Raw genomic sequence first — 55,696 nt, 5'->3', positions numbered from 1 at the left:
ACGGGCCGCGGTGAAGTGCTCCGCTCGTACGCGCTGATCATGGCGAACACGGAGTACATCCAGTTCTTCCTCACCGACGTGAAGGTGAACGTGGTCGGTGACACGGCCCTCGTGACATGCACCGAGAACATCCTCAGCGGCGGACCCTCCGAGAAGGCGGGCGAGCTCGGGCCGCTCGTCGGACAGCTGGTCGTGGCCACCAATGTGTTCCGTCGCACATCCGACGGCTGGAAGATCTGGTCACACCACGGATCGCCCGTACTGATGGAAACCGACGGCGAAGAGGACGAGGAAAGCCCCTCATAAGTGGGTAAGCGCCCAGCAGGGGATTGGTGTCCCCCTGCGTCGGGTATACGCGCGCCTACCAGCCTCACGCGGTCCTGTCCACGGCACCCGTGGGCACGTCCTGTCGGCGCCCGCAGGTAGATTCGCATGCGGGCACCGCGCCACCCGCACGTGGCCGGGAGCCCGCATCCCGCTAGTACAGAAAGCAGGAGTGATTCGCGTGGATCGTGTCGCGCTGCGCGGCCTCAAGGCCCGTGGGCACCACGGCGTCTTCCCCCGGGAGCGGGAGGAGGGCCAGACTTTCATCGTCGATCTGGTGCTCAGCCTGGACACCCGCCCGGCGGCCGCTGACGACGACCTGGCGAAGACCGTGCACTACGGCGTGGTGGCGGAGGAGGTCGTCGCGGTCGTGGAGGGCGAGCCGGTCGACCTGATCGAGACGCTGGCCGAGCGCATCGCTCAGCAGTGCCTCAAGCACGACGGCGTCGAGGAGGTCGAGGTGGTGGTGCACAAGCCGGACGCCCCCATCACGGTGCCCTTCGACGACGTGACCATCACGATCACCCGGAGCCGTGTATGAACCAGGCAGCGAGCGACCCGACCGTGCAACCGGTGCCCACCTCCGTGGTGGAGCAGGTGGACGCGGCCGACATCACCCTGTCCAACCCGAAACAGGCCGTGATCTCCCTCGGCTCCAACCTGGGCAACCGCATGGAGACCCTGCAGGGCGCCATCGACGCCCTGGAGGACACCCCCGGCCTGCGCGTCAAAGCGGTCTCCCCGGTCTACGAGACGGAACCGTGGGGCGTCGAGCCCGGCAGTCAGCCGTCGTACTTCAACGCGGTGGTTGTGATCAAGACCACCCTCCCGCCGTCCTCGCTCCTGGAGCGCGGCCAGGCCATCGAAGAGGCCTTCGACCGCGTCCGCGAAGAGCGCTGGGGCCCGCGCACGATCGACGTCGACATCGTGGCTTACGCGGATGTCGTCTCCGACGACCCCGCCCTCACGCTCCCCCATCCGCGCGCGCACCAGCGCGCCTTCGTGCTCGCCCCGTGGCACGACGTCCAGCCCGAGGCGCAGCTGCCGGGCCGCGGCCCGGTCGCCGAGCTGCTCGCCGGAGTCGGCGTCGCCGGTGTCCAGCCCCGCGGCGACCTGGAACTCCGTCTGCCCGAGTAGTCGTTAGGCTCGTACGGAACGACGATCGCGTCGCGCGGCGTGACAGGTGAAGGGCGGCCCACTCGGTGAAGCAACTACGGCTTGGTGTACTGGCCGGTCTCTTCGCCGCGGCCGGGGTCCTCTCCTGGGGCGGCGCCCGCCTGTGGGACTCCCTGGGCACCCTGCCCAGCGTGCCGCTGGCCGCGCCGATCGTGCTCGCAGTCATCGCCGCCGTCCTCACGGCGACCGCGCTCTCGCTGCGCGCCCGGCTGAAGGCGCAGCGGGAGCGCCGGCCCGGCGCGAAGGGCGTGGAGCCGCTGATGGCGGCGCGCGCTGTGGTCTTCGGTCAGGCGAGCGCGCTGGTGGCGGCACTGGTGAGCGGTATGTACGGCGGCACCGGCGTGTACCTGCTCGGTTCGCTCGACATCCCCGCCCGCCGGGACCAGGCGATCTACGCCGGTTTCTCGGTGGTGGCCGGCATCGCCGTGGTCGCGGCCGCGTTCTTCCTGGAGCGGGTCTGCAAGCTCCCCGAGGACGGGGACGACGACCACGACACGACGGCCCGGGCGGCCTGACCCCACCTTCACAGAGTTCGGGCCCGGCCGGGACGGCCGGGCCCGGGCCCGCATGCGCTCACGGCAGGGTGACGACCGGGGCTGCCAGGACCGCAGTCAGCCGCTGCTGCACGTCCTTCGAGCGCTCCACCCGGCCCGCGGCCGGTTCACCTCGAACTGCGCGGGCATACCGCTGCCGGAGATCGGCACACATGCCCGTCCTGGTGCGGCAGCCATGCCGCCCACACCGGGCTCCCGGGCCGCGGCGAGCAGCCCGTTCTTCGTCAACTCCCATACAGAACACGGGAGTTGATCTGCCTACGGACGATCAGTGCGCCATGATGAGGCTCATTGCCTCGTTGCGGGTCGCCACGTCCCGCAGCTGCCCGCGCACCGCCGAGGTGATCGTCTTGGCACCGGGCTTGCGAATGCCGCGCATCGACATGCACATGTGCTCGCACTCGACGACGACGATGACACCGCGCGGCTCGAGGATCTCCATGAGCGAGTCCGCTATCTGTGTGGTCATCCGCTCCTGGACCTGCGGCCGGCGGGCGTAGACGTCCACCAGCCGGGCCAGCTTCGACAGGCCCGTGATCTTTCCGCTGGTCGAGGGGATGTAGCCGACGTGCGCCACGCCTCGGAAGGGGACCAGGTGATGTTCACAGGTGCTGTACACCTCGATGTCCTTGACGAGGACCATCTCGTCGTGGCCGAGGTCGAATGTCGTCGTGAGCACATCCGCCGGATGCTGCCGAAGGCCCGCGAATATCTCCCGGTAGGCCCGTGCCACCCGGGCCGGAGTCTCCCGCAGGCCCTCGCGGTCCGGGTCCTCGCCCACCGCCAGAAGCAGCTCGCGTACGGCGTCCTCCGCCCGCTTCTCGTCGAACTCGGCGATCGAACGCTCGCCGTCCAGCGTCACCGGGTCGGTCATCTGTGCCTCGTTCCTGTGTGCTCGAGCTGCGGACATACGAAAATGCCGCGTCCCTCAGGCTAAAACCTGGGGGACGCGGCATTCATTCCGGGGCTCCGAGCCGTCACCGGGGGCCGTGAGGCCCGGGGCTCAGGCCTCGGGACGCTCCTCGGGGACCGCCTCGGCCGGAGCCTTGGTCACATCGGTCACCGTGGGGCCCGCGCCGTTGGCCGCACCGTTGGTCAGCGCGAGCTCCTTGGGGGAGAGCACCGGCGGGCGGGTGGACGGCGTGCGCCGGGAGGAACCGGTCCACGCCGGACGGGCCGGACGCTTCACGATCGGGGCGAAGATCTCGGCGATCTCCTCCTTGCCGAGCGTCTCCCTCTCCAGGAGCTGAAGGACCAGGTTGTCGAGAACGTCGCGGTTCTCGACGAGGATCTCCCAGGCCTCGTTGTGCGCGGTCTCGATGAGCTTCTTGACCTCTTCGTCGACGAGCGCGGCAACCTCTTCCGAGTAGTCGCGCGGGTGCGACATCTCCCGGCCCAGGAAGGGCTCGGAATTGTCGCCGCCGAACTTGATCGCACCCAGCCGCTCGGTCATGCCGTACTGCGTGACCATCGCGCGGGCCGTGGCAGTGGCCTTCTCGATGTCGTTGGCAGCGCCCGTGGTCGGGTCGTGGAAGACGAGCTCCTCCGCCGCGCGCCCGCCCAGCATGTACGCGAGCTGGTCGAGCATCTCGTTGCGGGTGGTGGAGTACTTGTCCTCCTCCGGAAGCACCATCGTGTAGCCGAGGGCCCGGCCGCGGGACAGGATCGTGATCTTGTGTACCGGGTCGGAGTTGGGCGAAGCCGCCGCGACCAGGGCGTGACCGCCCTCGTGGTACGCGGTGATCTTCTTCTCCTTGTCGGACATGATCCGGGTCCGCTTCTGCGGGCCCGCCACGACGCGGTCGATCGCCTCGTCCAGGGAGTGGTTGTCGATCAGCTTCTTGTCGCTGCGCGCAGTGAGCAGCGCGGCTTCGTTCAGCACGTTCGACAGGTCGGCGCCGGTGAAGCCGGGGGTGCGCCGGGCGACGGCGCCCAGGTCGACGTCCGGGGCGACCGGCTTGCCCTTCTGGTGGACCTTGAGGATCTCCAGACGGCCCTGCATGTCGGGACGGTCCACGGCGATCTGCCGGTCGAAACGGCCCGGGCGCAGCAGCGCCGGGTCGAGGATGTCGGGCCGGTTGGTGGCGGCGATCAGGATGACGCCGCCCTTCACGTCGAAGCCGTCCATCTCGACGAGCAGCTGGTTCAGCGTCTGCTCGCGCTCGTCGTGGCCGCCGCCGAGACCCGCACCGCGGTGCCGGCCGACGGCGTCGATCTCGTCGACGAAGACGATCGCCGGGGCGTTCGCCTTGGCCTGCTCGAACAGGTCGCGCACCCGGGAGGCACCGACACCGACGAACATCTCGACGAAGTCGGATCCGGAGATCGAGTAGAACGGGACGCCCGCCTCGCCCGCGACGGCGCGTGCGAGCAGGGTCTTGCCGGTGCCGGGCGGGCCGTAGAGCAGCACACCCTTGGGAATCTTGGCGCCGACTGCCTGGAACTTGGCGGGCTCCTGGAGGAACTCCTTGATCTCGTGGAGCTCCTCGACCGCTTCGTCGGAGCCTGCCACGTCCGAGAAGGTCGTCTTCGGGGTGTCCTTGGTGATGAGCTTGGCCTTGGACTTCCCGAAGTTCATGACGCGGGAGCCGCCGCCCTGCATCTGGTTCATCAGGAAGAGGAAGACCACGACGATGAGGACGAAGGGCAGCAGCGAGAGCAGCACCGAGACGAACGGGCTCTGCTTCGAGGGCGAGACCGTGTAACCCTTCTCGATCTCACCCGCCGCGAACTTCTCCTGCAGCTTGTCGGCCAGGTCGGCACCCTGGGTGCCGATGTAGCTGGCCTGCACCTTGGTGCCGCCGTCGACCTTCTGGCCTTCCTTGAGCTCGATCTTGATGATCTGCTCGTCACCTGTGGTCAGCTTTGCCTGCTTGACCTGGTTCTTGTCGATCGCCTGGACGACCTCGCCGGTGTCCACCGTCTTGTAGCCGCCGGACGAGCCGACGACCTGCATCAGCACGACCACGGCGAGGACGGCCAGCACGATCCACATGACCGGCCCACGGAAGTATCGCTTCACGTCCATCCATACGGAGCGAACTCGCCCCGTCCCTCCTGCCCGTAGGTAAATGCTGCTGAGTGACTGCTATGAGACTGCTATGGGAAAAGACAACTGTTCCTCGGACGGTACCTCAGCATCGTGACCGGCGACCGCCTTCCCTTGCTCCAACGGCGGAAAGGCGGTCCTGGTTCCCGACTCCTCAACCCCCGTAGACGTGGGGCGCGAGCGTGCCCACGAACGGGAGGTTGCGGTACTTCTCCGCGTAGTCCAGGCCGTATCCGACGACGAACTCGTTCGGGATGTCGAAGCCGATCCACTTCACGTCGATGGCGACCTTCGCGGCGTCCGGCTTGCGCAGCAGCGTGCAGACCTCGAGGGAGGCCGGCTCCCGGGAGCCGAGGTTGGTCAGCAGCCACGACAGGGTCAGACCCGAGTCGATGATGTCCTCGACGATCAGGACGTGCTTGCCCTTGATGTCGGTGTCCAGGTCCTTCAGGATCCGGACCACGCCCGACGACTGCGTGCCGGCGCCGTACGACGACACCGCCATCCAGTCCATGGTGACCGGGGTGGACAGCGCACGCGCGAGGTCCGCCATCACCATCACGGCGCCCTTGAGGACTCCGACGATGAGCAGGTCCTTGCCCGCGTACTCCGCGTCGATCTTCGCGGCCAGCTCGGCCAGCTTCGCGTCGATCTCTTCCTTGGTGATGAGCACCGACTGGAGGTCGTTGCCCATGTCCTTCTCGTTCACCCGCGTCGCTTTCTGTTCGGCGGTCAGCCTTGCCGAATGACCAGTCTGCCACCCTGCCGACGTGCCTCCACCCGGCCGGGCAGATTGATGGCCCGCTGGCCGCGCCATCCGGTGATCAGCCGGTCGACCTCTTCGACGTGCCGGGCGAAGAGCGAACCGGCGGGAGAGCCCGCCTCGATGACGGCTCTGCGCAGCACTCGGCGCCGTACGGCGGGGGGCAGGGCGAACAGTTTGGCGCACTCCAGCTCGCCGGATCCGGCACGCACTTCGGCCGCCGCGTCGGCGGCCCAGCTGTCGAGCGCGTCGGCGTCGTCGCGGGAGAGCTGGGCGGTACGTGCCAGGGCCTCGACGACTCCCTTGCCGAGCGCCTTCTCCAGGGCGGGCAGTCCCTCGTGGCGCAGCCGGGAGCGGGTGTAGGCCGGGTCGGCGTTGTGCGGGTCGTCCCAGACCGGCAGCGACTGGACCATGCAGGCCTTGCGGGCGGTCTGGCGATCGATCTGGAGGAAGGGGCGGCGGTAACGGCCGGCCGCCCCCGAGACGGCCGCCATGCCCGACAGGGAACGGATGCCGGAGCCTCGCGCGAGGCCCAGCAGGACGGTTTCGGCCTGGTCGTCGCGGGTGTGGCCGAGGAGCACGGCGACGGCGCCGAGTCGCTCGGCGGCTTCGTCGAGGGCGGCGTAGCGCGCGTCACGGGCGGCGGCCTCTGGCCCGCCCTCACGGCCCACGTGCACGGCGACGGCCTCGACGGGGTCGAGGTTCATGGCGGTGAGGCGGACGGCGACTTCGGCGGCACGGAGGTCGGAGCCGACCTGTAGGCCGTGGTCGACGGTGATGCCGCCGGCGCGGACGGGGAGCTTGCGGGCCTCGAAGGCGAGGGCCGAGGCGAGCGCCATGGAGTCGGCGCCGCCGGAGCAGGCCACGAGAACGAGCGGGGGCCTGTCGGCGGTCCTGGCGGCGAGGGCTCCGGGCGCGGCGAGGGAGGCGGCGCGGGCGGGGTCGGCAGAGTGCCCGGCAGGGACGGCGGTGTCGGTGTTCTCGGCGTGCTGTGTGAGTACTTCGTGGAGTGCGCGGCGGACCGCCAGGCGTATCGCCGCGACCGCAGGATGGGGACCCATGTCCGGTGCCCTTCGTGAAGTTCGGGAGGGGGGTGTCTCGGTCGAGTCGGAACGAGAGCGACAACAGATCAGTCACTCAGAGTGCGTCGATGGTGACAGAACCGAGCCAATACCCGAGCATTGCACGCCTACCCACTGCCTACGGTCCCTCGGACGGGTGATTGGAGGGGCGCCCTTCTGCCGTCACCCGCCCGCAGCTCACGACTCTGCTTTACGGTGCACCCTCGCGACCCAATCCGCCGGTTTGGCGATCTCCGCCTTGGTCGGGAGCGTATTGGGAGACGTCCAGACCCGGTTGAAACCATCCATGCCCACCTCCTGCACCACGGACCGCACGAAACGCTCCCCGTCCCGGTACTGCCGCAGCTTCGCGTCGAGGCCGAGCAGTTTGCGCAGGGCGAGGTCGAGCCGGCTCGCACCACGTGCCCTGCGCTGCTGGAACTTCTCCCTGATCTCCGCGACCGACGGCACGACGTCCGGCCCCACCCCGTCCATCACGAAGTCGGCGTGCCCCTCCAGGAGCGACATGACGGCGGTCAGCCGGCCGAGGATCTCGCGCTGCGCGGGCGTCTGGACCAGTTCGACGATCGAGCGGCCGCCGTCGTCCACCTCGCCCTCGGGGCGGGCACCGGCGAGGGACTGGGCGGCCTCCCGGAACCGTTCGAGAACGGTCATGGGATCGACGTCCGTCTCCCCCAGGAATGACTGGATCTCGCCCTCGAGATGGTCGCGCAGCCATGGCACACCGGTGAACTGGGTGCGGTGGGTCTCCTCGTGCAGACAGACCCAGAGCCTGAAGTCGTGCGGCTCGACCTCGAGTTCGCGCTCGACATGGACGATGTTCGGGGCGACGAGGAGGAGTCGGCCACCGCCGTTGCCGTTGCCGTTCGGGTCCGCGGGGTCTCCGGCGGGCAGGTCGCGGGCGGCGGGCGCGAAGGTCTCGTACTGCCCGAGGACCCGTGAGGCGAGGAACGACAGCAGCATGCCGAGCTCGACGCCCGTCACCTTGCCGCCGACCGCGCCGAGCACGGCCCCGCCCGGGGTGCCGGAGCGACGTTCCTGCATCTTGTCGAGGAGGGGGGCCAGCAGTTCGCGGAAGCCCGCGACGTTCGCCTTGATCCAGCCCGCCCGGTCCACGACGAGGACCGGGGTGTCCTGCGGCTGTGAACCCTCCGGGATCATCCGGGTGAAGGCGCGTACGTGTTCCTCGGAGGCCTTGGCGTGCCGGCGCAGCTCTGCGACGACGGCGCGCGCCTCGTCCCGGCTCACGTCGGGACCGGGCCGCACGAAGCGGGTCGCGGTCGCCGTGGCGAGGTTCCAGTCGACCATCTCGGCACCACCGATGCTCGTCATGCGTCAACCGTACGTTCTCGACGGCGGGTACGGAGAGGTGTTGGCGCCCGCCGCCCGGACCGGCAGGCGGACCGGGCGGTGGTCGGTTCACCTCGCGAGCGCGGCCGCCAGGCGGTCGAGGGCGGACTGCGCGGCGCCCCGCGAGGTGGTGTCGGCGGCGAGGAAGGCGAAGCCGAGGAGTCGGCCGCCCGGGGCAACGACGGTGCCCGCGAGGGTGTTGACCCCGGTGAGCGTGCCGGTCTTGGCGCGGACAAGGCCGGAGCCGGCGGAGTCCGAGAGGCGGTCCTCCAGGGTGCCGGTGAAGCCCGCGACCGGCAGGCCGGTGAGCACGGGGCGCAGTTCGGGATGTTCCCGGTCGGCGGCACGGGCGAGGAGGGCGGTGAGGAGCGCCGCGGAGACCTTGTCGTGGCGGTTCAGGCCGCTGCCGTCGGCGAACCGGGCGCCGTCCAGCGGCAGCTGGAGGCGTCGCAGCTGCGCGGCCACGGCCCGTCCGGCGCCGGCGGCGTCGGCCTTCGCCCCGGTCGCGACGGCGGTCTGGCGGGCGAGCGATTCGGCGATGTCGTTGTCGCTGGTGGTCAGCATCCGTTCGGCCATCGCGGACAGGGGCGCCGAGAGGACCTGGGCGAGCGGGACCGCCTTGGCGGCCGCGCGGCCGGAGGTCACTGTTCCGGTGATGCGCAGCCCACGTTCACTGAGCATGTCCGCGAACACCCTGGCCGCCTCCCCTGCCGGGTCGGACGTGCGGGTGGCGGCGCCGGTGCTCTTCGGGTCGTTCCGTCCCTGGTCGACCATCAGGGCGCTGATCGGGGCGATGTTGTCGTTGGGGCCGATGGGGTGCAGCAGCGGCCCGCGGTAGAGCGAGGTGTCGTAGGCGAGGCGGACGGTCGTGGCGCCGCGGTCGCGCAGGGCGCGGGCGGTGCGGTCGGCGAGAGTGGCCAGGCGGGCCCGGTCGAGGGTGGCGTCACCGCCGCCGACCAGAGTGATCTTCTCGGCCTCGGCGGTCGCGACGACGGTGGTGGGGATGCGGTGGTCCGCACCGAGTGCGGTCAGGGCTGCGACGGCCGTGGCGATCTTTACGGTGGACGCCGGGGTCATCGGGACCGTCGCGCCCTTCCCGTACAGCCGCTTCCCGGTGGTGAGGTCGACGACGCAGGCCGTGCGGACCGCGCCCAGGGCCGGGGCGTCGAGCAGTCGTCCCAGGGTCTTCGTCAGGTCGGCGGGAGGGGTCGCGGGCGCTTTCGCGGCCGTGGTCCGCGGGCCGCCCAGGGCGGTGAGCACGGGCGGAGCGCTGGGTGCGGGGGCGGGGCGCAGCGCCGCGGGCGGTTCGTGATGTGCGCCACCCGTGCGGCCGTGGGCCGCCGACCACTGCCGCTCGGCCTTACGCTGACCGGTGTCCCAAGGTCCTGCCGCGGCCACCGCCACGGCGGACAGGGCAAGACCTGCGAGGGTCGCGCCCGCTGCGAGTTGCCACGTCCTGACCTTCGGCACCCCGCACCAGCCCCTTTCGCGATCACTCATGTGCGTGAGGGACACTTAATCACCAGAACTGCGTCTTGCCGCGAGCATGGCACCCGGTCACACCAGCACCCTTCGGCTGGGGGCCAGGGGGCCGTCCCCGGGAGGGCACAGCATCCAGACGTATGTGTTGATCATGGAGGAGCCACCCGTGGAGTTCGACGTCACCATCGAGATCCCGAAGGGTTCGCGGAACAAGTACGAGGTGGACCACGAGACCGGTCGGATCCGCCTGGACCGTCGACTCTTCACCTCGACCAGCTACCCGGCCGACTACGGCTTCGTCGAGAACACCCTCGGCGAGGACGGCGACCCGCTGGACGCGCTGGTCATCCTTGACGAGCCGACCTTCCCCGGCTGCCTGATCAAGTGCCGCGCCATCGGCATGTTCCGGATGACGGACGAGGCCGGCGGCGACGACAAGCTGCTGTGCGTCCCCGCCTCCGACCCGCGTGTGGAGCACCTGCGCGACATCCACCACGTGTCCGAGTTCGACCGCCTGGAGATCCAGCACTTCTTCGAGGTCTACAAGGACCTGGAGCCCGGCAAGTCCGTCGAGGGCGCCAACTGGGTCGGCCGCACCGAGGCCGAGGCCGAGATCGAGGCCTCCTACAAGCGCCTCGAGGCGCAGGGCGGCGCGCACTGACGCGCTGCTCCTCGAGCACCTGACGCGGGCGGGACACTTCGGTGTCCCGCCCGCGTCGCGTGCCACCCCTTGTCCGTGCCCATACTGGGCAGGAGCGCCGGACACAGGGCTGGTACGAGAGGGAGCGAGGACAGCGAGTGGTGGCGGAGCCCGAGGGTCCGGAAGACCGGAAGCCTCAGTCCGACGAGGCGCACAGCGCGTTCGCTCCGCCTGCGGGCTTGGAGCAGCACGAGGCACCCGAAGAGGACCATCCGAGTTCGGAGTTCGCCGTTCCCGACGGGCTGGTCCCGGAGCCGCCCGCGGAGCCGGAGGGGTCCGCGTTCGCCCCGCCCAGCGTCTACAGCGCGAAGACCTCGCCGCCCGCGTTCACCCCGGCGCACGGCATGCCCGTCGTCCGGCTCACCAAGACCGCGCCCTGGCAGGACCGGATGCGCGCGATGCTGCGGATGCCGGTGGGCGAGCGGCCCGTGCCGGAGGCGGCACACCGGCAGGGCGAGGCCGGTCCGGCCGTGCCCCGCGTGCTCGACCTGACGCTGCGTATCGGGGAGCTGCTGCTCGCGGGCGGGGAGGGCGCCGAGGACGTCGAGGCGGCCATGTTCGCCATTTCGCACGCGTACGGCCTCGACCGCTGCGAGCCGACCGTGACGTTCACGCTGCTGTCGATCACCTATCAGCCGTCCCTGGTCGACGACCCGGTGACGGCCAACCGCACGGTGCGCCGCCGCGCTACCGACTACACCCGGCTCGCGGCGGTCTACCGGCTGGTCCACGACATCAGCGTCGAGGAGTCGGACATCACGCTGGAGGAGGCGTACCGGCGCCTCGCGGAGATCCGCCGTAACCGGCACCCGTATCCCGGCTGGGCGCTCACCCTGGCCGGCGGTCTGCTGGCCGGGGCGGCCTCCGTGCTGGTCGGCGGCGACCTCCTGGTGTTCCTGGCGGCGGCGGTCAGCGCGATGCTCGGTGACCGGCTGGCCTGGATGTGCGCCGGGCGGGGGCTGCCGGAGTTCTACCAGTTCGTCGGGGCGGCCATGCCGCCCGCCGCGGTGGGTGTGGCGCTGACCCTTTCACCGCTGGAGGTGCGGGCGTCGGCGGTGATCACCGGTGGGCTGTTCGCGCTGATCCCGGGGCGGGCGCTCGTCGCCGGTGTGCAGGACGGGCTGACGGGCTTCTACATCACGGCGGCCGCCCGGCTGCTGGAGGTCGGCTATCTGGTGGTCGGCATCGTCGTGGGTGTCCTGAGCGTGCTCTATCTCGGCTTCGCGCTGGACGCGGGGCTCCAGCCGGAGACCGCGATCCACAGTGTGGAGCGGCCGGTGGCGCAGACACTGGCCGCGATGGCACTCTCCCTGTGCTTCGCCGTCCTGCTGCAGCAGGAACGCAACACGGTGCTGCTCGTGACCTTCAACGGCGGGGTCGCCTGGGTCGTCTACGGGGCGCTCGCGGATGTCGCCGAGGCCTCGCCGGTCGCCGCCACCGCGGCCGCGGCCGGTCTGGTGGGCCTGTTCGGCCAGATGCTGTCGCGCTACCGGTTCGCGTCGGCCCTGCCCTACGTCACCGCCGCGATCGGGCCGCTGCTGCCCGGCAGCGCGACGTACTTCGGGCTGCTGTCGATCGCCAGGGGCGAGCTGAACACGGGGCTGGCCTCGCTGAGCAAGGCAGCGGCACTGGCGCTGGCCATCGCGATCGGGGTGAACCTGGGTGCGGAGATCTCCCGGCTGTTCCTCCGGGTGCCGGGGATCGCCGGTGCGCCGGGCGAGCAGACTCCCGGCGGACGCCGGGCGGCGAAGCGGACGCGCGGCTTCTGACAGGCGGCTTCCGGGAGGCCGACGACAGGCCGGAGGAGCTCAGCGCTTGGCGTGGCGCCCGCGCTGGGCCGGCGGCACGTCGTTGCCGGAGGCGGCCCCTTCGACGGCCTCCTTCTTGTTCTTCGAGCGGGCCCGCAGGAACTCGATCGCGATCGGCAGCACCGAGATCAGGACGATCAGGATGAGGATCGCCTCGATGTGCTTGTGCACGAAGTCGACCTTGCCGAGCGCCGCCCCGAGCAGCGTGACACCGGCGCCCCAGAGCACACCGCCGATGATGTTGAACGTGATGAACGAGCGGTAGTTCATCCTGCTCACACCGGCGATGATCGGCGTGAATGTCCGCACGATGGGCACGAAGCGGGCCAGGACCAGCGACTTCGGGCCGTACTTTTCGAAGAACTCGTGGGCCTTCTCGACGTTCTCCTGCTTGAAGAGGCGGGAGTCCGGGCGCTTGAAGAGGGCGGGGCCGACCTTGCGGCCGAAGAGATAGCCGACCTGGTCGCCGAGGATCGCCGCGAGGACGACCAGCACGCACACGAGCCACAGCGGGGCGTCCAGCGCACCCGTGGTGACCAGCAGGCCGGTGGTGAACAGCAGCGAGTCCCCGGGGAGGAAGAAGCCGATCAGCAGGCCGGACTCGGCGAAGACGATGACGAGCACACCGATCAGCCCGAACGTCCCGATCAGGTAGTCCGGGTCCAGCCAGCTCGGTCCGAGCGCAAGGGTGTTCACGAGGTCCGGGCTCCTGAGTCGATAGTGGGTCGATCGTCGATCGCGTCGGCGTGTTCGGCCGCACAGAGGGCGGGTCCGCCGCCCAAATTTACCAACGGCCCGAGGCGTCGCCGCGTTCCACCGGTCCGCTCAGGATGCACTGTGCCGGGGCTGGGGCAAAGCTGTGCCCGGGGGGACCCCACGGCGGTCGTACGGAAGGTGGACAGGAATGGGCATCGAGGACTACGGCGGCGGACAGAGCTCCGGCACGGACGTCATGGTCGTGACCACGAACGACGTGCCCGGATTCCAGGTGCAGCAGGTGATCGGGGAGGTCTTCGGGCTGACGGTCCGCTCACGGCATCTGGGCAGCCAGATCGGCGCGGGACTGAAGTCGATGGTCGGCGGCGAGCTGAAGGGGCTGACCAAGACGCTGGTCGAGACCCGCAACCAGGCCATGGAGCGGCTGATCGAGCAGGCCCGGGCCCGGGGCGCGAACGCGGTGCTGGCGTTCCGCTTCGATGTGACGGAGGCGGCCGACGTGGGCACCGAGGTGTGCGCGTACGGCACCGCGGCCGTGGTCGCCCGTGTCTGACCCGGTGGTCCGGGCCCGTACGGCGGACGCCGTACGGGCCGGACCTGTCACACGTGGCGGATGGCGTTGGCGAGGATCGCGTCCCGCAGGTAGGCCGCCACACCCGGCTTCGCCTTGTCGATGTTGCGGGTGTACCGCTCGTCCGTGACGAACATCTCGGCGAGACACGTGTGCATCTCGTACGAGCACTCGTAGTGGTTGCCGCTGATCCACCGGCGGTGCGCCTCCGCCGCGTCCATCGCCGCCTCGGACTCCGGTTCCTCGCCGGCCTCCATCAGCTCCACGAACCGGCGGGTGATCGCCTCCGCCTGCTGCTGGATCCGCTGCCAGTCCTCCTTCGTGTACGAGGCGGTGCGCCGCTGCGACTCCTTGTACGCGTCGGTGCCGCCCCAGCGCTGCTCGGTCTCCTCCGCGTACTCGTCCGGGTCGAAGTCTCCGAAGACCTCGAACTTCTCCTCTGGGGTGAGATTGATGCCCATCTGCTTCGCCTCCATGGCTCGCTCCACGGCCGCGGCCATCTCCTGGAGCTTGGTGATCCGGGCGGACAGCAGCTCGTGCTGCCGCCGCAGGTGCGCCTGCGGGTCCGCGTCCGGGTCGTCCAGGAGTGCCGCCACCTCGTCGAGCGGAAAGCCGAGCTCCCGGTAGAACAGGATCTGCTGCAGCCGGTCCAGGTCGGCGTCGTCGTACCGCCGGTGACCCGCATGGCTGCGGCCGCTCGGGCTCAGCAGCCCGATCTCGTCGTAGTGGTGCAGCGTGCGCACCGTGACCCCGGCGAAACCGGCGACCTGTCCCACGGACCAGCTCATGGCCTGCGCTCCTTCGTTCGTGACGCGTCCCAGGCTGCTGCCTCACGTTGCGTGAGGTGCAAGCCCGTATAAGCCTGAGACCTATGGCACTTCACAAGGGCGCGACCGACGCCGACGAGCGGGACCAGGACCGGAACAGGCTGTCGCTCAACCCGTTCTTCGGGGCGGCCGACCCGGTCAGCGGAATGACGGCGGCGCCTCCCACGCACCGTCTCCCGGACGGCCCGCTGCCGCCCCACGCCGCGTATCAGCTGGTGCACGACGAACTGATGCTCGACGGGAACTCCCGGCTGAACCTCGCCACCTTCGTCACCACCTGGATGGAGCCCCAGGCGGCGGTGCTGATGGGAGAGTGCCGGGACAAGAACATGATCGACAAGGACGAGTACCCGCGGACGGCCGAGCTGGAGCGCCGTTGCGTGGCCATGCTCGCGGATCTGTGGCACGCGCCGGATCCGGCGACCGCGGTGGGCTGCTCGACGACCGGGTCGAGCGAAGCCTGCATGCTCGCCGGGATGGCGCTGAAGAGGCGGTGGGCGAAGCGGAACGCCGACCGCTATCCCGCGAGCGCCCGCCCCAATCTCGTCATGGGCGTCAACGTCCAGGTGTGCTGGGACAAGTTCTGCAACTTCTGGGAGGTGGAACCGCGGCTCGTGCCGATGGAGGGCGAGCGCTTCCATCTCGACCCGCAGGCTGCGGTCGATCTCTGCGACGAGAACACCATCGGCGTCGTCGCGGTGCTCGGCTCGACGTTCGACGGGTCGTACGAACCGGTCGCGGAGGTCTGCTCGGCGCTGGACGCCCTCCAGGAGCGCACCGGCCTCGACATCCCCGTCCATGTGGACGGTGCGTCCGGCGCGATGGTGGCGCCGTTCCTCGACGAGGACCTGGTGTGGGACTTCCGGCTGCCGCGGGTGTCCTCGATCAACACGTCCGGGCACAAGTACGGGCTGGTCTATCCCGGGGTCGGCTGGGCGCTGTGGCGCTCGCCCGACGATCTGCCCGAGGAGCTCGTCTTCCGGGTCAACTACCTCGGCGGTGACATGCCGACCTTCGCGCTCAACTTCTCCCGGCCGGGGGCGCAGGTCGTGGCGCAGTACTACACGTTCCTGCGGCTGGGCCGCGACGGCTACCGGGCTGTCCAGCAGACCGCGCGGGACATCGCGCAGAGGCTCGCCCGGCGGATCGAGGAGCTGGGCGACTTCCGGCTTCTGACGCACGGCGACCAGTTGCCGGTGTTCGCCTTCACGACCGCGCCGGACGTCACGAGCTTCGACGTCTTCGACGTGTCGCGGCGACTGCGCGAGCGGGGCTGGCTGGTGCCCGCGTACACGTTCCCCGCCGATCGGGAGGATCTGTCGGTGCTGCGGATCGTGTGCCGCAACGGGTTCTCGGAGGACCTGGCGGAGCTGCTGCTGGCGGATCTGCGGCAATTGCTGCCCGAACTGCGCGCACAGTCCGGCCCGCTGGACAAGGACGCATCGGCGGTGACGGCGTTCCACCACTGAGTGCTAACGGGTGTCGCCTTCGTGGGACTCGCCCGTCGCGTACGGGTTCTCCTGGCCCTCGGCGAGGATGCCGACGAACGGTTCACCCTCGCCGGCGAAGGTGTACGCCCCGGCCTCGATCCGCCGGACGAGCCCCCGGGTCCATTCCGCGCCGAACTCGGCGGAGGAGACCCACAGGTTCATGATCTCGCCGATGTGGCCGAGCGACTCCGGGCCCTCCTCGGGCGTGTAGTAATCGGTGACGGAGGTCCGCCACTCCTCCAGCCCGCGCACGCGTGCCGTCAGCAGCTCGACGGCTTCCGCGCGCGGCAGGTCGACGATGAAGCCCACGCCCGCCGTGAGCACGTCCGTCTTCTGGTCGTGTGCGGTGAGGGATGCACGCAGCAGCGCGAAGAACTCCTCGGTGCCCCGCTCGGTGATCTCGTACTCGGTGCGGGGCGGCCCGCCGGCCGTCGAGGGCGCGATCTCGTGCGCATGCAGCAGTCCCTGCTTCGCCATCTGTTTGAGCGCGTGGTAGATCGAGCCGGGCTTGGCGTTGGACCACTCGTGCGCGCCCCAGTACTCGAGGTCGTTGCGGATCTGGTAGCCGTGCGCCCGGCCGTGCTGGCGTACGGCCCCGAGGACGAGCAGACGGATTGCCGACATCGGCCGGGACCCCTTTCTATTCAACTTTGACTAGACTACTCGGCATGACCGAGAAGACCATCCCGATCCTCCCGTGCCGGACGATCCAGCCGGTCGTCGAGTTCTACACCGCCCTCGGCTTCGAGACGACGTTCCTCCAAAAGAGCCCGTACGCGTACGCCGTCGTCGAGCGCGGCCCCCTCCAGCTGCAGTTCTTCGGCATGAAGCAGTACGAGCCCGGCGGCTCCTACTCCGGCTGCTACATCTTCACGGACGACGTCGACTCCCTCTACGAGACCTTCCGCGCGGGACTCAAGGAGGCGTACGGAAGGATTCCCCAGCGCGGCCTGCCCCGCATCGGACCGCTGAAGGACATGACCTACGGGGTGCGGCAGTTCCTGCTGACCGACCCTGGCGGCAACACGCTGCGTATCGGCCAGCAGGTCGACGAGGACCTGAACCACCGGCCGGCCCCGAAGGAGACGTTCGCCAGGGCCCTGCACATGGCCGATCTGTTCGCCGACTCCAAGCAGGATCTGCCCGGCGCGGCGCGGATCATCGACCGGGTACTGCGCCTGGACGACGAGCAGCCGACTCCCGTGCAGCTTCTGCGGCTGCTCGTCCTGCGCGGCGACATCGCCCGGCGGCTCGGCGACGAACCGCTCGCCGGGGAGATACTGGTGAGGGCGGCCGGGCTGGAACTCACCGCCCAGGAGCGGGAGTCGGCGCGGGACGCCCTGGGCCGGCTCGACGAACTGACCCGGGGGGAGTCCTGAGGCGCCGCCCGACCGGCGTCATCAGCCCTGGCCGCTCTCGATCGCCACCAGGTCGAACGCGCCTTTGCCGTCCAGCGATTCACGGATGATGTCCGCGTGGCCGGCGTGCCGGCCGATCTCCTCGACCAGGTGCAGCATCAGCCAGCGCATGGAGACCCTGCCCTCCTTCGGGAACCAGGGGGCCTCGGGCAGCGGGAAGGTGTCGTCCAGGCTCGGCACCGAGCGGACGAACTCCTCCGTCTCCTTGGCGACGGAGGCCCAGAAGTCCAGCATTGCGGGGATCGTCTCGCCGTCGACGAGCCGGAAGCTGTCGCCCCAGGTGCCCTCGTCCCGCTGCTTCTCGTTCGGCCTCTGCTGCGCCATGCGCAGCCAGTTCAGCTCCGCCTCCGCGACGTGCTTGAGGAGTCCGGACAGGGTCAGTTCACTCGTGCTCGGGCGGCTCGCGGCCTGCTCCTCGGTCAGCCCAGCACCGAGCGGCGGATCGCGCCGCGCTGCGCCTCGACGAAGGAGATGAGGGCGCCGCGCTCGTCGCCGTGGGCCTCTGAGGGAACGTGGGTGACCATGGGGTCCGCCTTCTGGTCCGCGGGAGGGGCTTCTCCCCTTCCGACACGGAACACGCTACGAGCCCTTGCGGACAGCTTCTGTCCGCAAGGGCTCGTGGCCGGAAAGATTTCCGGAAACGGCTCAGAAGGGGAACCGGGAGCGGCCGTGCTGCACCGAGATCCACTTCTGGGTGGTGAACGCGTCGAGCATCGAATCGCCGTTCAGCCGGCCGACGCCGGAGTGCTTCTCACCGCCGAAGGGGACGATCGGCTCGTCGTGCACCGTGCCGTCGTTGATGTGGATCATGCCGGTGTGCACCTGCTTGGCGAGGCGCACCCCGCGCTCCACATCGCCCGTGTGCACGGCACCGCTGAGGCCGTACGGGGTGTCGTTGGCGATCCGTACCGCCTCCTCCTCGCCGTCGAACGGGACGATCAGCGCGACGGGCCCGAAGATCTCCTGGGTGAGGACCGGTGAGTCGGCGGGCAGGCCCGTGAGCACCGACGGCGAGAGCAGGTTGCCGTCCGCGCCGCCGTGCAGCAGCGCGGTCGCGCCCGCCTCGACCGTCTGGTCCACCAGCGAGGAAACGGCGTCTGCCTGCGAGGAGTTGATGAGCGGGCCGATGTGGGTCGCCGGGTCGGCCGGGTCGCCGACCCTCAGCGTCTTCACCTTGGCGACGAACTTCTCGGTGAACTCCTGCTCCACCGAGCGGTCGACCAGGATGCGGTTGGCCGCCATGCAGACCTGGCCCTGGTGCACGTACCGGCTGAAGACCGCGGCATCGACGGCGTAGTCGATGTCGGCGTCGTCGAGCACGATCAGCGCGCTGTTGCCGCCGAGTTCGAGGATGGCGTGCTTGAAGTTCGCGGCGCAGACGGTGGCGACATGGCGGCCGACCTTGTCGGACCCGGTGAAGGAGATCGCCTTGGGGACGGGGTGCTCCAGCAGCGCGTCACCGATCTCGGCTATGTCGGTGATGACCACGTTCAGCAGTCCGGCGGGCAGACCCGCGTCCTCGAAGATCTTGGCGACCAGGGAGCCGCCGCAGACCGGGGTGTTCTGGTGCGGCTTGAGCACCACGGCATTGCCGAGTGCGAGCGCCGGGGCGACCGACTTGAGGGAGAGCAGGAAGGGGAAGTTGAACGGGCTGATGACGCCCACCACCCCGACCGGGACGCGGTAGACCCGGTTCTCCTTGCCGTCGACCGGGGACGGCAGGATCCGGCCCTCGGGGCGCAGGGCGAGATGGATCGCCTCGCGCAGGAACTCCTTGGCGAGGTGCAGTTCGAAGCCGGCCTTGAGATGCGTGCCGCCCAGCTCCGCGATGATCGCCGCGGCGATCTCCTGCTCACGGTCCTCGATGATCCGCAGAGCCTTCTCGAAGACCTGCCGGCGGGAGTACGGATTGGTGTCGGCCCAGGCCCGCTGCGCGCGCTCGGCGGCACGGTAGGCCTGGTCCACCTCGGCAGCGGTGGCCACCGGAATGGACGCCAGCTTCTCCCCGTCGAAGGGGTTGAAGTCGATGATGTCCCAGGAGCCGCTGCCGGACCTCCACTCGCCGTCTATGTACTGAAACGCCAGTTCGGTGAAGAAGGACATGTGATCACTGCTCCAGAGGCGGATGCGGCTGTGGCCGACAGAAGCGCAGAAGTCTGATGTCGCGTCATCGTACTTGTGTTTCAACCGAGTTGAAGGAGACCTCTAAGCAGATCGCGGCTCTCCGCGGGGTCCGGGCTGTCCTCTTGGAGGCGCCTCATCGCCCGCTCGTACTGGGCCACTTCCTCGCGCTTGTCGAGGTAGAGGGCGCTCGTCAACTGCTCCAGATAGACGATGTCCGAGAGGTCCGACTCCGGGAAGCGCAGCATGGTGAACGAACCGCTCTCGCCCGCGTGCCCGCCGAAGCTGAACGGCATCACCTGCAGCGTGATGCTCGGATGCTCGGACACCTCGATGAGATGCCTCACCTGGGCCTGCATGACGTCGCGGTCGCCGTACGGCCGGCGCAGCGCGGCCTCGTCGAGGACGGCGTGCAGCCTGGGGGCGCGCTCGGAGACCAGCACCTTCTGGCGTTCGAGGCGCAGCGCGACCCGGCGGTCGATCTCGGCAGGTGACGCGTCGGGCATGCCGCGGCTGACGACGGCATGGGCGTACGCCTCGGTCTGCAGCAGGCCGTGCACGAACTGGACCTCGAAGATGCGGATGAGGGAGGCCGCGCCTTCGAGGCCGATATATGTCTGGAACCAGCCGGGCAGTACGTCGCCGAAGCTGTGCCACCAGCCGGCGACGTTCGCCTCCTTCGCGAGACCGAGCAGGGCGTCGCGCTCGCTCTCGTCGGCGACGCCGTAGAGGGTGAGCAGGTCCTCGACATCCCTCGCCTTGAAGCTCACCCGGCCCAACTCCATGCGGCTGATCTTGGACTCGGATGCGCGGATCGAGTATCCGGCCGCCTCCCGGGTGATGCCGCGGGACTCCCTCAGCCGTCTCAGCTGTGAGCCCAGCAGGATGCGCCGCACCACCGAGCCTCCACCCGGACCGTCGCCGCGCGGGTGCCCCCACGACCACGCCGCCTCGCCTGCCGTCATGACTCGAACCCTCCCCATCTCTGCGCCACTTCGCTGTGTGAACCGATCCTTCCGCGTGGGTCCCCCCGAACCCAAGAGCCGGATTCTGCCACCAAAACGCTTCAGCCCGTACTCATTCGATTACGGAAATGGGAAGAGCGTGGGAAGAGGGTGACAGAGATTCGTGGAAGAAATGAGCAAGAACCGGCACGGGGGTGGACAGTTCTGGCGCGTGCACGTGCATCTGCCCTTGCATCTGCCCTACGCATTCGGAACCATGGTCCTCGCGCACTTGCGTGCTCGTTCGTGTTGGAGCGTCACAGCCGCGATTCCCGGGAGAGCCTCGCATGGGGACGAATGGATCGACCATGCTCGAGCCGTTACGGCAGGGCCTTCCGCCGATCGACCCCGCGGCCGTCTCCAGCTCCGTCTCCTGCGCCCTGCCCGCCCGCTACGAAGCGGTGCGCGGTGCCCGGCAGTTCACCCGGACGACTCTCGGACAGTGGGAACTGAACGACCGCTTCGACGACGTGGCACTCGTCGTCTCCGAACTCGTCACCAACGCGCTCCGGCACGCGCTGCCCTCCGAGGCGGCGCCCCGCGAGCCCTCCCACGAGCAGCCGGTGCGGCTGCATCTCATGCGCTGGACGACCCGGCTGGTGTGCGCGGTGCGCGATCCCAGTCATGACGGCCCCACGGCGCGGGAGTCCGAGGAGGACTTCTCGGCGGAGTCGGGGCGCGGGCTGTTCCTCGTCGATTCCTTCAGCGACGGCTGGGGCTGGCATCCGCTCGCCGGCACACTGCGCGGCAAGGTCGTCTGGGCGCTGTTCCGGCTGGGCAAGTAGCTCAGGACCCTCGTATCACTCAGGCGACCAGATGGTCGAACTCCCCGTCCTTGACACCCAGAAGCAACGCTTCTATCTCCGCCGGCGTGTACACAAGTGCGGGTCCTTCGGGATGCCGTGAGTTGCGCATCGCCACATCGCCGCCGGGAAGCTTGGCGAACTCCACACAGGAGCCCTGGGAGTTGCTGTGTCTGGACTTCTGCCAGACGACTCCCTGAAGCTCCGTGGCCGCCATGCCGTTGTACACGTGGTGCACAAGTCGCTCCCGGGGTGCAAGGTGCAGGTGTCAACTATCCCGGATCATAGCTCTGTTCATTTCCGCATGCATGGGCGGATGCATCGGCAGATGCACGTGCACGCGCGGTGTTCCTCCGACTACACCGACGATACGGAGCACGGTGCGCGGTCGTTCAGCGCGCTGCGGACGAACGCCGGTCCGCACAGGCCGAATTGCGACGTCAGCCGCGTGACGCCGCCGCGGCACGAGTGCGCAAGTCGTCCTGGTAGCTTGGCGCGGTCGTGAAAGCAACGGGTCCCGGGACCGGCAGAGCCCGGCGACCGATCAGGGGGACGGAACAGTGCTCAAGTTCGTACGTACGTCAGCCGTCGCGGCGGGACTCGTCGCGGCACTCGCGCTGACCGGCTGCGGGAGCAGCGACAGCGACGGCACGGCCGAGGACAAGGACACGGCCGCGCCCGGCGCGTCGGGCGGCGACACCGGCGGCGGCGAGGCGGGAAAGCCGCGTGACGTCGAAGGCACCTGGACGGGCACGAGCGACGGCAAGCCCGTCGCACTCTCCGTCACCCAGGGCAAGGCGGCGCTGCTCGCCGACGGCCACGCCTGCACCGGTGAGGTGAAGGACATGGGCTCGCAGATGCTGTCGCTCAAGTGTGCGGACGGGAACACCGACCGCACCATGGGCGCGATCGAGTCCAACGACGGTACGACGCTGGTCATTTCCTGGGACGCCGGGAAGAAGGACACACTGAAGAAGAGCGCCGAGGGCTCGCTCCCGGACGGACTGCCGGACGGACTGCCGACGGAGGCCCCGGCGTCCTGACCTGTCGGTGCCCTGCCGGGCGCGGTTCACCTTCATGGGCCGCGGCCCGGCTGCGCCGCGTACGCACCTCAGCCCTCGGGTGCCCATCCGTCCTCGCGTACCCGTTGCGCCAGGTCGATCTTCGTGTACGTCGGGCGGCCCGCCTGCTGGTACTTCTCCTTGACCCGGTCCAGGTAGTACTTGGCCGTGTGCGGACTGACCCCGGCACGCCGCGCCGTGGAGGTGAGGGTCAGGCCCGACGCGTACCCGAGCAGCACCTCCAGCTCCTTCGGCGAGAGCCTCGGGCGGGCAGGGCCGTCGTCGTACGCCCACGCGAACGCCAGCTCCGGCGAGTGTGCCGTGCCGCCGGAAGCCACTTCCTCGAGCGCCTTCACCAGCGTCGGAAGATCGTGGTCCTTGGTCAGATAGCCGTCCGCGCCTGCCTCGATCGCCGCGACGATCCGCCTGCGGTCCGCCACGGTGCTGATGACCAGGACCTTGCTGCCGGCGGCCCGCAGCCGACGGATGTTCTCGTCGGGCCGGGACGCGTCCTGCAGCACCAGGTCCAGCATGACGACGTCGAAGGGTGGCCGGGCGGCGGGGAGTTCGTCCACCGTGCCGGCCGTCGCCAGCAGGCAGATGCCCGGGGCGCCGGCCAGCCATGCCCGCAGCCCGTCGAGCAGCATGCGGTCGTCGTCGACCACCGCGACGGTGATCACGACGGCCAGCGCAGTTCGATCCGGGTCCCCTCACCGGGGACGCTGTCGGCCTCGGCAGCGCCACCGGTCTCGCGCATCCGCGCACGCACCGAGAAGCGCAGGCCGAGCCCTTCGGTGACGGCGTCGGGATCGAAGCCGACGCCCCGGTCGACGACGGTCACCACGACCCGGCCGTTCCCGCCCCCGCCCCTGTCCTGTCGGGCGGCCGTGACATAGGCGTGGCCCGTACCGGCGTGGCGCAGGACGTTGTTCAGCGCCTCCGTCAGCGCATCCGCCAGGGCCGCCGACGCATGGGGAGGCAGCTCCGGTACGTCGTGGTACTGGGCGCTCACCCGCAGGCCCAGGCTCTCGGCCGACCTGACCGCGGCCTCCAGTGCCGCCGCCGTTCCCGGCGCGGACTCCCCGTCGGCGTGCTGCTGGACGAGGCGCCGCAGATACGCGGCCTCCCTGGCGCAACGGTCCCGCACCGGCGGCGCGTTGGCGTCGAGTCGGCCGCTCGCGATCGCGGTCAGCGTCGCCAGCACGGTGTCGTGCAGGGCCCGGTGATGGTCGATCCGCTCCGCGTACCGGGCCCGTTGCGACTCGGCGGTCAGGGCCTGCGCGGTCGCGGCGTCGAGCAGACTGCCCTGGCGGCGCAAGTACCACCAGAAGACGCCTGCAAGCACCGCCGACGAGGCGAGCGAATTGAGATGCCCTGCGATCACGGCGACATCGGCGCCGGTGAGCCGGTATCCGACAGCATGCGTCACCGCCAGCACCGCCACCACGCCGATCACCACCGTCCGGCTGCCGAACGCCACCGCCGCCACGGCGCTCGCGGACCCGCCCAGCAGCATCAGCCACCCGATGTCCGCCGAGTGCCGCACCCCGCCCGCGTACGCGACGAACGGCAGCAGGCACCCCACCACCACCGCATCCGCGACCGGCGGCCAGATGCCGAACCACCCCCGTGACCGGGCGGTGCCGAAGACGGCCAGGCTGCTCGCCAGGGCCACCCCCAGGGCCACCCATGCCACAGGCCGCCCCCGCTGGTGCTGGGCCACGGCGGCGATCCCGACCGCCAGATGGCTGGCCCGGTACAGACCCGTCGCCAGCATCATGAACGCCTGGGCCCGTTGAAGCCCCGAACCGACGGTCACGGCATGCCTCCCCCGCTCACGCAACCCCCCTGAACCGGCGGTACAGCCGCACACCGGAAGCCCGCTAGCTTTCGGGGCAATCCGGCACCGGACACGACGAGCAATCAGACCACCGCGTCGGGTCACGGCGCCTGCCGGAATCCGGGCAAAGAAGGAGGCAAAGTGGCTCGAAGTGTGCACCGCGTCGGGATCCTCGGGACCCTGGCATCACTGCTCGTTCTGCTGATCCCCGGCACCGCCGACGCGGCCGACCCGCCGATCCGTTACACGTCGTGGATCAACAACGCCGCGATCTACGAGATGCGGGCCTCGTACTCGTGGCAGTGCATGGACGTGCGCGGCGAGTCCCAGAACCCGGGCGCGATCATTCAGCGCTTCGACTGCAAGGGAAGGCTGCACCAGCGGTTCTACTTCATGCCGTCCGGCACGCCCGGCCTGTTCCACATCGGCGTCTACGGCAAGTACTGCATCGGAGCCCAGAACGCGTCGACCGCCGACAACACCCCGATAGTGCTGGGCCACTGCCAGGGACCGGGCCAGCACTTCCGCTGGGTCGACCAGGGCAACAACCACTGGGAGATCGTCGAGGCCGCGAGCGGCAAGTGCCTTCACGACACCGGCCGGCGCAGTGCGATCCAACTGCGGACCTGCGGGAACATCACCGAGCCGTACCCGAGCCTGTGGACCCCCATCTACGACCGTCAGTACAACTACACCAGCGTCTGGGGCTGAGCGGGCCCCTGCCTCACGGGGGAGGGCAGGGCCGGAGCACCTGCGGCCCTGCCCGCCGCGGTGCGTCCAGGCATCACCGCCGTGCGCGGTCCGCCGCCGATGTGCCGTCCCGCCAGCCGTCGAGGTCCGTCGCGCCGCGCACCCGCGTGGTCGTCGTCTGCGGGAACATCCGGTCCGCGCGTTCGGTCACAGCCAGGTCGCGCGTCGCCAGGACCGGAAGCAGATCCGCGGTAACCGCCTCCTGGGCGACCGCCGTGAGGTGGTCGCCCAGGCGTGAGGCGTAGGCCGTCCAGAACGACTGGCGGAACGTCTTCGTGCGCTTCCGCCCGCCCGCCCGCTGCGCCGACTCGGCTCGGGTCATCGCCGTCGTGCCCTGGACGAGGAGCGAGGTGTACAGCAGCTCGACCGCCTCCAGATCGCCCTCGAAGCCGACCACGGTGGAGAAGTTGAAGGCACTGTTCCAGACCGCACGGCAGCGGTTGGCGGAGGCCACGGCGTCGAGCAGTACCGCCTTGGCCGTCTCGTACGGGGCGTCCACACCGATGCGGCACGCGGACGGGGCGTCCTTCGCGTGCGTGCCGTGGGCCAGGACCGCCTCGTCGATGCTGTGCCGGGCCATCAGCTCCTGCGCCTTCGCCGTCAGGGCCTCCGCCTCCTCCGGGTAGCCCGTCGCCTCCGCCTTCGCGAGCAGGGCGCGGATACGGGTCAGCATGCGCGGCTCGTGCGGCGACGGCGCGGAGGTGAGCGGCGCTCCGGGCGCGGGGGCGACCGGTTCTATACGCGGGAGCCGGACGAGCAGGCGGTGGAGTTCGAGGACGACGGTGGCGTAGGTGAAACGGTCCGCCCGGTACGGCGGGTGGTCGCCGAGTTCGGCCAGCTGCGCCTGCCAGCGGGGGGCGAGCCGGGAGCCGTGGGCGGCGGACTCCGCGGTGATCAGCTCGGCCGCGAGTCGCTCATGGGGGCCGTCGAGATCGCGGCGGACCAGGCGTACGACATCCGCGGGCTGCCAGCCGCGCTCCCATGCCTTGCGCAGCTGTTCCTCGCCGCGCCTGCGCAGCTCCGCGTCGGCGGAGGGGTCGGCGGCGAGCAGGGACGCGGCACTGTCCAGCGCGTCGTCGCCTTCGGCGTACAGCGCTGCCGCCAGCGCTCTGTCGACCGTACTCACACAGCAGATGGTGTCACGGGGTAGTGCCTGCCCCACCTGCCGGACGCCGGTCAGTGGTCGTGATCGGCGGGCACGCGGACGGAAGCCTTGAGGGCATGAATCCCACTGCCGTACGGCTCACCGCACTCCGCCGTGTCCATCGCGACGTCACCGCACTCGACGGGGTGGACCTGGCGTTCGCCACCGGTTCGTTCACGGCCGTCATGGGGCCGTCGGGGTCCGGCAAGTCGACGCTCCTGAACTGCGCCGCCGGGCTCGACCGGCCGACCTCAGGGCGGGTCGAGATCGACGGGACCGAACTCGGCGGGCTGGGCGAGCGGGCGCTGACGCTGTTGCGCCGGGACCGGATCGGCTTCGTCTTCCAGGCGTACAACCTGCTCCCCTCGCTGACCGCCGCGCAGAACGTGGCCCTTCCGCTGCGGCTGGCCGGGCGCCGGCCGCCGCGAGCCGCGGTCCGCGAGGCGCTGGCCCGGGTCGGTCTTCAGGGGCGGGCCGGACACCGGCCCGGCCGGATGTCCGGTGGCCAGCAGCAACGGGTCGCGCTGGCGAGAGCGCTGATCACCAGGCCGTCGGTGCTGTTCGCCGACGAGCCGACCGGTGCCCTCGACACCGTCACCGGCCGGGAGGTCCTGGCGATGCTCCGGGATCTGGTGGACCGGGAGCGGCAGACGGTGGTGATGGTGACGCACGATCCGGTGGCCGCGTCCTTTGCGGACCGGGTGGTCTTCCTGGTCGACGGGCGGGTCGCCGGGGAACTGGCGGCGCCCGCCCCGGAGCAGGTCGCCGGGGAACTGGCGGCGCCCGCCCCGGAGCAGGTCGCCGCCCGTCTGGCGGGACTGGAGTCCCTGCCGTGCTGACGCTCGCACTCGCCGCCCTGCGCACCCGCTGGGCCACGCTCTGCGCGAGCTTCGTCGCCCTCGCGCTCGGGGTGGGTCTGCTCACCGCGATGGGGCTGGGGCTCGCCTCGACCTTCGACGCTCCACAGCGGGCCCCGCAGCGGTTCGCCTCCTCGCCGGTCGTGGTGCGGGGGCAGGACAGTCTCACCGTCGAGGTCCGGCGGGGCCCGGACATCGCGAAGGTGTCGAAGAAGCTCGACCGTCCACACCCTGTGGACGCCCGACTGGTGCGCGAGCTGGCCGCCCTCGGAACCGTGACCCGCAGGGGCGGCCCCGATGCCGTCGGGGTCGACGCGCCGGCGGACGCCGTCCGCGAGGTCGTGGACGGGCGGGCCCAGGTACTCACCGGGGACGATCGCCGGCGCGCCGACCCCGCCCCTGAGCGCGATGCGCAGGCGCTGGTCGGCGTGAACGCGCTGCTGGGCACGGCGGGAGGTGTGTCCGCGTTCGTCTCCGTCTTCGTCGTCGCCTCGACGTTCGCGTTCGCGGTGGCGCTGCGCCGGAGGGAGTTCGGGCTGCTGCGTACGGCGGGAGCCACACCGGGCCAGATCCGGCGGCTGCTGCTGACCGAGGCACTGGTCATGGGCGTGCTCGCCTCGGCGGCGGGCTGCGCGCTCGGGGCGCGCGGTGCACCGCTGCTGGCGCGGCTGCTGGTCGACGGGGCGGTGGCGCCCGAGTGGTTCGCGATCCGGTCCGGCGTGCAGTGGCCGTTCCACGTCGCCTTCTGGACCGGGATCGTCGTCACGCTCGCCGGCGTGTGGGCTGCCTCGCGGCGGGCGGGACGCGTCGCTCCGGCCGAGGCGCTGCGGGCGGCGGACGTCGACACCACAGTGGTGGGGCGCGGCCGGCTGCTCACGGGACTCGCCCTGGCCGCCGCCGGCATCGGTCTGCTGGTGTGGGGGCTCGCGACGGACCCGGCCGAGCTGTTGAAACGCAAGACCTACACGACCCGGCCGATGCTGCTGATCACCGCCGCGGCGCTGCTCGCGCCCCTGTTCGTCCGCCGCGTGGCACGCCTGCTGCCCGCGCCGCGGGGTGCGGTCGGGCTGCTCGTACGCGAGAACACCGCGGCCTCCGTGCGCCGTACGGCCGCCGTGGCGGCGCCGGTGCTCGTCACTGTCGCGCTCTGCGGATCGCTCCTCGGCTCGGCGGAGACGGTGACGGCGTCGCGGGCGGCGGAGGCACGCGAGCGGACAGCCGCGCAATTCGTCGTCACCGGCGACGCGTTGAACGTGCCCGTACTCCCGGGTGCGGCCGTCTCGGCGACCTCCTCGACTTCCGTGTTCGTACGGGAGGAGGGCACGACGCTGATGAAGTTCGAGGCACACGGGGTGAGCGACCCTGCCGCGTTCGCGGACCTGACCCGGCTGCCCGTCGTCGCGGGCGACCTGCGCGACCTCGACGACCGCTCGATCGTGGTGAGCGAGGAATGGGAGCGGCACACGGTCGGCGACACCATCGGCGTGTGGCTGGCCGACGGACGGCCGGCGCGGCTGCGGATCGCGGCGGTGCTCCCGGTCGGCGCGGGGGGCACCGGCACCTACGTCACCTCGGCGAACGCGCCCGGCGCGGCCGTGGACCGGATCGACGTACGGCCCGGGCCCGACGCGGAGCCGGCCGCCGTCGCCGCCGAACTGGCGGGCACCACAGGCGGAACGGTCCGTGATGTCGCGGCGTGGGCGGCCGCGACCCACCCCCGTACGAGCCCCCAGACGCGCATCGGCCTGCTCGTGGTCCTCGGCATCGCCCTCGTCTACACGGCGATCGCCCTCGCGGGCACGTTGCTGATGGCCACCGCGGCGCGCACGGGCGAACTCGCCTCGCTGCGCCTGGCGGGAGCGACCCGCGCCCAGGTGCTGCGGGTCGTCGCCGGGGAGGCGCTGCTCGCGGTGGCCGTCGGAGGGGTGCTGGGCGCCGCGGTCACGGCGGTCAACCTTGCCGCCCCGGCGGCCGCGCTGGCGGCACTGACCGCCCCGGTGACGGTGGCCGTGCCGTGGGCGACGACGGGGCTCGCGCTGGGAGCGTGCGCGGTTGTCGCGGCAGTCGCGGCGGTGGTCAGCTGCCCGCGGGACGCCCGCCGCTGAACCGTCGGCGGGAGGGGGCGTCGGATCGGATCAGGGTCCGGGCCCGTCCGGCCGGACAGGGCCCCGTCCCGCGGACAGGGCCCAGGAGGGGGTCAGGAGGTGATGTTCTGCTCCGCCCACACCACCTTGCCCGTGACAGTGCGGCACGAACCCCACCGCCGGCAGAGCATGTTGATGAGCTGGAGCCCCCTGCCGCCCTCGTCGCTGAGGTCCGCGTGCTGGATCTGCGGCAGGTCGGGGCCGGTGTCGGAGACCTCCACCGTGAGGCGCTCGCCGCGCAACAGGCGCAGCTGGCCCGGACCGTTGCCGTAGCGCAGCGCGTTGCCCACGAGTTCGCTGACGACGAGTTCGCTGATGTCGACCAGATCGGACAGCTCCCAGGCGCCGAGCTGCCCGGCCACATGCCTGCGCGCCACGGACGCGGCGGTGCCGTCCTTGGGCAGGTCCCACACCCTCAGGTCGTCACCGGGTCCCGGGATGCCCCCGGCCACGAGGAGTACGGCCTCGTCGAACCGGGCCGAACCGCTGGGCGCGCAGGCGAGCAGCCGGCCCTCGTCCAGATGCTCCGCCGAGAGGCCGAGTGCCGCCACGCGCAGCCGTTCCAGCTGTGCGTCGATGTCCTCGGAGCGGGACTTGACGAGCCCGTCGGTGTAGAGGACGAGGCGGCTGCCCTGCGGTGCGGAAAGCCGCAGCGGATCGTAGGGGATCACGCCCGCGCCGAGGGGCGCCCCGATGGGCACGTCCACGAAGGAGCCGCTGCCGGAGCCGTCGAGCAGCAGCGGCGGCAGATGCCCGGCGCTGGCGAAGGTGTAGCTGGAGTCGGCAGGGTCGTGGACCACGCACAGACAGGTGGCGACCTGCTCGTCCTCGAGGTCACGGGTGGCCAGATCGAGCCGGGCCAGCACCCGCTCCGGCGCCATGTCCAGCGTCATCAGCGTGCGGCCGACCGCCCGAAGCCGGCCCATGGTGGCGGCCGCGGGCAGCCCGTGGCCCATCACGTCACCCACCATGAGGGCCGTGCGGCCACCGGGAAGGGCCATGACGTCGTACCAGTCGCCGCCGACAGCGCGCGAGGCGACGGCGGGCGCGTACTCGGCGTGCACACGGAGGCCGGGGGTGAGCGGCGTGGCCCGTGGCAGCAGGCTTCGCTGAAGGGAGACGACGTGCTCCCGCTCGCGCCCGTAGAGACGGGCGTTGTCGATGAACACCGCCGCTCTGGACACGAGTTGCTCGGCGAGTGCCAGGTCCATGGCGGAGAAGGGCGGGCTGCTGCCGGCGCGCACGAAATCCGCCGTGCCGAGCAGCACTCCGCGGGCGATGAGCGGTACGGCGAGATAGCTGTGGACCCCGGTCCGGCGCATCTTCTCCGCGGCGCTCGCGGTGGGTGCGACGCGGGCGAAGTCGTTGTCCCTCATCCGGCTCACCATGACCGGGCGGCCCTGCCGGAGGCAGTACTCGTGCAGCAGCGTCTCGTGCGGCATGGTGGACCGGTCGATGGTCACCCCCACCGGTGTGGGTTCCAGCACGGAGAGCCTGTCGACGGCGCGTACCGCCATGGCCCGGACGATGGGCAGCCCCGAGCCGGTCCAGCGGGCACCCTCCTCACCGCGCAGCACGCCCTCGAGAACGTCGACCGCCGCCGCGTCGGCGAAGCGGGGCACGATGAACTCGGCCAGCTCCTCGGCAGTGCGTTCCAGGTCCAGCGTGGTCCCGATGCGCGTGCTCGCCGAGTTCAGCCAGGCGAGTCTGCCGCGGGTGGTGAGCTGTTCGGACCGCGGCCGGCCACGGCCGCCCCGGCGCAGCCTGCCGCTCTTGGGCGGGTACCCGGAGGAGCCGCTCCTCGCCGAGAGCCGACTGGTCAGGCGTCTTCCGCGACTGCCCCCGTTCACCGTTCGGCCTCCCAGTCACGTACGTCCGCGCCTCGGTCCACAGTCTGCGCCCGCAGCACCGGGCACGCCTGCCGGACGGCATCGGCCGTCCGGCAGCAGATCAGAGACTAAGGCCGAGTGAACATGTTGCGGCAGGACCCGGACGTGGCGGATTCGCCGGCGTCCGGTCGGACGGGCCCTGTCACGAGACGCGCAGGGTCTTCCTGGCCAGTTCGTACGCCGGGAGCATCTCCTCGTGCTCGTCCGAGTCGAAGCCGCCGAGGTCAACGACCACCACACCCTTCGGTGTGGTCACGGCGAACGCGCGCTCCTTCTTCGGCTCGTCGAGGATCTCGGAGGGGTTGAGGTACGTGACCTCGACGGCCGGCAGCTTCCCCGCCTTCGTGTTGGTGTACACCTCGTCGGTGCGGTCCTTCGCCGCGTCCGCGACGAAGGCCTCCAGCGCCTTGCGGGCGTCGTCGCCCGCCGCGCCACCCGACCACACGCGGATGAAGCCGAGGTGCCCGGCGGGCTTCGCGTCGATCTCGCAGGCAAGGGTCAGGGGGCCCTGCTCCAGCAGGGCGGCGAACTCGTCGTCCTTGTCGTACTCGACGGGGTCCGGCTTCCAGTCCGCCGCGAGGTCGAAGGTGACCGGCAGCGGACACTGCGACCCGGAGCCGCCGACCGAGCCGCCGCTCTTCGCCGCTCCGTCCCCGCCCGGCTCCCGGGCCCCTTCGGCTGCCGGCTTCCCCTTGGCACCCGGCTCGGCCCCGGCGTCCGGCTCCGGCTCGGTCGAGCAGCCGGTCACCGCCCCCAGCACCAGCGCCGCAGCAACCGCCCCGAGGACCGCGCCGCGCGCACGCCCCCACATCACACCCTGCACCGAGGAATCCCCGCCCCTTTGTAACGCCGCCGCCATCGGCCGCGTAGTCGGCCCGATCCTAGGGACAGAGGCCCGAAAGCAGGAACGATTTTTGAACGGGAAGGGGAACGGGAACGGCGCCTGGAACGGGAGCAACGCCCGGAACGGGAAGGCTGCCGGCCGCCGACAGGGCACCGCGGCGCGAGGGGCGTTGTCCGACCCTGCTGCCACACTCGAACCCATGGGCGACCGATGGGCTCTGACCGCGGCCGAAGGGGACGGAGCGCGGCTCGTCCCCCTCGGCCCCGACGGCCTGCCTGCGGGGGCCGTGCTGACGGAGCCCGATCTCGTCGAGGCGGTGCGCTCCCGCCCAGAGGTCGCCCGCTGGGTGTGGCGCTCCACTGCCGAGACCTATCCACGGCTGCTCGCCGCGGGCGTGCGGGTCGAGCGGTGCTACGACATCGAGGACGCGGAGCTGCTGCTCCTCGGGCACGAGGGGCGGCTCGGCGAGCCCCGCTCGGCCGCGGCCGCATGGGCCCGGCTGCATCACGCGCCCGTGCCGCCCGATCCGCCGGCCCGCGCGGCCGTGCCCGGCTCGCAGTCTTCTCTGTTCGAGCCGCAGCCGGTGGCCGTGCCGCTCGAGGCTCTGCTGGAGGTCTACGCCGACCAGCAGCGAAGACACGACGCCGCCGAACACCCGGGCCGGATGCGGCTGCTGACCGCCGCCGAGTCCGCCGGCATGCTGGTGGGCGCCGAGATGACCCGGGCAGGTCTGCCGTGGCGGGCGGACGTGCACCGGGACCTGCTGCACGAACTGCTCGGCGAGAGGTACGCGGGCGGGGGCGAGCCACGCCGGCTCGCGGAGCTGGCGGACGAGGTGTCGGCGGCCTTCGGGCGGCGGGTGCGGCCCGATCTGCCGGCGGACGTGGTGAAGGCGTTCGCGTCGGCGGGGATCAGGCTGAGGTCGACGCGCCGCTGGGAGCTGGAGGAAGTGGACCATCCGGCGGTCGGGCCGCTGATCGAGTACAAGAAGCTGTACCGCATCTGGACGGCGCACGGCTGGGGGTGGCTGCAGGACTGGGTGCGGGACGGCAGGTTCCGCCCCGAGTACCTGCCCGGCGGGACGATTTCGGGACGGTGGACGACCAACGGCGGTGGGGCGCTGCAGATCCCCAAGGTGATCCGGCGCGCGGTGGTCGCGGACGACGGCTGGCGGCTGGTGGTGGCCGACGCGGACCAGATGGAGCCGCGGGTGCTGGCGGCGATCTCGCGTGACCGGGGCCTGATGGAGGTCGCCGGTCACGACGGCGACCTCTACACGGCCCTGTCGGACCGCGCATTCTCGGGGGACCGGGCGCACGCCAAGCTGGCTCTGCTCGGCGCCATTTACGGTCAGACGTCCGGCGACGGCCTGAAGAACCTGGCAGCGCTGCGGCGCCGTTTCCCCCGGGCGGTCGCGTACGTCGACGACGCGGCTCGGGCGGGCGAGGAGGGACGCCTCGTCAGGACGTGGCTGGGGCGCACGAGCCCGCGGGCGCCGGGGGCGGGCGAGGCGGAGGAGGCGGGCATCCCTCAGGAGGACGAGGGCCCCCGGTCCGGCTCCTCGGACGCCCGCGCGTGGGGCCGCTTCACGAGGAACTTCGTGGTGCAGGGCAGCGCCGCGGACTGGGCGCTGCTGATGCTGGCGGCGCTGCGGCAGGCGACGACGGGAATGCGGGCGGAGCTGGTGTTCTTCCAGCACGACGAGGTGATCGTGCACTGCCCGGTGGACGAGACGGAGGAGGTCGCGCGGGCGATTCGCGAGGCGGGGGCGCTGGCGGGGCGGATCGCGTTCGGCGACACACCGGTGCGGTTCCCTTTCACAGTCGCGACGGTGGAGCGCTACGCGGACGCGAAGTAGGTCGCTTCGCGTCCGCGCCGCCGCATGCGTGCGAGCGCGTCCGGCACCGGGGCGACTCACGGCAGCAGAATCGTCTTGCCCCTGGTCCGGCGCGCGCGGAGGTCCTCGTGGGCGCGGCGGGCGTCCGCGAGCGCGTACGGCTCGTGAGTGACCACTTTCAGCCGGCCCGTGGACACCATGCGGAGCATCTCCGCCAGCGGGCCGGACACCGCCCCGGGGCGCGCCAGCGCCGGTCGGAGCCAGAAGCCCACCACCGCCGCGTTCAGGCGGGACAGCCGCGCCGGGTCCACCGCGGGCAGGGTGCCGCGTGATGCGTTCCCGTACGTCACCAGGCGGCCGAAGTCCGCCAGGGACTCCAGCGCCCGGCCGAACAGCGGCCCGCCGGTGGCATCCAGGATCACGTCCGCCCGCTCGGCGAGCGGATACTCGGCCACCGCGTCCGCGCCCAGTTCCAGGGCGAGTTCGCGCTTGGCCGGTGTGGACGCCTCGGCCAGCACGCGGCCGGCGCCGAACTCCCGGGCCAGCTGGACCGCGAGGCTCCCGACACCACCCGCCGCCGAGTGGACTACCACCGTCTCGCCGGGTTGCAGTCGGGCCGACGACCGCAGCAGATGCCAGGCCGTCAGGCCCTGCATCAGCAAAGCCAGCGCCTGCCCCGCCGCCAGCTCGTCCGGGATCTCGACGACGGCCGCCTTCTTGGCGACGGCGAGTTCGGCGTAGCCGTTCGCGACGCGGGCGAGCACCCTTCGGCCGTCCTCAGCGCGGCCCACGACCTCGCTGCCGGGGATCGCCGGCAGAGGTTCCGGTACGCCGTACGAACCGTCGATCCGATGGGTGTCCGCGTAGTTCACGCCGGCCGCCTCCACCGTGATCAACACCTCATCGGGGCCCGGCACGGGATCGGGCACCTCCACGGCCTCCAGCACCTCGGGACCGCCGATTCGACCGAACTGGATCGCGCGCACAGCAGATCCTCCACCTTCTCCTGGGGTGATCCGGTCGCTCTTACGGGCGCGGATCGAATAAACAACCGACTAAACGGTTTCTTAGCTCGCTCGATGTGATCGATGTGACGATGTCTGACGCTCCTTGGGGCTCCGACCTCGCGATTCGGGGTAGTTTCAGCGACCAAGGGGAGCAATTCCCGCCGGATCTGCCATGCCATCAGACAGTAAAGAAACCGCATGGTAGGTTTCTCTGCTGAGGCAGGTCCCTCGTAATGCCGGGGCACTGCGTAAGGGAGGCGGCGATGGCCAAGCAGGAGCGGGCGGAGCAGACCCGGCGGGCCTTGATCGACGCGGCCGCCCACACCTTCGACGAGGTCGGCTACGAGCGCTCCTCCCTCACCCGCATCAGCGAGGCCGCCGGTGTCTCCAAGGGCGCCCTGTCGTTCCACTTCGCCTCCAAGGACGAACTGGCGGACGCCGTCCAGGAGTCCGCGCACACCGCCGCGCGATCCGTCGTCGACGAGGTCCGCCGCCGCTCGGGTCCCGCCCTGCAGTCCGTCATCGACATCACCCACGCACTGGCCGTGCTGCTGGAGACCGACCCGATCGCCCGGGCCGGCGCCCGTCTCGCCCGCGAACACACGGCGAACACCGCCCACCCCAGCCGCTGGAACACTGCCTGGACCCAGCCCGTACGACGTCTGCTGCACCGCGCCCGGGTCGACAGCTCGCTGTTCCCGGGCACCGATGTCCACACCGTCGCCGTCCTGGTGGCGTACCTGATGGCCGGTCTCGAGTCGACCGTGCGGGACCGGTGCGTGCTGGCGGACCTCGTGCCGGAACGGAGCCCCGGGGAGCCCCCCGCGCCCCGGGCCTGGCTCACCCGGATCTGGGAGCTGGTGCTCCCGGAGGTGGCCGCCGCCGACCATCTGCCGCGGCTGCGGGCGGGCGGCGGCCCGGGAGCCGTGCGGAGCGTGCCCGCACGGACACCCGGGAGCGGAGTGCCCGGTCCCCGCACCACCGCCGCCCCGAGCCCGGTGTCAGAGCCGTGAGCCGCCCGTGGCGTCGATGTACTGCCCGGTGACCCAGCGGGACTCCTCGGACGCCAGGAAGCCCACCACGTCCGCGATGTCGGCCGGCTGACCGATCCGGCCGAAGGCCGAGAAGCCGGCCAGGAACGCCGCTCCCTCCGGCGTCTCACGCAGCGGCGCGTTCATGTCCGTCTCGACGAAGCCGGGCGCCACCGTGTTCACGGTGATGCCGCGGCCGGCGAGCTCCTTGGCCAGGGCAAGCGTGAACGTGTCCACGGCTCCCTTGGTCATCGAGTAGGCGATGGCCTCGGGGAACGCGATCCGGGTGACGCCGGACGACACATTGACCACCCGTCCGCCGTCCCTCAGCAGTCCGAGGCCCTGCTGCACCAGGAAGAACGGCGCCTTGACGTTGACCGCGAGCAGCAGGTCGAAGTCCGCCTCGGTCACCTCGTCGATCCGTGCCGTCGGCCCGAGTGCCGCGTTGTTGACCAGCACGTCCAGCCCCGGTGCCGCGCCCTGCGCAGCCAGTCCCTCGCGGAAGCCCTCGTAGAGCGAAGCCACCCCGTCGTGGGCCGCGAGATCGGCACGTACGGCGAACGACCGCCCCCCTTCGGCAGTGATCGACTCGACCGTCTCCTTCGCGGCGGCCTCGTTGTTCCCGTAGTGGACGGCGACGAGGAATCCGTCCCGCGCCAGCCGCTGTGCGATACCGCGGCCGATCCCCCTGCTCGCCCCTGTGACCAGCGCCGTCCTTGCACCCGAAGCAGTCATGCGACCGCCCTCCCCTTCGAAGTGATCAATGTGCGCGTGGATCCGGGCACCCTGCCGGCGGGGCGGGCGCCCCGCCGGAAGACCCCCCGGTCGTGCCCGCAAAGTCTCGCCCGGTCCGCGCCGTGGCGCGGGAAGACGGTGAAGTTCGCCGTCCGCCCTGGTCCTGGTCCGGGCCAGTGGTCCTATGCGCCCGCCGACGCCACTCCCGCAGCGGCCCCCAACGCCAGTGGGTCCCCTGCCCGTTCCTGCTCCTGCGCCGGGCCCTCCTCGCCCGCGATGCGGTCCTCGGCCACCTGGGCGACCACCCTGGCCCCGCGGTCGGGCCGGGTGTCCAGCCTGCCGAGGATGCCCGGGATGGCGATCGCGGGCAGCATGTGGTCGTACATCAGGCCCACTTGACGCTCCAGACACGCCATGCCGGATGCGGCCTGCGAAGTCAGCGACAGCCCGGTGAAGGCGCCGACGAGGATCCCGGCGGTCTCCTCTGGCACCACGTGCGGCAACAGCTCGCCGCGCGTCTTGGCCTCCACGAGAAGGCTCGCGATCAGCTTGGTCCACTCGCCGTACGGGGCGGCGAAGAACTCCTGGGAGCTCTGGTCCGCGGCGAGCCGGGACGCCGCGCGCAGCACGACCTCACGCGGCAGGCGGTGTGCGAGCACCATGCTCACGTCCACGAGTTCCTGCAGCTTGGACGGCTGGTCGGGCACTCCGTCGGTGGTCACCGCGAACTCGAGGACGCCCCTGGCGAGGTCTTCCTTGGACGAGAAGTGGAAGTACAGCGCACCCTTTGTCACATCCGCGCGGTTCAGGATGTCCGCAATGGTCGCGGCCTCATAGCCACGCTCCGCGAAGACGGCTGCCGCCGCCTCCAGAATCGTCGCACGTGTCCTCGTCGCGCGTTCCTGACGTGCCATCAGGCCCTCCTCTCACTCCCCCGCCCACGTTCATGTTCTTTTTTAGTTTGCCTCAGACCGATTGACAAAACAAACCGGGCAGTCCGTATCTTAGCAGGGGAACGGACAGCCGTTCTCACGTAGAAGGCCAGGAGCCTGGGGGGTTCTATGTCTCAGATGTCGATCCATGCCCGAAAAAGGCACGTGCGCAAGATCCGCCGGTCGGTTTCCTCACCGACCTCGGCGGTAGTCTCCACGGCCGCCACCCGACCCGGCGGACCGATCACCCCGAAGTTCGTGCACCGCGTCGCCGAGGACGACATCCTCATCACCTCGTGGACCCGCCTGGGCGAGGACCGCTTCCGCCTCTCCGCCGACTGGACGGTGGCACATGGGTTCTTCGCTCCGGCCCCGCGGGCCAGGCACAACGAGATGCTCGTGGCGCAGACCATCCGCCAGACCGGTCTGCTGCTGGCGCACGCAGCGTTCGAGACGCCCACCTCGGACCAGTACCTGATGAACAAGCTCCAGTACTCCTCGGACCCGGACCACCCCACGGTGGACCTGGCCATGGACGCCATCGAGATCGACGTCCGGTGCGTACCGTCCGGACGCCGCAGCCTGGACATGCACTTCGTGTTCTCGCACGAGGGCAGCATCTTCGTGACCTGCAGTGCCGCGTTCAGCTGGGTGCCGCCGACCGTCTACGGACGGTTGCGAGGGGAGTACGCCTCCGCCAAGCCGACCGGCAACGTCCCCGCCCCCGTCGCGCCGGCCCTCGTGGGCCGGACCGCCGAGGACGAGGTGACGCTCGCACCCACCGGCCTGCCGGGCAGGTGGCAACTGCGCGGCGACACCGGGCACCTGGCCCTGCTGGACCATCCGGTCGACCATGTGCCGGGACTGGTCCTGGTCGAGGCGGCGCACCAGGCGGCCTTCGCCCACGCGGGCCCCGACGGGTACGTGCCGACGTCGACCTCCATCGTTCCGATGAAGTACGTGGAGTTCGACGAGCCGTGCTGGATCGAGGCCCGTGACGTCCAGGCCGCCCTTCCCGGCAGCCGGGCGATCGAGGTCACGGGGATCCAGCGTGACGAGCTCACCTTCCGCTGCGTGCTCACGTCCCGCCTCAACTGGCCGCCGGCCGTGGGTGAGTGGTAGCGGGAGCGCTCGGCCCGAACAGCGGGTGAAACGAAGACGGAGGCCCTGTCCCGGGAATGGACAGGGCCTCCTGCTCGGTGTCATCCGCGGATGACGGTCTTGGTGCGCATCAGGAACTCGCCGAGGTAGCCGTCGTGCGGCACGCTGCGGTCCATCCAGTGGGTGGGGTGGTCCCCGAGATGGACGTTGCAGATGGTGGGGTCCTCCACCAGGGCGTCGATGAGCTCCGTGTGCCGGCTCTCGTCACCGGTGATCACACCGAGAACGAGCGACTCCCGCAGCGGCGCGATGCCGTCCTCGCGGCTCCAGGGCACCACCCACACGCAGGGGAAGGGCAGTTCGACGCGGTGCTGACCGCCGTCCGTGCCGGAGAGCTCGTGCACGGCGGGCCGCAGCACGGCGCTTCCGTCGGGCAGTTCGTCGACGACGCCGTCGCCACCCAGGTGTGCGGTGGTCCCGGCGGCCTGGGCGAGCAGATACCGCTCCAGGTTCCGTGCGGTCTCGGCCGGCTGGACGGGCAGGACGGCCTTCTCGTCCTCGGGCGGCAGGGACGGCAGGGCGCCCAGCCGCTCGGCCAGGGCACGCGCCAGCGGCGCGGGGTCGCCCTCGACGAACACGGCCGTCGTGTTGACGCACTTGACGCCGCCGTGGTGGCCGACGGAGTCGGCGATCGTGTCCAGGTGCTCCCGCCAGTCCGCGTCCGCGGTGACGAGGATCTTGGTCCGGCCGGGGCCCTGGGCGAGCACCGTGGTGTCCTCGGCGTACTTCTTGACCACGTCGTCGCCGCCGTAGCTGATGCTCAGGTCGGCGCCCGCCATCACCTCGTCGGCGACCGAGTGGTCGGTGGGCAGCAGGACGACCTGGTCGTCGCCGAAGCCCGCCGCCCGCAGCGCCAGCACCAGCCGGTGCGGCGTGAACGGCTCGCGCCGGGAGGGGCGTACGGCCACCCGGTAGCCGAGGGCGAGCGCCTCCAGCCACAGGGCGTGCGGTGCGGGGTGGTTGCCCGCGGCGTTGACCGCGAGGACCTCGCCGCGCCGTGTCCACACCGCGCGCCCGCCCCGGGTGAGCGGGTCCCGCCAGTCCGGGACGGCACCGGCCGGCCGGGCGTTGTACGAGGGGGTCAGCACCCGCTCGGCCGAGTCGGCGATCTCGTCGGCCGCGGACCGCACGGCCTGCAGCGGCACACCGCAGATCCGCGAGACGGTCCGCTCGTACGCCTCGTACGAGAGTCCGGCGATCTCCTCCTCGCGGAAGATCCGGCCGGCCCGGGAGAGGGCGTCGAGCCGCTGCTCGAGCGGCAGCGGGCTCGCCTTGCGCAGCGCGACCATGGCGCGTCCCACGAACAGCGCGGGAACGAGGCTCAGTTCGGCGGTGGGCGCACCGGACACATCGGGGATGGTGAGCCGCTTGCGGGACCGGTAGGGACCGTTCGGGCCGAGCGCGTCGAGTGCGACCGGTTCGGCGGTCATCAGTAGACCCCCTCGATGACCTTCTCGTCGTCGAACTCGCGCACCGGGGCGATGTCCGCGACGGAGTCGCCGACCTGGCCCTCCAGCGGGCGGATGCGGGTGGCGAAGTCCCGCTCCAGGTTGTTCGGCAGGAACAGGCTCTTGCCGACGTAGTTCATGACGACCCGGCCGCGCTCGCCGTACTCGACGGGCTTGCGGGCCTCCAGGTCGATGACGTTGTAGGTCATGTACGGGGAGAACGGGTCGTAGACGCACGGCTCGTCGTCGCTGAGGCCGGGGCGCTCGCTGACGTGACCGAGGGTCATCGTGTTGCCGAACCCGCTGTAGAGGGCGATGCCCGGGTACAGCTCCGTGCGGTACAGATGGCGGGTGTCGGGGTCGAGCTGCGTGCCGACCCACATGATCGCCTTGACCTTCTTGCGGATCAGCTCGACGAGGTCGTCGCGCCGGCTCAACCGCTCCAGCACCGGCGGCGTCAGCATCAGCACACCGATGTCCTGGGAGGTGAGCGCGTACCCGAGCTGGTCGACCAGGTGGTCGGTGTACAGGTCGGCCTCGGTCTCGGCACCGCGGGCGATGATCTTCTTCACCCACCGCGGGTCCACGTCGATCGTGAACGACAGGCCGCCACGGGCCGCCACCAACTGCTGGAAGGTGGCGCCGACCATGTGCGGGCCGGACGGGATCGACAGCAGCCAGTTCACGTCGCGCGGCACGCCGTGGGCGTCGAGCTGGGCGCTGCTGTGGGCGATCAACATCTCCAGCCACTCCTGGAGCATGACGACGCGCTTCGGGGCGCCCGTCGTGCCGCCGCTGTCGAAGACGCCGACGACCTTGGGGCGGGGGCCGTAACCGCGGGGGATCAGGTCCTCCGCACGGACGTCGCGCAGGGTGTTCGCCACGTTGGGGAACAGCTTGAGATCGTCGAACCCGCGCACATCGGCTATGGGGTCGAATTCCAGATTCCGGGCCTGATCGAGCCAGAACGGCGATCCGGTTTCGGGAGAGAAATGCCAGCGGAGCGCCGCACGCAGGAATTCGTCCGGGTCCGGCGTGACACCGTACGGCAGCTCAAGAATGGGATCGATGGCGGACACCGATGTGCTCCCTTCGGGAAACAGCAAGAGCGAGAACAAGTCTGCTTGTCCAAATCATTGAAATGCCCGCGCATCGATCCCGGCAAAGGCCGCCAATTTACTCTGTCAGGTGGCGGACAGAAAGAATTGACGGCGCATCGTCACTTCTGCGGGCCGACGGAGTCGAGGACGGCCTGCGTCCAGTCGGTCGTGTACGCACGGATGTCCGGGAAGCCGCCCTGCTGGGGGTCGGCCGTCCAGCGGAAGTCGGCACCCGGGTTGTGCACGTCGATGCCGGCCGCGGTGAACAGGTGCGGACTGCCCTGCACCCGCGGTCCGCGGGCGACGGCGAAGTCGCGGTAGAGGGCGGCCCGTCCCTCGCCCCGCTCCACGGCCGCGGCCAGGGCCTTCTCGTCCACCAGCGGGCATTCGCCGGCGACCGCGAGGATCTCCGACGGGAGGCTGATGCAGCGGCCCTGCCCGTAGAAGGCGTGCCGGAGGGCGGTGTCCAGCTGGTCGGAGGCGGGCAGACCACCGACGGCCGGGTCCTTGGCGGCCTGGACGGCCTCCATCGCGGGGAGGGTCGTCACCGGGTAGGTGTACTCGGGCCCGGACCACATCCGCCAGCCCAGTGCGGGCACCTTGGCGCCGATCGCCACCACCTCGGCGTCGATGATCGGCTTCGGGGTGGACTGGCTGTTGAACAGCTCCAGCGGGAACACCCGGTGGTCGACGACGAGTTCGGTGCCGCGGGCTTCAGCCGCCGCGTGCAGCGTGTGCAGGGCGAGCGTCGCCCAGGGGCAGCCGATGTCCGACCACACGGTCACGGTCCGGGAGTCGGAGGAGAAGAGCGCGTCGCCGGCCGGTGCCTCGTGCGTCCGGCGCTGCTCCGGCAGGGTCGCGGTGTCGGCCAAGGGGTCCATCAGGGGTCCTCTTTCCTGGAGGGCCCGATGCGCCGGACAGGCCCTGTTCCGGGCCACGTCATCGGGCCGGACCGGGGGAGAACCGCCACCGGCCGAAGCGCGGCACCGTCAGTCTGTCCTCCGGACACGCCTCGGACGCGGCCCCGTCGAGGACTTCGTCATTTTCCGTGCGACCGGGCCTGCCGGAGGGGGACGGCAGGCCCGGTTCGCTCAACCGGCCGCCGGCTCCTGGGCCTTGCGCGCGACCCGCTCAGCGTGGGTGGGACCCGCCGGGACATCGGCGGGACGGCCCGACGCGAACTCCTTCCGGAGCACCGGGAGCACTTCCTCGCCGAACAGGTCGAGCTGTTCCAGCGCCGTCTTCAGCGGGATCGAATGGGCGTCGACGATGAACAACTGCCTCTGGTAGTCGCCGAATGTCTCCCGGAAGGCCAGCGTCTTGTCGATGACCTCCTGCGGGGACCCGACCGTCAGCGGGGTCTGCTCCATGAAATCCTCGAGCCGGGCGCCGCCGTACAGCGGCGCATTGTCGAAGTACGGCCGGAATTCCCGCACGGCGTCCTGCGATTTCCTCCGCATGAAGAACTGGCCGCCGAGTCCGACGACGGCCTGTTCCGGTGCGCCGTGCCCGTAGTGCGCGTACCGCTCCCGGTAGAGATTGACCAGCCGGACGAAATGGTCCTTGGGCCAGAAGATGTGATTCGCGAAGAAGCCGTCGCCGTAGTACGCGGCCTGCTCGGCGATCTCCGGCGAGCGGATCGAGCCGTGCCATACGAACGGCGGCACCCCGTCCAGCGGGCGCGGAGTGGCGGTGAAGCCCTGCAGCGGCGTACGGAACCTGCCCTCCCAGTCGATGACGTCCTCGCGCCACAGCCGGTGCAGCAGCGCGTAGTTCTCGACCGCGAGGGGGATGCCCTGCCGGATGTCCTGGCCGAACCACGGGTACACCGGCGGGGTGTTGCCGCGCCCCATCATCAGATCGACCCGGCCGTCGGCGAGGTGCTGGAGCACCGAGAAGTCCTCGGCGATCTTCACCGGGTCGTTGGTGGTGATCAGCGTGGTCGCCGTCGACAGGATGATGCGCTCCGTGCGCGCGGCGATGTGGCCGAGCAGGGTCGTCGGGGACGACGGCACGAAGGGCGGGTTGTGGTGCTCGCCGGTCGCGAACACGTCCAGGCCGATCTCCTCGGCCTTCTCGGCGAGCGCGACCATGGCCTTGAGGCGTTCGTGCTCGCTGGGCGCGCGGCCGGTGGCCGGGTCCTTGCCCACGTCGCCGATGCTGAATATGCCGAACTGCATGCTGTCCGTCCCCTTCTCCGCCCGGGCTCGCTCCGCGCTGCCGCCGGCGCGATGTTCCCGGTGGGGCGCAGGCGGACCGGCAGCTCGGCCGGGATTCCGTTGCCCACGCCGAACTCCTCGGCGCGGTCTCACCCTTGTGGCGGCCACCGATCCCGGCGCCCGGCACCGCAGCTCCCCGGCTCCTGGGGCATGCCACGTCGTCGAGTGTTCCGCCCGTGGGACCACCGGCGAACGCCGCGGGCCGTACTCCGTCAGGTCCGGTGCCCCGAAGCGCATGGCCACGCTCCGGGGCACCGGACCGGCTCTCAGCGGACGGTCAGCGCATCCAGGTACGAGGTGAGGTTGCGACGGGTCTCGACGACGCTGTCACCGCCGAACTTCTCCGCGACCGCCTCCGCGAGCACCAGCGCCACCATCGCCTCGGCCACGATCCCGGCCGCCGGCACCGCGCATACGTCCGAGCGCTGATGGTGTGCCCGCGCCTGCTCGCCCGTGCGTACGTCGAACGTCGCCAACGCCCGCGGCACCGTCGCGATCGGCTTCATCGCCGCCCGCACCCGCAGTACCTCGCCCGTGGACATGCCGCCCTCCGTGCCGCCCGCACGGCCCGACGTGCGCCGCACGCCCTGCTCCGTGGCCACGATCTCGTCATGCGCCTTGGAGCCGGGTACCCGGGCCAGTTCGAAGCCGTCGCCGACCTCGACGCCCTTGATCGCCTGTACGCCCATCAGTGCGGCGGCCAGCCGGGCATCCAGCCGGCGGTCCCAGTGGACGTACGAGCCGAGGCCGACCGGGACCCCGTACGCGAGGACCTCCACCACCCCGCCGAGCGTGTCGCCGTCCTTGTGCGCCTGATCGATCTCGGCGACCATCGCCCTACTCCCGACGGCGTCCAGGCAGCGGACCGGATCCGAGTCCAGCCGCGGCACGTCGGCGGGGACCGGCAACAGGCCGGAGGGTGTCCGTGCCGCGCCCAGCTCCACGACGTGCGACAGGATCTCGATCCCGGCGGCCTCGCCGAGATAGGCGCGGGCGACCGAGCCGAGCGCCACCCGGGCCGCGGTCTCCCGCGCACTCGCCCGCTCCAGCACCGGCCGCGCGTCGTCGAACCCGTACTTCTGCATGCCGGCGAGGTCGGCGTGGCCGGGGCGCGGCCGGGTCAGCGGGGCGTTGCGGGCCAGCCCGTCGAGCACCTCCGGATCCACCGGATCGGCCGACATCACCTGCTCCCACTTCGGCCACTCGCTGTTGCCGACCATCACGGCGACCGGGCCGCCCTGCGTCAGGCCGTGCCGTACCCCGCCCAGGAACGTGACCTCGTCCCGTTCGAAGGACATCCGGGCACCCCGGCCGTACCCGAGGCGCCGCCTCGCCAGAGCTTTTGCCACCACCTCGGTGGTGACCGGAACACCGGCGGGCAGCCCCTCCAGCGTCGCCACGAGTGCCGGGCCGTGCGACTCACCCGCGGTGAGCCAACGCAGACTGCCCATCGTCAGACCAGTCCGGCGGGAACGGGCGGGGCGATGTGGCCGGCGACGCCGACCTTGCTGCCGTGCAGCCACGCCACCTTGTCGTACAGGTCGTCGGCGCTGAGCGAGCCCAGCATCGCGTTGCGCTCCTTCGCCGCTTCGCCCGCCGGGTGGTACAGCAGGCGTCCCATCTCGCGCGCGATCCGCTGGGTCGCGGCGGTGCGCTCACGGCGTTCGGCGTTGAACTTCTGGAAGTTCGCCTCGAATTCGGACTCCTCGGTGCCGATCAGCTCACCGAGCACCACCGCGTCCTCGACGGCCTGGCAGGCGCCCTGCGCTGCGTACTGCAGCATCGGGTGGGCGGCGTCCCCCACGAGGACCACCCGGCCGTCGGTCCAGTTCGAGACCGGGTCACGGTCGCACAGGACCCAGGTACGCCAGTCCTCGCCGAGGTCCAGCAGACGGCGCGCGGTCTCGCCGAGCTCGGGGAACTCGCCGAGCACGTGCTCCTTGGAGACCGGGTCGCCGATGACGGCCTTGTCGGCGTTGTCGTCGCGGGTGGCCGCGAGGTTGAGGAACTTGCCCTCGCCGATGGGGTAGTGGACGAAGTGCCACTTGGGTCCGGCCCACAGCGTCACCGTGTTCCAGCGCAGCTCCTCGGGGACCTGCTCCATGGGGATCACCGAGCGGTAGATGGTGTGCCCGGACACGCGGGGGAAGCCGTCGCCGATGAGCTGCTTGCGGACGAAGGAGTTGATGCCGTCGGCGCCGATGAGCGCCGCGCCGCTGACCTCCTCGCCGGAGGTGAGCCGGACGGTGACCGCGCCGGGCGTCTGCGCGTAGCTCACGACCGACGCCTCGGTGCGCAGCTCGATCGTCTCGGGGGTGGCGCGGCAGGCCTCCAGCAGCGGCGCGTACAGGTCGATCCGGTGGACGACCGCGTAGGGGTTGCCGAAGCGGCGGCGGTATTCGCCGGTGAGCGGCATGACGGCGACCTTCTCGCCGGTGGTGCCGTCCATGAAGCGCAGTTCGTCGATGTGCACCGCGCGGGCGCGGACCTCGTCGCCGACGCCGAGCTGGTCCAGGGCCTGGAAGGCGTTCGGGCCGAGCTGGATGCCGGCGCCGAGTTCGGTGAAGGTGTCACGGGCCTCGAGGACCGTGACCTTGTGGCCGCGCCGGGAGATGCTCAGGGCCGCCGCCAGACCGCCGATCCCACCGCCCGCAATGATGATGTTCGCCATCTCGCTCTCTCTTCCCGCTTCTCGTGTGTCTGCTGCTCGTTGGGCGTGTGCCGTGCGTGCTGTGCCTGTCGCGAAGTGCAGTGCAATGCCGCGCCGTTGTCCGTGGTGCCGCACCGTTGTCCGTGGTGCCGCCGTTGTCCGTGGTGACGGCGCCCTTGTCCGTGCTGCCGCGCCGTTGCCTCGTCGGTGATCAGTGCGCCGGGTGGGGTGCCTGCGGGCCGAAGAGCCTCGCCAGCTCCTCGTGGAAGCCGGGGAAGGTCTTGGCGACGCAGCCGGGGTCGTCGAGGGTGATGCCGGGGGTGCGAAGTCCGAGGACGGAGAAGGCCATGGCGATGCGATGGTCGCGGTGGCAGGCGATCTCCGTGGGAGCCATCCGCCCGGGGTGGACGGTGATCCGGTCCTCGCCCTCCTCGACCCCGATGCCGCCCGCGCGCAGGTTTGCCGCGATCGCGGTGATGCGGTCGGACTCCTTGAACCGCGCATGGCGGATGCCGTGGATGGTGATGGGCCCGTCGGCGAGCGGAGCGACGGCCGCCAGGGTCATGAAGGTGTCGGAGATGTCCCCCATGTCGACGTCGAAGCCGCCGCGCAGCCGGCCGGTGCCGGTGACGGTGGTGGCGTCCGGACCGCTCTCCACCCGGGCGCCGGTCCGTGCGAGTACCTCGGCGAAGCGCAGATCGCCCTGCAGGCTGTTCTTGCCGAGGTGCGGCACGGTCACCGTGGTACCGGTGACGGCCGCCGCGGCGAAGACGTAGGAGGCGGTCGACGCGTCGGGTTCGACGTGTAGCGTGCTGCCGGCGTAGCCCCCGCGCTCCACCCGCAGCCGGCCCTCGGCGCCGGTCGTGACCTGTGCGCCGAAGTGACGCATCAGGGCGATGGTCATGTCGATGTACGGGCGGCTGACCAGCCCGTGCGCGGCGACGGTCAGCGGCTCGCGCATCAGCGGCGCGGACAGCAGGAGGCCGGTCAGGTACTGGCTGCTTGCGGAGGAGTCGAGGGTGAGTTCGCCGCCGGCCAGCCCGCGTGCGGTGATGCGCAGCGGCAGACCGCCGCCGTCGCCCGTCTCGACGCGTGCGCCCAGTTCGACCAGCGCCCGGGTCAGCGGCCCGAGCGGGCGCGCCCTGAGCTGGTCGGAGCCGTCGAAGTGGAACTCGCCCTCGCCTGCGGCCGCGAGGACCGGCAGGAAGCGGGCCGCGGTGCCCGCGTCGGCACACCGGATCGTCGCCCGGCCGCGCGGCGCGCCGCCGAGCCCGGTCACGGTCCAGCTGTCCCCGCGCACGTCGACTCCGACTCCGAGGCCGGTGAGCGCCTCGCGGAAGGCGACGGTGTCGTCGCTGACGAGCGGGGCGATCAGCTCGCTCGTCCCCTCGGCCGCGGCGGCCAGCAGCAGGGCCCGGTTGGTGATGCTCTTGGACCCTGGGATACGGGCCGCGCGGGCACGTATCCCGGACATCAGAGGGTCACCCCGCCGTCCAGTACGAGGTCGTGGCCGACGACGAACCGGGACTCGGAACTGGCGAGCCACACGATGTTGTCGGCGATCTCCTCGGTCCGTGCGACGCGTCCGGACGGAGCCGACGTCCGCACGTGCTCCTCCCACTCGGCCTGGCCGTTGGTGGCCTCGACGTCGCCGGGGCTGATGGAGTTGATGCGGATGCCGTCGCCTATGTGCTCCTGGGCGGCGGTCCTGGTGAGTGCGGAAAGCGCCGCCTTCGTCGATGCATAGGCACCGAATCCGAGCCGGCGGCCGTTCACACTGACATTGGTGGAGTGATTGACGATCACACCACCGCCGTTCTCCCGCATATGGGCGATCTCGTGCTTCATCAGCAGCCATACGCCGGTGAGATTCGTGGAAAGGACCTCGCCCCAGACGGCCTCGCAGGTTTCCGCGATCATATGGGGGTGCGGGACCCAGCAGGCGTTGTTGAAGGCGATGTGCAGTCCGCCGTGGCGCTCCACGGTCGAATCCACCAGCCGGATCACGTCCAGGGCGTGTGTCACATCGGCCATGACGGCGTCGGCGGTGCCGCCCTCTTTCTCGATCAGCTGGACGGTCTCCTGCAGGTCGCGGGGCTCCCGCCCGGCGACCACGACGGTGGCGCCCTCCTTGGCGAAGGCGAGCGCGGTCGCTCGGCCGGTACCGGATCCGCCTCCGGTGACAAGTGCGACCTTGCCGGTGAATCGTGCAGTCATCAGGATCTCCTGTAGCGGCTGAAGGGGCGATGCTCTGCGACCGGAGAAACAGGTCGACCAATGGATTACTGCGAAGCAATTCACACGGTTCGCGAACTGCGCGATACCGGAAACGCCCCTGGAATCCCCTTCACTCTGCGCCGCCCCCTGGCCACCGCTCAATACGCTACCGACTACTTCGTCAGCTGATGACAGGTGTCCACCGTGCGACAAAAAAGCCCCGCGTTCCCATTCCCCCGGAATTCAGGGAATGGGAACGCGGGGCGCCGGCACCGGGGCCGCCGGCCGGACAGCACGAACGAGCGGACGGGCCGGGCGGCGTGCTCGCCGCCCGGCCCGTCCGCAGCGCCCGCGCCGTCGTCGGATCAGGCCGCGGCCTCGAGGCCGCGCTTCAGCGCGGTACCGATCTCCAGGGCCCGGCGGGCCTGGAACTCGATGGCCGCCAGGTTCTCGGCGCCGGGAACCTCGTTGTTGTAGCCGACGTGGCTGGCGCCGTACGGGTTGCCGTTCTTGATGTCGAACTGGATGCCGTCGGCGTAGCCGGGCGGCACGATGATCGCGCCCCAGTGGTAGAAGGTGTTGTTCAGCGCCAGGATCGTGCTCTCCTGGCCGCCGTGGGTCTGCGAGGTCGAGGTGAACGAGGAGACGACCTTGTTCACGAGCAGGCCCTTGGCCCAGATGCCGCCCGTGGTGTCGATGAACTGCTTGAGCTGGGCGGCCGGCAGGCCGTAGCGGGTGGGCGTGCCGAAGAGGATGACGTCGGCCCAGAGCAGGTCGTCCAGGCTCGCGACCTCGACGTCCTTGGACGCCTCGCGGTGCGCGCTCCAGGCCGGGTTGGAGGCGATGGCGGCCTCGGGGGCCAGCTCGGCCACCTGACGCAGCCGGACCTCGGCGCCCGCCTTCTCCGCCGACTCGGCGGCGGCCAGGGCCAGCTTGTGGACGTTACCGGTGGACGAGTAGTAAATGACGGCGACGTTCGTCACGGGGGTGCGCTCCTTGTCGGATGTGGCGTGGGCGGTTTCGCAACCGCATCCGACCTTCGCTCGTGGGTGCTTGAGCCCTCAATCGATTCGCGCCGATTTCGTCACGTGTGACGACGGTGGCGACGACGGGGTGCCGGCCCGTCCGTCGTCCGCGCCGCTCAGCGTCATCCCGTGTGACGAAGTATCCGCTGGCAGGTGCCCTCTCCATCCATCGTGGCGTCACCCTGAGTCGGATAACGGAAGCCGACAATCCGTGCGATCGCACCCTCAGCCGGGAACGCCTGCGCGCATGTCCCGGACATCCGGGTGAACTCCCCCTGGCGGCCGTTGCCCTCCGTGATCGCCCACGGCGCGGCCGCCTTCACGACCACCCGCCCGCCGTCCTCCCCGGCCGATCCGACAAGGAGCACCGACATGAGCACCGCTCGCCTCTCGCCCCGGCAACACATCGATTCCGTGCCCCCACGCGGATTGCGCTGTGCGGTCCTGGGGTCCCCCGTCGCCTCTTCCCTGTCGCCCGCCCTGCATCGCGCCGCGTACGCCGCCCTCGGTCTCGACTGGTCGTACGCCGTTGTGGAGTGCGACGAGCGGCAGCTGCCCGTCCTCCTGGACTCGCTCGACGACGCATGGGCGGGGGTGTCGCTGACCGTTCCGCTGAAACGGGCGGTGCTGCCGCTGGTCGACCAGGTGACGCCGCTGGCTCTGGACGTCGGCGGCGCGGACACCGTGGTGCTGCGCAACGGTCGGCGCTACGGCGACATCACCGATGTGCACGGCATCGTCCGCGCGTTGCGGGAGGAGGGGCTCGCCGACGGCCGGCCGGACGCCGTGGTGCTGGGCGGCGGTCCCACCGCGTGCTCGGCACTGGCGGCACTGAGGGACCTGGGCCAGAGCGAGATCCCCGTCGTCGTCCGGGAACGCAGCCGCGGCGCCCTGGTGTGCGCGGCCGCCACCAGGCTCGGCGTCGCGGCTCGCTTCCACACGTTCGACGAACTGGGCGACGCCCTCGCCGGCGCGCGCCTGGTCGTCTCCACCCTGCCGGCGGGCGCGGCGGATCCGTACGCCGCGGCGATCGCGCGCAGCGGCGCCGATGTCCTCGACGTCGTGCACACGCCGTGGCCGACGAGGCTGGCGCGCGCCGCGCGCTTCGGCGGCGCGCGGGCGGTCGGCGGACACGCGATGCTGTTGCACCAGGCGGTGCGCCAGGTCGAGTTGATGACCGGCCGTCCGGATGTGCCGGTGGAGGAGATGCGCCGAGCGGTGCGTGCGGAGATCGACCGCAGGGCTGCCTAGGTCCCTGTCCTGCGGACGGGACCCCGGGACCAGGAGGAACGACCCGGCGGGGCCCGGAGTCGTACCTGCCCTCATGACTGCGCGAGGGGCCGCCCTGGGCCGCAGCGCGGGGAACGCCGCGGGCCGGGCAGGAGCCTGGGGGTTCAGGCGGAGCGGATCAGGCTGTGCTCATGGCGTTCGTCGCGCTCGTCCTGCTGCCGGGCGGCGGAGAGGGTCACGATCGCGTGCGCCACGGAACTGAGCGTGACATGGCGGTGCCAGCCCCCGAACGTACGGCCCTCGAAGTCCCGCACGCCCACCCGGGTGCTGATCTCGCCGAAGTCCAGCTCGACCCGCTCGGTGAGCCTGCCGAGCCGCAGCAGCACGGCGGGCGGCGCATCGGTCAGATTGGTCAGCCACAACTCCCCCGGCTGTCGCTCCCATCCCGACCAGGCCCCCGCCAGTTGCAACGGCAGCCCGCCGCCCGGAGCCGGCAGCGTGACCCTCGTACCGGTCACCAGCGCCGAGCGGTTGATCGCGCTGTGCGGGTCGACCCAGCCGACCTGCCGGGACGCCTTCTTCACCCACTCGATCAACTGCTGTGCCTGAAGCAGCCGTTCACCGTGCCCCGTCGAGAGAGTGTCGCTCGGGAGCAGCTTCGTGGTGCCGCCGATGCGCAGGACGAACGGGACTCCCTTGCGCGCGAAGTTCCGTGCGAGCGCCGCGGCGTCGTGGTCGCGGGCATCCATGACCACGGGGCGGCAGCGCAGTCCCCACGCCCGAAGCGGCTCCAGTACGGCGTGCAGCGCGACGGCGCCGGGGTCGGCCTCGCCCTCACCCTCCGGAATCTCGGCGCGCCTGCGCCGCTCCTTGTCCTGCAGCCAGTCCGTCGGCAGGATCAGCCGCCAGTTGATGGGCGCGCTCTGCTCCTCGTTGGCCAGCCAGACGCCGTACGACTTCTGGCTGTTGACCACCCGCCCCAGCTGGGGGACGAATGCCTCCTCGACGCCCACGGTGTGCTCGCCGGTCTTCAGGACGAACATCGGGCGGACGACCCAGGCGTGCGGCAGCAGTGTCCGGTCCAGATGTCCGGCCAGGGCGCGGCGCACGGCGAGCCAGTCCCAGGATGACTTGCTGATGAAGTGGTGGAGTCGCTGTTCGGCCGCGCCGCCCCCGATCACCGAGGCGATGGACCGCATGGACTTGCGTCCCGGGATCGACAGCAGTCCGGAGATGTACCACTCCCCGCGCTCGCGCTGATCCCGGCGCGGCAGCGAGGTGAGCATGCGCTTCGAGAACTCGGTCACGAAGTCGTCGGCGACATCGCCCCAGGCGATGTCCGGTCGTCCTTCCCTGTCCTTGGTCCCTTCCACAGGGCCCCCTTCCCTGGATGCGACCCGGTCCTTCGGACCTCTCCGGGCTCGCCGGGGAGTGACTGACCAGGCCAACTCGACCACCATACCAAACCACGCAGTCGGTTTTTAATCGAAACACGCCACGCACACTCCGTCAGGTCTCCCTCACGAGACAGAGGCATATGCAGGGAGGAAGGGATCACTTGGAGGGAAAGAGCAGATGAGAGCCCCGAGGGTCAACCCGTGAGGGGCGACGCTCGGGGCTCTTCAACAAGGAAGATGGTCGGTTTTTTGTCAGTCGGCGAATCCTCGACGTCCTCCGCCGTCGCATCCCGTACCGCGTGTGCTGTGCCGGGGTGGCCGCCGGTCGGGCGGGCGCCGGTCGGGTGGCCGCCGCCCGTTCAGGACGCGATCCTGCTGAACGCCTCGTCCAGCAGGTCCGCCGGGGGATCCTGCAACAGCGCAGGGCTGCCGATCCCGTCGAGGACGACCATCCGCGGCTCGCCGGAGTCGGCGTGTGCCGTCAGGGATGCGCGGAGCTCGCCCCACGCCTCGCCCGGGTACGAGACGGGCAGCCCCACCGACGCGAGCAGCGAGCGGTGCCGGTCCACGACCGCATCGTCGAGCCGGCCGACGAGCCGGGCCAGTTCGGCGGCGAAGACCATGCCCACGGCGAGGGCGTGCCCCGGCTGGGCGCGGTAGCGCTCCAGACGCTCGATCGCGCGGCCGAGGGTGTGCCCGTAACCGAGGCTCCAGGCCCCCTCGTCGTCGTCCTCCTGCTCGGCGAGGGCGGCGGCCTTGACCCGCACCGCGCGCTCGATCAGGCCCGCGGCGTCACAACCGGCGGGCCGGGCGGCACGCGCCGGGTCGACCTCGATCAGATCGAGCATCACCGGGTCGCCGACGAAGCCCGCCTTGATCATCTCGGCGAGCCCGCCGAGATGACCGCCCTCGGGCACCGTCGCGAGCAGCTCCGGATCGCAGACCACCCCGGCCGGCGGATGGAGCACGCCGACGAGTTCCCTGCCCTCGGGCACGTTGATCCCCGCGGCACCGCCCACGGCCGCGTCGACCATGCCGAGCAGCGTCGTCGGCACCAGGACCAGGGGCACCCCGCGCCGCCACGTCGCCGCGGCGAAGCCGGCGAGGTCCAGGGTCGCGCCGCCGCCGAAGGCGACCACGGCATCGGCACTGCTGATCCCGGCGGCGGCGAACCGGGACCAGACGCCGGCCAGCACACCGATCTGCTTGGCCGACTCGCCCTGGGGGATCAGCAGCACGGCGACCCGGCGGCCGTCGGCCTCCAGTGCCTCGCGCAGCGACCGCACCTGACAGCTGAGGGACTCGTCGTGGACGAGGGCGACCGTCTTCGCCGAAACCGGCAGCAGCCTGCGTACGGCCGCCACCGTCTTCTGGCCGATCAGCACGTCGTACGGCCGCTCACCGCCCACCCTGACGCGCAACGGATGGCGCCCGCCGAGCGCTTCGGGAGAGGCGGGCACGAGACCTTCGAATGTGGCACTCATACGGACTCCTTCTCTCGCAGGGGGTGCCCGGCGGACAACAGGGCGGCGAGCCTGCCCGCGACTTCGTCGGGCCGCTCGCCGGGCGCCACCGTCACGGTGTGGCGCGCGAGCCGTCGGTAGATCGGGGTGCGCACGACGAGAGCGGTAGCCAGCCTTCCGCGCGGGTCGTCGGCGAACAGGGGCCGGGTCGCCGCGTCGCCGACCCGGTCCAGCAACTGCTCCAAGGACACGGCGAGATGGACGACCGTGTGCGCGCGCAGCGCCTGCTGGACGGAGGCGTCGAGGACGGACCCGCCGCCGAGGGCGAGGACTCCGGCGTGCCGTGCCAGCGCGCGGTGGACGGCAGCCCGCTCCAGCAGCCGGAAGTGCGCCTCGCCCGTACGGCGCAGGATCTCGGGTATCGCCGCGCCCGCACTCGCCTCGAGGTCGGCGTCCGTGTCCCGGAAGCCGATTCCGAGCCGGTCCGCGAGCAGCCGCCCCACCGTGCTCTTCCCCGCGCCGGGCGCACCGATCAGGACGACGGCCGGGCGGCCGTCAGGACGCGAGGGCACGGCCGTGTCCGGAGAGCTGGTCCAGGGTGTGCACACCCTGGACGGTGGCCTCGACGTCGAAGGCGTGACGGTGACCGGGCGGCGCGCCGATGATCTCCGCGGCGCGGGTGGGAATCGGCTGGGCCGCCGCCTCTGCGGACTCCCACAGGAAGACCGCTCCCCATCGCTGGGTCGCCTCGTCCGAGATCCAGGTCTTGAGCACCAGTCCGGGGACGGCTGCGAACCGGTCCACGGCCTCGTCCCTGAGGAAGTCGCGCAGTCCGGCGATGGTACGGCCGGTGCCCGCGAGCTCCCACCAGACGACTACGGCATGCATGGCTGTCCTCCTCGGCGGTGAACGACCGCCTGTGTCAGGTCTGTTGTGGGGTGGGCGGGCGGCGGCCGCGGGCGGGTCCCAGGGGGAGGGACACCGCGCCGCGGCACGCCGTCTGTGCCGGTCCGGCGGCGGGGGATGTGCCGGACCGGCAGGGGCCGACCGGGGCGGGCCGCCCCTGGGATCAGTCGGCCGTCGGCGGGGCCGGGGCCCCTTGTGCCGGATCAGACCGGGCTCGCGTGGCTGGCACGCCCGCTCACCTGTCCGACCTTCTCCGGCACGAGAGCCCCCAGCAGATCGCGCAGGATGCGCACACCGTCCTCGGTCAGGATGGATTCGGGGTGGAACTGCACCGACCGGAAGCCCGGTCCGCGCAGCCCGTGGACCTCTCCGGTGGCCGGGTCCCGGCTCACCTCGACCGGCTCCCCGACGAGTTCGGGATGCACGGTCTCGGTCAGGCTGCGGGCGGCGAACGTGTTGTAGAAACCGACCTGTTCGGGCCTGCCGAAGAGGTCGATCTTCTTCTGCACGCCCTGGTTGGGCCGGTCCCTGCGGACCAGCCCGAGGCCGAGGATCGTGCTGAGCACCTGATGGCTCAGGCACACCGACAGGAACGGGATGCCGCGGGCCAGCAGTTCACGGGTCGCGCCGTGCATATGGGCGATCTTGGGATGGTCCGTGTCGCGCGGGTCGCCGGGCCCGGGGCCGAGCACGACGAGATCGCAGCCGTCGAAGGTGTACTCCTGGTCGAAACGCCGGACGGTCACCTCCATGCCCAGGGAGCTCAGTTGGTGCGCGAGCATTCCGGTGAAGGTGTCCTCGGCGTCCACGACGAGGACCTTGCGGCCGGCGAGCGCGGACACCGTACGGTCCCGGGCGCCCGGCTCCTCGAGCCAGTACGACGAGATCGAGCGGTTGCGCTGTTCCAGCGCGGCCAGCACGTCGGGATGGCGTCCGAGTCCGGACTCCGAGGCACCGAGGGCCGCGAGCAGCCCCGCCGCCTTCGCCCGGGTCTCGGCCACCTCGGACTCCGGCTTGGAGTCCCTGACCAGGGTCGCTCCGACGCCGATGGTGACCCGCCCGGTGTCCGAGATCTCCGCCGTTCTGATCATGATGGCCGAGTCGAGGGTCGGGGCGCCCTCGGCGTCCCGGCCGATGAGGGCGAGCACCCCGCTGTAGTAACCGCGGCCCTGGGGTTCGTACTTGGCGATCACCTTCGCCGCGCTCTCCAGCGGGCTGCCGGTGACCGTCGGGGCGAACAGCGTCTCGCGCAGGATCTCGCGCGGGTCGCGGGTGCTGCGCCCCTCGATGAAATACTCGGTGTGCGCGAGGCGCGCCATCTCCTTGAGGTACGGCCCCACGACGCGGCCGCCGCCGTCGCAGATCCGGGCCATCATCTTCAGCTCTTCGTCGACCACCATGTACAGCTCGTCGGCCTCCTTGGGGTCGGCGAGGAAGGCGGTGACGCCCTCCAGCGTCGGCCCGGTGGCCGGGTAACGGTAGGTCCCGCTGATCGGGTTCATGACGGCCGTGCCGCCGTGCAGGCTGACGTGCCGCTCGGGGCTGGCGCCCACGAACGTACGGTCGCCGG

At 70.9% G+C, this 55,696-nt stretch carries 53 protein-coding genes and 1 pseudogene (2 of these 54 only partly in view); 18 read left to right on the top strand and 36 right to left on the bottom strand.

The annotated features are described in order from the left end of the window. From AC067Z_RS21735 to AC067Z_RS21720, 4 genes are all read left to right on the top strand, one after another. A protein-coding gene (locus AC067Z_RS21735) for a nuclear transport factor 2 family protein (protein ID WP_478791206.1) crosses the window boundary here: on the top strand, window positions 1-306 show its 3' portion. The gene continues 141 nt to the left of window position 1, outside the view; only the last 306 of its 447 coding nucleotides appear in the window; its start codon lies beyond the left edge, outside the window; the stop codon is at window positions 304-306. A 199-nt stretch (window positions 307-505) separates the two neighbouring features. Then, window positions 506-865 (top strand): dihydroneopterin aldolase, encoded by a 360-nt coding sequence (gene folB, locus AC067Z_RS21730; RefSeq protein ID WP_478791205.1) that lies wholly within the window; start codon window positions 506-508, stop codon window positions 863-865. Further along, a complete protein-coding gene (gene folK, locus AC067Z_RS21725; RefSeq protein WP_478791204.1) occupies window positions 862-1,461 on the top strand; it encodes a 2-amino-4-hydroxy-6-hydroxymethyldihydropteridine diphosphokinase in 600 nt (199 codons plus the stop codon). The genes folB and folK overlap by 4 nt, the downstream gene beginning before the upstream one ends. A 65-nt stretch (window positions 1,462-1,526) precedes the next feature. Then, entirely contained in the window at window positions 1,527-2,015 is a 489-nt protein-coding gene (locus tag AC067Z_RS21720; protein ID WP_478791203.1) for a DUF3180 domain-containing protein, read from the top strand. 58 nt (window positions 2,016-2,073) lie between these two features. Here AC067Z_RS21720 and AC067Z_RS21715 read toward each other — a convergent pair whose 3' ends face one another. From AC067Z_RS21715 to dacB, 7 genes are all read right to left on the bottom strand, one after another. Then, window positions 2,074-2,208 carry a hypothetical protein gene (locus AC067Z_RS21715; RefSeq protein WP_478791202.1) on the bottom strand — a complete coding sequence of 45 codons (135 nt, stop codon included), beginning with the start codon at window positions 2,206-2,208 and terminating at the stop codon, window positions 2,074-2,076. 114 nt (window positions 2,209-2,322) lie between these two features. Further along, on the bottom strand, window positions 2,323-2,928 hold the full coding sequence (gene folE / locus AC067Z_RS21710) for a GTP cyclohydrolase I FolE (RefSeq protein WP_478791201.1): 606 nt from the start codon (window positions 2,926-2,928) through the stop codon (window positions 2,323-2,325). 129 nt (window positions 2,929-3,057) lie between these two features. After that, entirely contained in the window at window positions 3,058-5,082 is a 2,025-nt protein-coding gene (gene ftsH / locus AC067Z_RS21705; protein WP_478791200.1) for an ATP-dependent zinc metalloprotease FtsH, read from the bottom strand. Between the two features lie 175 nt (window positions 5,083-5,257). After that, on the bottom strand, window positions 5,258-5,797 hold the full coding sequence (hpt, locus tag AC067Z_RS21700; RefSeq protein ID WP_478791262.1) for a hypoxanthine phosphoribosyltransferase: 540 nt from the start codon (window positions 5,795-5,797) through the stop codon (window positions 5,258-5,260). Window positions 5,798-5,835: 38 nt separating this feature from the next. Next, window positions 5,836-6,927 carry a tRNA lysidine(34) synthetase TilS gene (tilS, locus tag AC067Z_RS21695; protein ID WP_478791199.1) on the bottom strand — a complete coding sequence of 364 codons (1,092 nt, stop codon included), beginning with the start codon at window positions 6,925-6,927 and terminating at the stop codon, window positions 5,836-5,838. A 198-nt stretch (window positions 6,928-7,125) separates the two neighbouring features. Continuing rightward, the gene (locus tag AC067Z_RS21690) at window positions 7,126-8,280 is read right to left on the bottom strand and encodes a zinc-dependent metalloprotease (RefSeq protein ID WP_478791198.1); all 1,155 of its coding nucleotides are present in this window, start codon (window positions 8,278-8,280) and stop codon (window positions 7,126-7,128) included. 87 nt (window positions 8,281-8,367) lie between these two features. After that, window positions 8,368-9,798, bottom strand: a complete 1,431-nt coding sequence (gene dacB / locus AC067Z_RS21685) for a D-alanyl-D-alanine carboxypeptidase/D-alanyl-D-alanine endopeptidase (protein ID WP_478791197.1) — start codon at window positions 9,796-9,798, stop codon at window positions 8,368-8,370. A gap of 148 nt (window positions 9,799-9,946) precedes the next feature. Here dacB and AC067Z_RS21680 point away from each other — a divergent pair, with 148 nt between their 5' ends. Continuing rightward, entirely contained in the window at window positions 9,947-10,441 is a 495-nt protein-coding gene (locus AC067Z_RS21680; protein ID WP_108151010.1) for an inorganic diphosphatase, read from the top strand. 137 nt (window positions 10,442-10,578) lie between these two features. Then, on the top strand, window positions 10,579-12,249 hold the full coding sequence (locus AC067Z_RS21675; protein ID WP_478791196.1) for a threonine/serine exporter family protein: 1,671 nt from the start codon (window positions 10,579-10,581) through the stop codon (window positions 12,247-12,249). Between the two features lie 39 nt (window positions 12,250-12,288). Here AC067Z_RS21675 and AC067Z_RS21670 read toward each other — a convergent pair whose 3' ends face one another. Further along, window positions 12,289-12,984 (bottom strand): DedA family protein, encoded by a 696-nt coding sequence (locus tag AC067Z_RS21670; protein WP_478791195.1) that lies wholly within the window; start codon window positions 12,982-12,984, stop codon window positions 12,289-12,291. 208 nt (window positions 12,985-13,192) lie between these two features. Between AC067Z_RS21670 and AC067Z_RS21665 the strand changes: the two genes are divergently transcribed. Continuing rightward, the gene (locus AC067Z_RS21665; RefSeq protein ID WP_478791194.1) at window positions 13,193-13,558 is read left to right on the top strand and encodes a YbjQ family protein; all 366 of its coding nucleotides are present in this window, start codon (window positions 13,193-13,195) and stop codon (window positions 13,556-13,558) included. 47 nt (window positions 13,559-13,605) lie between these two features. Here the strand turns inward: AC067Z_RS21665 and AC067Z_RS21660 are convergent, their stop codons facing one another. Further along, on the bottom strand, window positions 13,606-14,364 hold the full coding sequence (locus tag AC067Z_RS21660) for a MerR family transcriptional regulator (RefSeq protein WP_478791193.1): 759 nt from the start codon (window positions 14,362-14,364) through the stop codon (window positions 13,606-13,608). Between the two features lie 83 nt (window positions 14,365-14,447). Between AC067Z_RS21660 and gad the strand changes: the two genes are divergently transcribed. Further along, complete coding sequence (gene gad, locus AC067Z_RS21655; protein WP_478791192.1) at window positions 14,448-15,872, top strand: glutamate decarboxylase; 1,425 nt, start codon at window positions 14,448-14,450, stop codon at window positions 15,870-15,872. A 3-nt stretch (window positions 15,873-15,875) separates the two neighbouring features. Here gad and AC067Z_RS21650 read toward each other — a convergent pair whose 3' ends face one another. Continuing rightward, window positions 15,876-16,517: a PadR family transcriptional regulator gene (locus AC067Z_RS21650; protein ID WP_478791191.1), complete on the bottom strand. Its 642-nt coding sequence runs from the start codon at window positions 16,515-16,517 to the stop codon at window positions 15,876-15,878. A 44-nt stretch (window positions 16,518-16,561) separates the two neighbouring features. On the opposite strand from AC067Z_RS21650, the gene AC067Z_RS21645 reads away from it, so the two are divergent. Further along, complete coding sequence (locus AC067Z_RS21645; protein ID WP_478791190.1) at window positions 16,562-17,272, top strand: bleomycin resistance protein; 711 nt, start codon at window positions 16,562-16,564, stop codon at window positions 17,270-17,272. A 21-nt stretch (window positions 17,273-17,293) separates the two neighbouring features. Here the strand turns inward: AC067Z_RS21645 and AC067Z_RS21640 are convergent. From AC067Z_RS21640 to AC067Z_RS21630, 3 genes and pseudogenes are all read right to left on the bottom strand, one after another. Continuing rightward, window positions 17,294-17,835: pseudogene (locus AC067Z_RS21640) on the bottom strand (DinB family protein). A gap of 121 nt (window positions 17,836-17,956) precedes the next feature. Then, complete coding sequence (locus AC067Z_RS21635; RefSeq protein ID WP_478791189.1) at window positions 17,957-19,414, bottom strand: aldehyde dehydrogenase family protein; 1,458 nt, start codon at window positions 19,412-19,414, stop codon at window positions 17,957-17,959. Between the two features lie 80 nt (window positions 19,415-19,494). Continuing rightward, window positions 19,495-20,397, bottom strand: coding sequence for a helix-turn-helix domain-containing protein (locus tag AC067Z_RS21630; RefSeq protein WP_478791188.1), 903 nt, complete (start codon window positions 20,395-20,397; stop codon window positions 19,495-19,497). Between the two features lie 326 nt (window positions 20,398-20,723). Between AC067Z_RS21630 and AC067Z_RS21625 the strand changes: the two genes are divergently transcribed. Beyond that, window positions 20,724-21,221 carry an ATP-binding protein gene (locus tag AC067Z_RS21625; protein WP_478791187.1) on the top strand — a complete coding sequence of 166 codons (498 nt, stop codon included), beginning with the start codon at window positions 20,724-20,726 and terminating at the stop codon, window positions 21,219-21,221. A gap of 19 nt (window positions 21,222-21,240) precedes the next feature. Here the strand turns inward: AC067Z_RS21625 and AC067Z_RS21620 are convergent, their stop codons facing one another. Continuing rightward, a complete protein-coding gene (locus tag AC067Z_RS21620) occupies window positions 21,241-21,477 on the bottom strand; it encodes a DUF397 domain-containing protein (RefSeq protein ID WP_356633955.1) in 237 nt (78 codons plus the stop codon). A gap of 322 nt (window positions 21,478-21,799) precedes the next feature. On the opposite strand from AC067Z_RS21620, the gene AC067Z_RS21615 reads away from it, so the two are divergent. Then, on the top strand, window positions 21,800-22,282 hold the full coding sequence (locus AC067Z_RS21615) for a hypothetical protein (protein WP_478791186.1): 483 nt from the start codon (window positions 21,800-21,802) through the stop codon (window positions 22,280-22,282). Window positions 22,283-22,350: 68 nt separating this feature from the next. Here AC067Z_RS21615 and AC067Z_RS21610 read toward each other — a convergent pair whose 3' ends face one another. Continuing rightward, window positions 22,351-22,980, bottom strand: coding sequence for a response regulator transcription factor (locus AC067Z_RS21610; protein ID WP_478791185.1), 630 nt, complete (start codon window positions 22,978-22,980; stop codon window positions 22,351-22,353). Next, entirely contained in the window at window positions 22,977-24,119 is a 1,143-nt protein-coding gene (locus AC067Z_RS21605) for a sensor histidine kinase (RefSeq protein ID WP_478791184.1), read from the bottom strand. Before AC067Z_RS21605 ends, AC067Z_RS21610 begins: the two co-directional genes overlap by 4 nt. A gap of 162 nt (window positions 24,120-24,281) precedes the next feature. Here AC067Z_RS21605 and AC067Z_RS21600 point away from each other — a divergent pair, with 162 nt between their 5' ends. Beyond that, window positions 24,282-24,851, top strand: coding sequence for an RICIN domain-containing protein (locus AC067Z_RS21600; RefSeq protein ID WP_478791183.1), 570 nt, complete (start codon window positions 24,282-24,284; stop codon window positions 24,849-24,851). A gap of 73 nt (window positions 24,852-24,924) precedes the next feature. On the opposite strand, the gene AC067Z_RS21595 is transcribed toward AC067Z_RS21600, so the two are convergent. Beyond that, window positions 24,925-26,016, bottom strand: a complete 1,092-nt coding sequence (locus tag AC067Z_RS21595; RefSeq protein WP_478791182.1) for a DUF2786 domain-containing protein — start codon at window positions 26,014-26,016, stop codon at window positions 24,925-24,927. Window positions 26,017-26,111: 95 nt separating this feature from the next. On the opposite strand from AC067Z_RS21595, the gene AC067Z_RS21590 reads away from it, so the two are divergent. Next, window positions 26,112-26,873, top strand: a complete 762-nt coding sequence (locus tag AC067Z_RS21590; RefSeq protein ID WP_478791181.1) for an ABC transporter ATP-binding protein — start codon at window positions 26,112-26,114, stop codon at window positions 26,871-26,873. Next, on the top strand, window positions 26,867-28,996 hold the full coding sequence (locus tag AC067Z_RS21585; RefSeq protein ID WP_478791180.1) for an ABC transporter permease: 2,130 nt from the start codon (window positions 26,867-26,869) through the stop codon (window positions 28,994-28,996). The genes AC067Z_RS21590 and AC067Z_RS21585 overlap by 7 nt, the downstream gene beginning before the upstream one ends. A gap of 92 nt (window positions 28,997-29,088) precedes the next feature. Here the strand turns inward: AC067Z_RS21585 and AC067Z_RS21580 are convergent, their stop codons facing one another. Beyond that, window positions 29,089-30,885 carry a SpoIIE family protein phosphatase gene (locus AC067Z_RS21580; RefSeq protein WP_478791179.1) on the bottom strand — a complete coding sequence of 599 codons (1,797 nt, stop codon included), beginning with the start codon at window positions 30,883-30,885 and terminating at the stop codon, window positions 29,089-29,091. 181 nt (window positions 30,886-31,066) lie between these two features. Continuing rightward, on the bottom strand, window positions 31,067-31,747 hold the full coding sequence (locus AC067Z_RS21575; protein WP_478791178.1) for a lipoprotein: 681 nt from the start codon (window positions 31,745-31,747) through the stop codon (window positions 31,067-31,069). Between the two features lie 220 nt (window positions 31,748-31,967). Here AC067Z_RS21575 and AC067Z_RS21570 point away from each other — a divergent pair, with 220 nt between their 5' ends. Next, a complete protein-coding gene (locus AC067Z_RS21570; RefSeq protein ID WP_478791177.1) occupies window positions 31,968-33,626 on the top strand; it encodes a bifunctional 3'-5' exonuclease/DNA polymerase in 1,659 nt (552 codons plus the stop codon). A 56-nt stretch (window positions 33,627-33,682) separates the two neighbouring features. Here the strand turns inward: AC067Z_RS21570 and AC067Z_RS21565 are convergent, their stop codons facing one another. After that, window positions 33,683-34,591, bottom strand: a complete 909-nt coding sequence (locus AC067Z_RS21565) for a quinone oxidoreductase family protein (RefSeq protein WP_478791176.1) — start codon at window positions 34,589-34,591, stop codon at window positions 33,683-33,685. A gap of 284 nt (window positions 34,592-34,875) precedes the next feature. Between AC067Z_RS21565 and AC067Z_RS21560 the strand changes: the two genes are divergently transcribed. After that, window positions 34,876-35,625 carry a ScbR family autoregulator-binding transcription factor gene (locus AC067Z_RS21560; RefSeq protein WP_478791175.1) on the top strand — a complete coding sequence of 250 codons (750 nt, stop codon included), beginning with the start codon at window positions 34,876-34,878 and terminating at the stop codon, window positions 35,623-35,625. On the opposite strand, the gene AC067Z_RS21555 is transcribed toward AC067Z_RS21560, so the two are convergent. Both AC067Z_RS21555 and AC067Z_RS21550 read right to left on the bottom strand, forming a co-directional pair. Beyond that, window positions 35,614-36,378: an SDR family oxidoreductase gene (locus AC067Z_RS21555; protein ID WP_478791174.1), complete on the bottom strand. Its 765-nt coding sequence runs from the start codon at window positions 36,376-36,378 to the stop codon at window positions 35,614-35,616. The genes AC067Z_RS21560 and AC067Z_RS21555 overlap by 12 nt on opposite strands. 182 nt (window positions 36,379-36,560) lie before the next feature. After that, window positions 36,561-37,292 carry a ScbR family autoregulator-binding transcription factor gene (locus AC067Z_RS21550; protein ID WP_478791173.1) on the bottom strand — a complete coding sequence of 244 codons (732 nt, stop codon included), beginning with the start codon at window positions 37,290-37,292 and terminating at the stop codon, window positions 36,561-36,563. Window positions 37,293-37,439: 147 nt separating this feature from the next. Here AC067Z_RS21550 and AC067Z_RS21545 point away from each other — a divergent pair, with 147 nt between their 5' ends. Beyond that, complete coding sequence (locus AC067Z_RS21545; RefSeq protein WP_478791172.1) at window positions 37,440-38,432, top strand: ScbA/BarX family gamma-butyrolactone biosynthesis protein; 993 nt, start codon at window positions 37,440-37,442, stop codon at window positions 38,430-38,432. 80 nt (window positions 38,433-38,512) lie between these two features. On the opposite strand, the gene AC067Z_RS21540 is transcribed toward AC067Z_RS21545, so the two are convergent. The 9 genes from AC067Z_RS21540 to wrbA form a co-directional block, all read right to left on the bottom strand. Next, window positions 38,513-39,901: an aldehyde dehydrogenase family protein gene (locus AC067Z_RS21540; RefSeq protein WP_478791171.1), complete on the bottom strand. Its 1,389-nt coding sequence runs from the start codon at window positions 39,899-39,901 to the stop codon at window positions 38,513-38,515. Continuing rightward, the gene (locus AC067Z_RS21535) at window positions 39,901-40,998 is read right to left on the bottom strand and encodes an acyl-CoA synthetase family protein (protein ID WP_478791170.1); all 1,098 of its coding nucleotides are present in this window, start codon (window positions 40,996-40,998) and stop codon (window positions 39,901-39,903) included. Before AC067Z_RS21535 ends, AC067Z_RS21540 begins: the two co-directional genes overlap by 1 nt. 140 nt (window positions 40,999-41,138) lie before the next feature. Further along, window positions 41,139-41,900 carry a DsbA family oxidoreductase gene (locus AC067Z_RS21530; protein WP_478791169.1) on the bottom strand — a complete coding sequence of 254 codons (762 nt, stop codon included), beginning with the start codon at window positions 41,898-41,900 and terminating at the stop codon, window positions 41,139-41,141. A 210-nt stretch (window positions 41,901-42,110) separates the two neighbouring features. After that, complete coding sequence (locus tag AC067Z_RS21525; RefSeq protein ID WP_478791168.1) at window positions 42,111-43,199, bottom strand: LLM class flavin-dependent oxidoreductase; 1,089 nt, start codon at window positions 43,197-43,199, stop codon at window positions 42,111-42,113. A gap of 305 nt (window positions 43,200-43,504) precedes the next feature. Further along, window positions 43,505-44,689: a chorismate synthase gene (gene aroC / locus AC067Z_RS21520; protein ID WP_478791167.1), complete on the bottom strand. Its 1,185-nt coding sequence runs from the start codon at window positions 44,687-44,689 to the stop codon at window positions 43,505-43,507. A 2-nt stretch (window positions 44,690-44,691) separates the two neighbouring features. Then, window positions 44,692-45,909 carry a 3-hydroxybenzoate 6-monooxygenase gene (locus tag AC067Z_RS21515; protein WP_478791166.1) on the bottom strand — a complete coding sequence of 406 codons (1,218 nt, stop codon included), beginning with the start codon at window positions 45,907-45,909 and terminating at the stop codon, window positions 44,692-44,694. 190 nt (window positions 45,910-46,099) lie between these two features. Next, window positions 46,100-47,362, bottom strand: coding sequence for a 3-phosphoshikimate 1-carboxyvinyltransferase (gene aroA, locus AC067Z_RS21510; protein WP_478791165.1), 1,263 nt, complete (start codon window positions 47,360-47,362; stop codon window positions 46,100-46,102). Beyond that, window positions 47,362-48,105, bottom strand: a complete 744-nt coding sequence (locus tag AC067Z_RS21505; RefSeq protein ID WP_478791164.1) for an SDR family NAD(P)-dependent oxidoreductase — start codon at window positions 48,103-48,105, stop codon at window positions 47,362-47,364. The genes aroA and AC067Z_RS21505 overlap by 1 nt, the downstream gene beginning before the upstream one ends. Window positions 48,106-48,470: 365 nt before the next feature. Beyond that, window positions 48,471-49,088: an NAD(P)H:quinone oxidoreductase gene (wrbA, locus tag AC067Z_RS21500; protein WP_478791163.1), complete on the bottom strand. Its 618-nt coding sequence runs from the start codon at window positions 49,086-49,088 to the stop codon at window positions 48,471-48,473. A 414-nt stretch (window positions 49,089-49,502) separates the two neighbouring features. Between wrbA and AC067Z_RS21495 the strand changes: the two genes are divergently transcribed. Further along, window positions 49,503-50,381, top strand: a complete 879-nt coding sequence (locus AC067Z_RS21495; protein WP_478791162.1) for a shikimate dehydrogenase — start codon at window positions 49,503-49,505, stop codon at window positions 50,379-50,381. Between the two features lie 143 nt (window positions 50,382-50,524). Here the strand turns inward: AC067Z_RS21495 and AC067Z_RS21490 are convergent, their stop codons facing one another. The 5 genes from AC067Z_RS21490 to AC067Z_RS21470 form a co-directional block, all read right to left on the bottom strand. After that, a complete protein-coding gene (locus AC067Z_RS21490) occupies window positions 50,525-51,733 on the bottom strand; it encodes an IS701 family transposase (RefSeq protein ID WP_478791161.1) in 1,209 nt (402 codons plus the stop codon). A gap of 383 nt (window positions 51,734-52,116) precedes the next feature. After that, the gene (locus tag AC067Z_RS21485) at window positions 52,117-53,241 is read right to left on the bottom strand and encodes a 3-dehydroquinate synthase family protein (protein ID WP_478791160.1); all 1,125 of its coding nucleotides are present in this window, start codon (window positions 53,239-53,241) and stop codon (window positions 52,117-52,119) included. After that, window positions 53,238-53,792 carry a shikimate kinase gene (locus tag AC067Z_RS21480; RefSeq protein ID WP_478791159.1) on the bottom strand — a complete coding sequence of 185 codons (555 nt, stop codon included), beginning with the start codon at window positions 53,790-53,792 and terminating at the stop codon, window positions 53,238-53,240. The genes AC067Z_RS21485 and AC067Z_RS21480 overlap by 4 nt, the downstream gene beginning before the upstream one ends. Further along, window positions 53,776-54,108, bottom strand: coding sequence for a hypothetical protein (locus AC067Z_RS21475; protein ID WP_478791158.1), 333 nt, complete (start codon window positions 54,106-54,108; stop codon window positions 53,776-53,778). Before AC067Z_RS21475 ends, AC067Z_RS21480 begins: the two co-directional genes overlap by 17 nt. A gap of 221 nt (window positions 54,109-54,329) precedes the next feature. Continuing rightward, a protein-coding gene (locus AC067Z_RS21470; protein ID WP_478791157.1) for an anthranilate synthase family protein crosses the window boundary here: on the bottom strand, window positions 54,330-55,696 show its 3' portion. 562 nt of this gene lie beyond the right edge of the window; only the last 1,367 of its 1,929 coding nucleotides appear in the window; its start codon lies off the right edge, out of view — the gene reads right to left on this strand; its stop codon occupies window positions 54,330-54,332.

The sequence above is a fragment of the Streptomyces sp. NPDC043812 genome, from assembly GCF_056436245.1.
This window is presented reverse-complemented; position numbering and strand designations above follow the sequence as displayed.

What these genes read in the sequence shown, in the direction of transcription:
- folE (WP_478791201.1), bottom strand. Translation starts at nt 2,928, where the DNA reads ATGACCGACCCGGTGACGCTGGACGGCGAGCGTTCGATCGCCGAGTTC.
- AC067Z_RS21485 (WP_478791160.1), bottom strand. Translation starts at nt 53,241, where the DNA reads ATGAGTGCCACATTCGAAGGTCTCGTGCCCGCCTCTCCCGAAGCGCTC.
- AC067Z_RS21555 (WP_478791174.1), bottom strand. Translation starts at nt 36,378, where the DNA reads ATGACTGCTTCGGGTGCAAGGACGGCGCTGGTCACAGGGGCGAGCAGG.
- AC067Z_RS21540 (WP_478791171.1), bottom strand. Translation starts at nt 39,901, where the DNA reads ATGACCGCCGAACCGGTCGCACTCGACGCGCTCGGCCCGAACGGTCCC.
- AC067Z_RS21475 (WP_478791158.1), bottom strand. Translation starts at nt 54,108, where the DNA reads ATGCATGCCGTAGTCGTCTGGTGGGAGCTCGCGGGCACCGGCCGTACC.
- ftsH (WP_478791200.1), bottom strand. Translation starts at nt 5,082, where the DNA reads ATGGACGTGAAGCGATACTTCCGTGGGCCGGTCATGTGGATCGTGCTG.
- AC067Z_RS21590 (WP_478791181.1), top strand. Translation starts at nt 26,112, where the DNA reads ATGAATCCCACTGCCGTACGGCTCACCGCACTCCGCCGTGTCCATCGC.
- AC067Z_RS21525 (WP_478791168.1), bottom strand. Translation starts at nt 43,199, where the DNA reads ATGCAGTTCGGCATATTCAGCATCGGCGACGTGGGCAAGGACCCGGCC.
- AC067Z_RS21690 (WP_478791198.1), bottom strand. Translation starts at nt 8,280, where the DNA reads ATGACGAGCATCGGTGGTGCCGAGATGGTCGACTGGAACCTCGCCACG.
- aroA (WP_478791165.1), bottom strand. Translation starts at nt 47,362, where the DNA reads ATGTCCGGGATACGTGCCCGCGCGGCCCGTATCCCAGGGTCCAAGAGC.
- AC067Z_RS21495 (WP_478791162.1), top strand. Translation starts at nt 49,503, where the DNA reads ATGAGCACCGCTCGCCTCTCGCCCCGGCAACACATCGATTCCGTGCCC.
- AC067Z_RS21550 (WP_478791173.1), bottom strand. Translation starts at nt 37,292, where the DNA reads ATGGCACGTCAGGAACGCGCGACGAGGACACGTGCGACGATTCTGGAG.
- AC067Z_RS21545 (WP_478791172.1), top strand. Translation starts at nt 37,440, where the DNA reads ATGTCTCAGATGTCGATCCATGCCCGAAAAAGGCACGTGCGCAAGATC.
- aroC (WP_478791167.1), bottom strand. Translation starts at nt 44,689, where the DNA reads ATGGGCAGTCTGCGTTGGCTCACCGCGGGTGAGTCGCACGGCCCGGCA.
- AC067Z_RS21715 (WP_478791202.1), bottom strand. Translation starts at nt 2,208, where the DNA reads ATGTGTGCCGATCTCCGGCAGCGGTATGCCCGCGCAGTTCGAGGTGAA.
- AC067Z_RS21665 (WP_478791194.1), top strand. Translation starts at nt 13,193, where the DNA reads ATGGGCATCGAGGACTACGGCGGCGGACAGAGCTCCGGCACGGACGTC.
- AC067Z_RS21505 (WP_478791164.1), bottom strand. Translation starts at nt 48,105, where the DNA reads ATGACTGCACGATTCACCGGCAAGGTCGCACTTGTCACCGGAGGCGGA.
- AC067Z_RS21625 (WP_478791187.1), top strand. Translation starts at nt 20,724, where the DNA reads ATGGGGACGAATGGATCGACCATGCTCGAGCCGTTACGGCAGGGCCTT.
- AC067Z_RS21635 (WP_478791189.1), bottom strand. Translation starts at nt 19,414, where the DNA reads ATGTCCTTCTTCACCGAACTGGCGTTTCAGTACATAGACGGCGAGTGG.
- AC067Z_RS21645 (WP_478791190.1), top strand. Translation starts at nt 16,562, where the DNA reads ATGACCGAGAAGACCATCCCGATCCTCCCGTGCCGGACGATCCAGCCG.
- gad (WP_478791192.1), top strand. Translation starts at nt 14,448, where the DNA reads ATGGCACTTCACAAGGGCGCGACCGACGCCGACGAGCGGGACCAGGAC.
- AC067Z_RS21660 (WP_478791193.1), bottom strand. Translation starts at nt 14,364, where the DNA reads ATGAGCTGGTCCGTGGGACAGGTCGCCGGTTTCGCCGGGGTCACGGTG.
- dacB (WP_478791197.1), bottom strand. Translation starts at nt 9,798, where the DNA reads ATGAGTGATCGCGAAAGGGGCTGGTGCGGGGTGCCGAAGGTCAGGACG.
- AC067Z_RS21515 (WP_478791166.1), bottom strand. Translation starts at nt 45,909, where the DNA reads ATGGCGAACATCATCATTGCGGGCGGTGGGATCGGCGGTCTGGCGGCG.
- tilS (WP_478791199.1), bottom strand. Translation starts at nt 6,927, where the DNA reads ATGGGTCCCCATCCTGCGGTCGCGGCGATACGCCTGGCGGTCCGCCGC.
- AC067Z_RS21560 (WP_478791175.1), top strand. Translation starts at nt 34,876, where the DNA reads ATGGCCAAGCAGGAGCGGGCGGAGCAGACCCGGCGGGCCTTGATCGAC.
- hpt (WP_478791262.1), bottom strand. Translation starts at nt 5,797, where the DNA reads ATGGGCAACGACCTCCAGTCGGTGCTCATCACCAAGGAAGAGATCGAC.
- AC067Z_RS21630 (WP_478791188.1), bottom strand. Translation starts at nt 20,397, where the DNA reads ATGACGGCAGGCGAGGCGGCGTGGTCGTGGGGGCACCCGCGCGGCGAC.
- AC067Z_RS21530 (WP_478791169.1), bottom strand. Translation starts at nt 41,900, where the DNA reads ATGGACCCCTTGGCCGACACCGCGACCCTGCCGGAGCAGCGCCGGACG.
- folK (WP_478791204.1), top strand. Translation starts at nt 862, where the DNA reads ATGAACCAGGCAGCGAGCGACCCGACCGTGCAACCGGTGCCCACCTCC.
- AC067Z_RS21650 (WP_478791191.1), bottom strand. Translation starts at nt 16,517, where the DNA reads ATGTCGGCAATCCGTCTGCTCGTCCTCGGGGCCGTACGCCAGCACGGC.
- AC067Z_RS21570 (WP_478791177.1), top strand. Translation starts at nt 31,968, where the DNA reads ATGGGCGACCGATGGGCTCTGACCGCGGCCGAAGGGGACGGAGCGCGG.